Here is a 57266-nt window from a genome sequence, read left to right on the forward strand (position 1 = left end):
ATCGCCCATCCGCCCTCGCGGTCGGCGTCGTCGTCCAGCTGGTCCACCCGGTCGCGATGCTCGAGCACCGCCGCGAGCAGGGCGGCCTTGGAGGGGAAGTGATGGGCCAGCCCGGAGGGGGAGATGCCGGCGGCGGAAGCGACCTGGGCCATCGACGTCGCGACGTACCCCTGCTTGCCGATGAGGTCGACAGCCGCCAGCAGGGCGGCCTCGCGGACGACGGCCGAGTCCTGGCCGCGCGGGCGGCCGGGGCGGCGGCGAGGACGGAGGGGTCCGGAGCTGCCGGTGGCGGCTGCGGTCACGGATCCCCCTCCGTCGATGCCTCGGTGCGGTCGGTCCGACGACGTCGGCGGACTGCCGACGAGCTCGGCCCTCTAGCGTACTCCGCGGATGAACATGGTGATCACGGCGCCGAGCACCGCGGAGATCGCCGCGGCCACGAGCAGCGCGGTGAAGTCGGTGCCGCCGCCAAGGTTCGCCAGCAGGAAGCCGCCGAGACCCGGAGCGAGGGACTGGGGCAGCGCATTGGCCATGTTGAACACACCCAGGTCCTTGCCGGCGTTATCGCGGTCCGGCAGCACATCGAGCACGAGCGCGAGGTCGACCGCCACGTACATCCCGTAGGCCAGGCCCATGATCGCCTCGCACACGTAGAAGGCGGTCACCGTGTCGGCGTGCAGCAGGGCGTAGGTGCCGATGCCGAACAGGAGGATGGACACCGCCACGAGGACCTTGCGCCGACCCAGCAGGTCGGAGAGCCAGCCGGCGACCACGCTCGCGACCATCGAGGTCACGGTGTAGATCGTCACGCCGATCGCCACGGCCCCCGCGGCGGCGTCGGAGCTCAGACCCAGATGGTTGGTCATGTAGAGCAGGCGGAAGGTGATGAACAGGTACGAGGCCAGGATGATCAGGAAGCGGCCCCACCAGGCGAGGCCGAAGTCCGGGTGCTTGATCGGATTGGTCCAGAAGGTGGAGACCAGCTCGCGGAGGTTGAAGGCGTAGCGGTTCTCCCGCAGCACGGGCTCGGGGATCATCAGCGCGTAGGCCACCATGAGCACCACGCCGACCAGCGCCGGGATCATGAACAGCAGCACCATCTCGTCGACGAAGAAGGCGGCCAGCCAGGTCGCGACCATGACGCCGGCGTTCTGGGCGATGCCGATGAGGCCCGAGGTCTTCCCGTACTGGGTGCTGGGGAGCTGATCCGCCACCGAGGCGAGGAACGCGGCGAAGGCGATGTTCGCGAACGCCTGTGCGATGAACCAGCCGATCGCCATCTGCAGCGGGCCGCCCGCCACGGAGATCAGCAGCAGCGACAGGGCCAGCCCCACGATGCCCACCACGATCCAGGGGCGCCGTCGGCCCAGGCGCGAGGTGGTCCGATCGGAGAGCCGTCCGCCGATCGCGTTGAAGAGGACGGCGGCCAGGGCACCGGGCGTGATCACCATGGCCGTCATCGAGGCCTGCTCGGCGGGCACCGAGGTGAGGGTCTGGACCTTGAGCTGGATGGACACCGTGGCCGGGGCGAGGAGCGCAACGAACAGGCCGAACTGGGCGAGCACGATGCCGGCGATGAACCAGATCGGGCGCTCGCGATCGGGCTTGATCCCCATGTGGGGGATGAGGAGCTTCGGGCCCACCAGGTTGGGGCTGCCCTGGAGATCGATCGTCGGATCCGGTGGGAACCCCGTCTCGGGCGTCTGTGAGGTCACGGTGACTCCTTCGTCGCTGTCCGCCCTGCGTCGTCGCAGGCCGCAGGTCGCTGGGACCCGCCGACGATTATTAGTGGCATGCCACTAATTTGTCGAGGTGCTCCTGACCTACGGAAGGGAGGCGGGAGGATGTCCACCCATGACCAGGGAGGACGGCGTCAGCATGTGATGCTCGTCACCTTGAAAGTGGTGGGTCGTGCGGTGCCGGGCCATGCCGGGTCGGGCTGCGGTGCGGCGCGCGCCGTCACATGCCGTCGTGCCCGCGACCGGCGTCGTGCCCGCGACGGTAGGTGAGGATGCGGAAGCGCAGGCCGGAGGCCGATGTCCGCCACGTGGAGTCCGCCTCGTCGGCGAGGGGGTCGTCGGACGGATCGACGACCAGGGAGAAGTCCGCAGGGATCCGCGGGGCGTGCGTGTCGCCGTCGACCTCGAGGTCGATCTCGGTGACGACCAGCAGGTCCGCACGGTCCATCGCCTCGGCGTAGACGGAGCCTCCGCCGATCACCCAGAGCGTCGGTGCCGGGGGAGCCGGGGATGCCGAGAGGCTGTCGGCCGGGGCGGCATCGGTGGCGCTGCCGGCGGCGATGCTGTCGGCGGCGAGGCGGAGCGCCTCCCCGAGATCCCGCGCCCGCAGGGCGCCCTCGAGCGGATAGCCGTCGTCGCGCGTGATCACGATGTTGGTCCGGCCGGGCAGCGGACGGAAGCGCGCCGGGAACGACTCCCAGGTGCGCCGCCCCATCACCACGGGATGGCCGAGGGTCGTGCGCTGGAAGTGGCGGAGGTCCTCCGGCAGATGCCACGGCATGCTGCCGTCGGCGCCGATGATCCCGTCGCGCGCCTGAGCCCAGATCATGCCGATCTGCGGCGGAGCCCCTGCCATCAGACGGCCACCGGTGCCTTGATGCCCGGATGGTGCTGGTAGTCGAGGATCTCGAAGTCCTCGAACTCGTAGTCGAGGATCGACTCCGGACGTCGGGCGATGCGCAGGGCGGGGTACGGGAACGGCTCGCGGGACAGCTGCCGGGTCACCTGCTCGACATGGTTGTCGTAGATGTGGCAGTCGCCGCCGGTCCACACGAAGTCGCCGACCTCGAGGTCGACCTGCTGCGCGATCATGTGGGTGAGCAGGGCGTACGAGGCGATGTTGAAGGGGACGCCGAGGAACATGTCCGCGCTGCGCTGATAGAGCTGGCAGGAGAGCCGCCCGTCGTGCACCTCGAACTGGAACAGCGCATGGCACGGCGCCAGGGCCATGTCGGGGATCGCTGCGGGATTCCAGGCGGAGACGATCAGACGGCGGGAGTCGGGGTCGGTGCGGATCTGCTCGACGACGTCGGTGATCTGGTCGATGATGCCGCCGTCGGGCGTCGGCCAGGAGCGCCACTGCGCCCCGTAGACCGGGCCGAGCTCGCCGTCCTCGTCGGCCCATTCGTCCCAGATCGTGACGCCGCGCTCCTGCAGCCAGCGCACGTTCGTGTCCCCGCGCAGGAACCACAGCAGCTCGATCGCGAGCGAGCGGAAGTGGACCCGCTTGGTGGTGATCAGCGGGAAGCCCTCGGAGAGGTCGAAGCGCATCTGGCGGCCGAACACGCTGCGGGTCCCGGTCCCGGTGCGGTCCGACTTCGCGGCACCGTTCTCCAGCACATCGCGCAGCAGGTCCTCGTACGGGGTGGGGATGCTCATCGGTCCTGTGCTTCCTGGGCTTTCTGCTCTGTCTCTGCTGTCTGCGCCGGCCGGTCGGCGGCCGTGCTCTCGCGCACCACCAGATCGTACGGAGTCACGATGGTGCGCGGAGGACCGTCATAGCCGGAGATCCTCTCCGCCAGCAGATCGAGGACCGCGCTCGCCAGGGCGTGCTTGTCGGGCGAGATCGAGGACAGAGGCGGCATCGTGTACTCCGTCTCGGGCGTGTCGTCGTAGCCCATCACGGCCACGTCCTCGGGGACCCGTCGACCATGCCGGCGCAGCGCGGACAGCACGCCGATGGCGACCTCGTCGTTCGCGCAGACGATGCCGTCGACCTCGGGGAAGCGCTCGACGAGCGCATCCAGACCGGCGACGCCGTCGTGGCGATGCCAGTCGGCGACCTCCTGGACGGCATGCGGATGGGCCTCGAGACCGTGCTGGGCGAGCGCCCGCAGGAAGCCGTCGCGTCGCATCATGCCCGAGCTGTGCGGCTGGACGCCCTGCGGAGTGAGGATCGCTCCGATGAAGGCGAGCCGGTGCCTGCCCTGCGCGATCAGGTGCGCGGTGGCGTCGAAGGCGGCCGCCTCGTTGTCGACCTTCACGTAGTCGCAGCCCGCGGGCAGGGTGTCGGGGAGATGCTCTCCGATGAACACCGTCGGCTGGCTGGTGCGCTCCATCCGCGCGAACTCGGCCTCCTCGAGCCGCAGCGGATTGAAGATCACGCCGTCGCCCAGCACCCGCTTGAAGCCGCTGAGGACGTTGAGCTCCTCGTCGCGGCCGGCCGACGTCGAGTGCAGGACGATGGTCTGCCCGCGGCGCTGAGCCTCCTCGATGAACGCCTGCGCGATGTTCGAGAAGTAGGTGAAGTCGAGCGACGGCACGGCCAGGGTGATCAGTCCGCTGTTGCCGGTGCGCAGCTGCTGGGCCGCAGCCTGAGGGCGGTAGCCGATCTGCAGGATCGCCTCCCGCACCCGCTCCCGTGTGGAGTCCTTGACATGGGGGAAGTCGTTGACGACGTTCGAGACCGTCTTGATCGATACGCCCGCCAGCTCGGCGACATCGCGGAGCGTCGGCGGGCGGGGAGGACCCGGGGTGGACACGGAAGGCATGGGGACGATTCTCCCATCCTGCCGACGGGCCCTGCTGCGGGCCGGTCGGACCGCGGACGACGGGCAGGTCAGGCGGCTGTCGGCCGGGTCAGACGGCCGACGGGTCAGGCGGTCGACGGGTCAGACGGCCGACGGGTCAGGCGGCGGCGAGGCGGTCGGCGAGGAGCCGACGACGGGCGGAGACCAGCAGCTCGGTCACCAGCATCGTCGCCGACCCGCCCCACAGCACCGCGGCCGGCGGCACCGTCGCGCACACCAGGCCGACGGCCGCGAGGGTCACCAGCAGCGACAGCGCCGTGCCGGGGAAGGCGAGCGGGAACAGCACCGAGGCTCGCAGCGCCTCCCCGGCGGAGAGGTCGGGATCGGCCAGCAGCGTCGTGGCGATCAGCCAGGCCAGCAGTGCGAGGACCAGCACCACCACGGCGGCCGCACCCACGAGGCCCAGCCTCGTCGAGAGGCCGCCGCCCGCCGGGAGCATCGCGAGCAGCAGCAGGTTCGTGCCTGCGGCGAGGGCGAGCGCGCCGGAGGGCGCCGCCGCGAGGTTCGACCTCAGCAGCGACGCCCTCCAGGTGACCCACATGGTGCGCACGATCGGCAGGGACTCGTCGCGCCGGACCGGCCTGACCACCCGAGCGGTCGCGGTCGCCGCAGGAGCGGCGCCGAGCAGCACCAGCCCCAGCAGCGTCAGCGCGATCGCCATCAGCTGCACCAGCACCAGTCGGGTGGCGATGCGCAGCCACACCATGAGGGTCTCGGACATGGTCGGACCTCTCAGCCCTTCGAGCCGGTCAGGGCGATCGACTCGATGATCTGGCGCTGGAAGACCAGGAACACGACCAGCACCGGCAGCAGGGCGACCAGCGAGGCGGCCATGATCAGCGGATAGTCCGTCTGGATCGCGTAGGTCGCGTTGAAGTTGGCGATGACCAGCTGCAGGGTCTGCACGTTCTCCGAGTTCAGGTAGATGATCGGACCCAGATAGTCGTTCCACACCGCCATGAACCACAGGATGAACTGCGCGGCGATCGCGGGACGGATCAGCGGGAAGATGATCCTCGCGAAGATCTTCGGGTGGCCGGCACCGTCCAGCAGGGCCGCCTCGATCAGCGAGTCCGGCACGTTCTGCAGGTACTGGCGCAGGAAGAACACCATCATGATGTTCCCGAGCAGGCCCGGCACGATCAGCGGCAGCAGGGTGTCGACCCAGCCGATCTGCGCGAAGATGATGAAGGTGGGGATCATCAGCGCGGGGAACGGGATCATCAACCCGCCGAGGATCGCCAGGAAGATGCCGTTCTTCCCCGGGAGACGCAGCTTCGAGAACGCGAAGGCCGCGGCCGACGAGGTGAGGGTTCCGATGATCGTCACGGTCAGGGAGACGATCACGCTGTTGCGGATGCCCGACAGGAGCGGGCCCGCCTCCCAGATGCGTGCATAGTTCGACCAGACGAACGGATCCGGGATCCACTGCGGCGGGAGCTCGAAGACTCCCTCCATCGTCTTGAGCGACGTGGAGACCATCCAGATGAGGGGCGCGAGCATGAGCACCGAGCCCAGGGCGAGCAGGATGACGACCACCGTGTTGGTGATGCGGGCTGTGCGGCGACGGGACATGGCTTCACTCCACCGAGAAGGAGTTCCGGGCGTTGAGCCGGAACTGGATGAGCGTGATGACGAAGATGACGAGCCCGAGCACGAGGCTCATCGCGGTCGCATACCCCAGCTGGAGGTTCTGGAAGCCCTTCTGCCAGATGTACCAGACGATGGTCGCGGTCGAGAACTCCGGGCCGCCGGTCGGGGTCATGATGTTGACCTCGGTGAACACCTGCGAGCCGCCGATGATGTTGGTGACCACGAGGAAGAAGGTGACCGGACGCAGCATCGGGAAGGTGATGCGGCGGAAGATCGTCCACGAGCCGGCGCCGTCGAGCTCGGCCGCCTCGTACAGGGAGCGCGGGACCGACTGCAGCGCTGCGAGGTACAGCAGCATCGAGAAGCCGATGCCCTTCCACACCATCATCAGCACCAGGGCGGGCTTCGAGGTCGACGCCTCGTTCAGCCAGTTCGGTCCGTCGATGCCGATCAGGGCGAGGCCCTGGTTGATGAGGCCGAAGTCGCCGTTCAGGGCCCACTGCCACAGGATCGAGATTGCCGCGAGCGAGGTGACCACGGGGAGGTAGTAGATGACCCGGAACACGGACTGCCCGGGGATCTTCCGATTCAGGGCGATCGCCAGCAGCAGCGAGATGGTCAGGCCGATCGGGATGCCGATCATGAGGAACAGGGTGTTCCACATGGCCTTCCAGAAGTAGTCGTCCGCCATCATCTTGCGGAAGTTGTCCAGGCCCGTGAAGGTCGGGGAGCTCAGGCCGTTCCAGTTGGTGAACGCCGTGTACAGCGAGTAGCAGAACGGCAGCAGCGCGAACAGCACGAAGCCGATCACCAGCGGGGCGATGAAGGCCGCCGCCCAGCGGTTCTCGGAGCGGTGCAGGGCGCTGGTGGTCCCGCCGCGGCGGGCGGACGAGGTCTCGACGGTGCTCATCGGTACTCTCCTCGGTCGAAGCGCTCCTGCTCGTTGGCCGCATCCAGCAGCTTCTGCATGCGCGGCTGCACCCAGGCGCAGTACTCGGCGGCGGTCTGATCGCCGTCGAGGACCGGCTGGATGTTGGTGAAGAACTCCGTGTACCACTCGGCGTTGTAGGTGTTGTAGCCGGGCAGCGGACGGCCGTAGTCCTCGACGATGCGGATCATCTCGGACTTGTTGACCGGCATGAAGGAGTCGTCCTCCGCCCATTCGAGGGCGGTGGAGCGGACGTTGGGGATCTGGACCCCCGCGTCCACGAGGAGCTTCTGCGTGTCCGGATCCGCGGAGAGGAAGGCCACCAGGCGGGCGGCCATCTCCGGGTTCGTCGACGTCGAGGAGACCCCGATGCCGAGCGAGCCGATCCAGGTCGAGGGGCTGCCGGTGCTGCCCGCGGGGTAGGGGATGAGGTCCCAGTCGAAGTCGAGATCGCGGTAGGTGGACAGGTCCCACGGAGCGACCGGGAAGAAGCCGATCTGGCCCCGCATCCAGCGCTGGTAGGTGTCCAGGGTCTGCGACTCGGCGATCGAGGGCGTCACCTCGTAGACGTTCTGGAGGTCCGCGAAGAACTGCAGGGCCTCGGCGAACTCCGGGGTGTCCACGGTGACCGTGGTGGCGGCCTCGTCGGACCAGTCCGCGCCGTTGGACCACACCAGGGCCTGCAGGTTCCAGGTGACGTTGAGGCCGGTGCCCCACTGGTCGAGCTGGCCGTCGTCGTCGGTGTCCCGCGTCAGCTCCTGGCAGACCTCGGCGAACCTCTCCCAGGTGTAGGGCACCTCGGGATCGGGCAGCTCGATGCCCGCCTCCTCGAACATGGTGCGGTTGTAGCCGAAGGAGAACGGCCCGATGTCCTTGGGGAGGCCGTAGAGGCTGTCCCCCTCGCCCTGGGTCTCGCCGTCGTAGCGGTAGAGGTCCACGGCGAGCGGCCAGAGCTCGTCGACCGCGGCGCCGGTGCCCTCGAGGTACGGCGTGAGGTCCTGGAGGACGTCGTTGATCGCATACGCCTTGACCTTGCCGGAGTCGAAGTAGAAGACGTCGGGCGTCTTCCGTCCCAGGATGGCCGCCTGGAGCTTCGTGTCGTACTGGTCGGCGTTGGTGACGATGACGTTGACCGTCACGTCGTTCTGGCGCTCGAACTCGGCGATGGCCTCGTTGTACGCGGCACGCTCGTCGATGCTTCCGCGAAACATGAACGTGATGGTGTTCGGGTCAGAGGTGGCGAGGTTGCCGCATCCTGTGGTGGCCAGGCCTGCGGCGGCAGCAGTTCCCGCGAGGAAACTTCGTCGTTTCATGGTGTTCCGTCCTGCGAGCAGCGAATCTGCACGTGATCGCGATGACAAGGGTCCAGCGGAGCGATCGGGTGAGACATTACAGCGTTGTAAAAGATGTTGGCAAGACGGGAGGTCGTCACGGCGGTCCGCGGAGTCCCCTGGGAGGACTGAAAATGGTGTGTGACCTGCGGGGGCACTGGTCGATCACAGATCCGGAACAACGTTGCACAGACGTGCCGGGATCGACGGTCGGGGCCGACGGAGCCGTCGGCCGGCCGGTCCGGCGGTCAGTCCGCTGCGTCGGCCGCGGGGTCCGCACCCCGGTTCGTGCCCAGGTCGGTGCGGGAGCTGGCGCGGACGGCGAGCTGATGCGGCGCGGTGACCGTGCGGGGCGGCCCGTCGTAGCCCTCGATCCGCTCGATCAGCATGTCCAGAGCGATCCGGGCGAGGAACGCCTTGTCGGGGCTGATGGAGCTCAGGGCCGGAAAGGCGAAGGGGGCGTCGGGGGAGTCGTCGTAGCCGACCACGGCGACGTCCGCCGGAACGCGGCGTCCGCTCTCCCGCAGGCCGGCCAGGACGCCGAGCGCGAGCTCGTCGTTGCCGCAGATGATCCCGTCGATCTCGGGATGCTCGGACATGAGCCGACGGGCGGCGTCGCGCCCGTCGGTGCGATGCCAGTTCTCGACCTCGGGGGCGGGTGCCGCCTCGGGATCCAGGCCGTGCCGCGAGAGCGCCTGCCGGAATCCCTCGAAGCGCAGCGCCGCCGAGCTGTGAGGGTGCAGGATCGGCCCGATGGGGAGCGCGCCGACGAACGCCAGGTGCCGTCGCCCTCCCTCGAGCAGGTGCGCGGTCGCGTCGGACGTCGCGCGGACGTTGTCGATCCGCGCGTAGTCCGAGCCCGCCGGCAGCGCCGAGTCGGGGACGTGCTCGCCGATCAGCACCGTGGGCTGGGGGAACTCCGCGGTCCGTGCGAACAGCTCCTCCTCGACGAGCAGGGGCGAGTAGATGACGCCGTCGCCCAGGCGCCGCTTGAAGCCCTCGAAGACCTCGAGCTCCTGCTCGCGTCCGTCGGACGTGGTGTGCAGGACGACGGTGCGGGACCGCAGCCGGGCCTGGTCGATGAAGTGCTGCGCGATGTCGGAGAAGTAGCCGAAGGTCAGCGAGGGCACGGCGAGCGTGACGATGTCGCTGGATCCCTTGCGCAGCTGCTGGGCCGCCAGCTGCGGCCGATAGCCGGTGCGGTCGATCGCCGCCTGCACCTTCCTGCGCGTCTCCGGGCGCACGTGCGCGTAGCCGTGGACGACGTTGGAGACGGTCTTCATGCTCACGCCCGCGAGCTCGGCGACGTCGGCGAGGCGAGGGGGACGTCGGCGGCGGGACGGCTCGGCTGTCATGCCGGGGATTGTCTCATCGCGCCGGGGCGGCGGCCGCCGCCGGGTGCGGCGCGACGATGCGCGCCCGCCGGGGCGCGCCCGACGGCGAACGCCCGTCGGCGCGCGCTTGACGTCGGCAGGGGCGCATGGTTGGGTTGGTTCAACGTTGCACCTGTGGTCCGTCGGGCCATGGGCCCTCGCCACGCGCCCTCCACCGATGCTGCTGAAAGGCCTCTTCGATGCCTCGCTCCGACGTCCGATCCGTCACCCTCGCCCTGAACCCGGCCTTCCGCGTCGCGCCCGTGCGCCGCCGCACCTTCGGCGCCTTCGTCGAGCACCTGGGCCGCTGCGTCTACACCGGCATCTTCGAGCCGGACCATCCGTCGGCCGACGAGGACGGCTTCCGCACCGACGTCCTCGCCCTGACCCGCGAGCTCGGCGTGAGCTCCGTGCGCTACCCGGGCGGCAACTTCGTCTCCGGCTACCGCTGGGAGGACGGCGTCGGCCCGGTCGAGCAGCGGCCCGCCCGCCATGACCTCGCCTGGCACTCCACCGAGCCGAACACCGTCGGCCTCGACGAGTTCATGCGCTGGGTCGATAAGGCCGAGGTCGAGCCGATGTACGCCGTGAACCTCGGCACCCGCGGGATCGAGGAGGCCCTCGACGTGCTCCAGTACGCGAACGCCCCGCAGGGCATCGCCTACTCCGACCAGCGCGCCGCCAACGGTCACGCCGACCCCTACGGCATCCGCATGTGGTGCCTGGGCAACGAGATGGACGGCCCCTGGCAGGCCGGTCACAAGACCGCCGAGGAGTACGCCCGCACCGCCGCCGAGGCCGCCCGCCTCATGCGCCAGGAGGATCCCGAGCTCGAGCTCATCGCCTGCGGCTCCTCGAGCTCCTCCATGGACACCTTCGCGGCCTGGGAGAACACGGTCCTCACCGAGGCCTACGACCTCGTGGACATGATCTCCGCCCACGCCTACTACGCGGAGAAGGACGACGACCAGGCTTCCTTCCTCGCCTCCGCCGACGACATGGACCACTTCATCGAGTCCGTCGTCGCGACCGCCGATCACGTGCGCGCCAAGCTCAAGAGGGACAAGCGCATCATGATCAGCTTCGACGAGTGGAACGTCTGGTACCAGCATCGCGCCGAGTCCCGTCCGCCCCAGGGCGACGACTGGCCCGTCGCTCCCGTGCTGCTCGAGGACATCTACAGCGCCCAGGACGCCGTCGTGTTCGGCAACCTGCTGATCTCCCTCCTGCGCCACAGCGACCGCGTCGCCTCGGCCTCCCTCGCCCAGCTCGTCAACGTCATCGCGCCGATCATGACCGAGCCCGGCGGCCGCGCCTGGAAGCAGACCACCTTCCACCCCTTCGCCCTCACCTCCCGCTTCGCGAAGGGCGAGGTGCTGCAGGTGGGCGTCGACGCCCCGCGCTTCTCCAACCAGCGCTTCGGCGACTCCTCCTCGGCCGACGCCGTCGCCACCTGGGACGCCGACTCCGGCGATCTGACGCTGTTCGTCGTCGACCGCGACCCCGCCCAGGAGCTCGACCTGGATGTCGACCTCTCCGCCTTCGGCGACCTCGAGCTCGTCGAGGCCGTCACCCTGCACCACGAGGACGTCTACGCCTCGAACTCCGCCGACGCCCCTGACACCGTCGCGCCCCAGGTCAACGGCAGCATCGCCCTGGCCGATGGCCGGCTCACCGGCACCCTGCCCGCCATCTCGTGGAGCATGGTCCGCCTCGCACGCCGCACCGCCTGATCCATCACACACCCTCTGGAGCTCTCATGACCTCATCGTCCGCCCTCACCGGAAACCTGGTCTCCGCACTGGGGACCCCGGCCACCGGATCCACGACCCGCACCGCCACCGGCCCCGCGACCGTCGTCGTCGACCTCGACCTGCCGGGCCCCGTCATCTCCCGCCACCTGTACGGCCACTTCGCCGAGCACCTCGGCCGCTGCATCTACGGCGGCTTCTTCGTCGGCGAGGACTCCGAGATCCCCAACACCCGCGGGATCCGCGACGACGTCGTGGCCGCGCTGCGCGCTCTGAACATCCCGAACCTGCGCTGGCCGGGCGGCTGCTTCGCCGACGAGTACCACTGGAAGGACGGCATCGGGCCCCGCGACCAGCGCCCCCGCGTGGTCAACTCCCACTGGGGCGACGTCGTCGAGGACAACTCCTTCGGCACCCACGAGTTCATGGACCTCGTCGAGCTGCTCGGCGCCGAGGCCTACGTCAACGGCAACGTCGGCTCCGGCACCGTCCAGGAGATGTCCGAGTGGATCGAGTACCTCACGCGCGCCGACGACTCCCCGATGGCCGCGCTGCGCCGCGCCAACGGCCGTGACGAGCCGTGGAAGGTCCCCTACTTCGGCATCGGCAACGAGTCCTGGGGCTGCGGCGGCAACATGCGCGCCGACGACTACACCGCCCTCGCCCGCCAGTACTCCACGTTCGTGCGCGAGCACGCCGGGAACAAGGTCACCCGCATCGCCGGCGGCGCCAACGTCGACGACTACGGCTGGACCGAGGCCCTCATGAAGGACGCCGGCCCGCACCTGCCCTACCAGGCCATCTCCCTGCACAACTACACCTTCGCCCACAACTGGGACAAGAAGGGATCGGCCCGCGACTTCACGACCGAGGAGTGGTACACCACGCTCGCCAACGCGGCCCGCACCGAGGAGCTCGTCGCACGCCACTCCACGATCATGGATCGCTACGACCCCGAGAAGAAGGTCGGCCTGGTCCTCGACGAGTGGGGCACCTGGTGGGACGTCGAGCCCGGCACCAACCCCGGGTTCCTCTACCAGCAGAACACGGTCCGCGACGCGCTCGTCGCCTCGATCCACTTCGACGGCTTCCACCGCCACTCCGACCGTCTGATCATGGCGAACATCGCCCAGACGGTGAACGTCCTGCAGGCCATGATCCTGACCGACGAGGAGACCGGGGCGCTCGTGCTCACCCCGACCTACCACGTGTTCGCCATGAACGCCGCCCACCAGGACGCCCGCTCCCTGGCCACCCACGTCTCCCTCCCGGAGGCGCCCAAGGACGTCGAGGGCCGTGCGCTGCCCCTGGTCTCCGCCTCCGCGTCCGTGCGCGAGGAGGAGGGCACGGCGCTCATCTCCCTGTCGAACCTCGACGCCTCCGAGGCCCGCACCCTCGTGCTGGACCTGCGCGGCCGCGAGATCGCCGGCGTCGCCGCCACCCTCCTGACCGGTGAGGGCACCGCGACCTTCAACGATCCCGAGCACCCCGACGCCGTCGCCCCGGTCGCGCTGACCGACATCCGCGAGCACCCCAAGGGCCTCGAGGTCACCCTGCCCGCGCACTCCTTCGCGACGGTGCAGCTGACGCTGGGCTGACGCGCGACGGCGGGGCTGGTCGGCCGGCGGCCCGTCGGCAGGGTCGGTCGGCCGACGGGGCCCGCGGGCGTCGGTTGGCGTCAGACGACCCTCTCGAGCTCGCCCGTCCCCGTCACCTGGGTGGTGGTGCCGTCGGGCAGGACGATGTCGGCCTCGACGCCGACGGGGATGCGAGCCGAGAGGCGGAAGCCGCCCGCCGCGCCCCCGTCGGCCGACCAGGAGACCTCGATGCACCCCTGCGGGGACTCGTGCGCGCCCCGGGCCCAACTGATCCCGGGGCCGGGCACGGGCTGGATCCGGACCCGGCGGTAGCCCGGCTCGGCCGCGCGGATGCCGAGGACGACCTGGTAGATCCAGTCCGCGACCGCGCCCAGGGCGTAGTGGTTGAAGCTGGTCATCTCACCGGGGTTGATCGAGCCGTCGGGGAGCATCGAGTCCCAGCGCTCCCAGATCGTCGTCGCGCCCATCGTGATCGGGTACAGCCAGGACGGGCACTCGCGCTCGAGCAGCAGCCGATAGGCGTCCTCGATGTGGCCGGTCTCCGACAGCGCCCAGGTGATGAACGGGGTGCCGGCGAAGCCCGTGGTCACGACATACCCGCGCTCGCGCACGAGCTCGGCCAGACGGTCCCCGGCCCATGCCCGACGAGCGGGATCCAGGAAGTCGAAGGCGATCGCGAGCGCATAGACGGTCGTGCAGTCCGAGAGGATCCGGCCCTCCTCGTCGACATAGTGCGCGAGGAACGCCTCGTGCATGCGCCGCGCGAGCGCGTCCCATCGGGCGGCGTCGTCCGCATATCGGGCGTCGTCGGCTGGGCAGTCGGCTGCGCTGTCGGCTGTACGGCCGAGCTCGCGGGCTGCCCTGGCGGCGAAGCGTGCGGAGCGGATCGCCGACGCGGTCGCGACGACGCCCGTGTCGGCCTTGGCACGGGCGGCGTCCTCCGGCGGTGCATCGGGGTCCAGCCAGTCGCCGAACTGGAAGCCCGTGTCCCACAGGCCCGTCGGCGAGAGGACCCGCTCGACGGACTCCAGGTGCATGACCATCCCCGGATAATGCTCGGCCAGGCGGCCCCGATCGCCGTACGCGTTCCACAGCGCCTCGGGCACCCAGCAGGCGGCGTCGCCCCACACGCAGGTCGGCCCGGCCCTCTTCCCCTGAAGACGCAGCAGATCGGGGACGACGAAGGGGACCGCCCCGTTGGTCTCCGTCTCCGCCCGCAGATCCAGCAGCCACGAATGCAGGAAGTCGGAGACGTCGAACTGGAAGGCGGCCGACGACGCATACGCCGCGATGTCGCCCGTCCAGCCGAGGCGCTCGTCGCGCTGCGGACAGTCGGTCGGCACATCCAGGAAGTTGCCCCTCTGGCCCCAGATCGAGTTGCGGATCAGCTGGTTCACCAACGGCTCGGAGCACTCGAACTCGCTGGTCGGAGCCATGTCGCTATGGACGACGACCGCCTCCAGATCCTCCGCGCGCAGCTCGCCCGGCCACCCCGTGACCTCCGCATAGCGGAAGCCGTGGAACGTGAAGATCGGTTCGAACCGCTCGCCCCCGGGATCGCCCGCGAGCACGAGCCGATCGGTGGCACGGGCCCGACGCAGCGGCCGCGTCCCGAGCTCCCCGTCCTCGAGGACCTCGGCATGGCGGATAGTGATCTCCGTGCCCTCCGGTCCGACGACGGTGAAGCGCAGCCAGCCCACGAGGTTCTGTCCCAGATCGATCAGCGTCCGGCCCGACGGCGAGGACCACACCCTCCGCACCGGGACCGCCTCGTGCCGCACCACCGCCGGACCGACCCGTTCGACCAGCGTCGTGCGATCGACGTCGACCTCGCGCACCGGCTGCGGCTCCCCGGGCTGCAGCCGACGGTCCTCGCTCTGACCGTGGTAGATCAGCGCCGACCCGATCGGCGAGAAGGTCGAGGTCCAGTCGCTGCCGGTGCGCACGCGCTGTCGGTGACCGTCGGCGTACTCGATCACGAGGACGGCGAGCAGACCCAGGTCCTCGCCGTAGTCCGCGCCCTCCTCGGTGAATCCCAGCTTCCCGCGCCACCATCCGGGAGCCAGGATCGCCGACAGCTCATGCAGCCCGCGCCGCCCTGCATCGGCGTCGGTTCCTGCTTCCGCCTCCGCTCCGGTTCCGGTTCCGGTCCTTGCCCCGGCCGCGGGCTGCGAATCGTCGGCCCCTGCTCCTGCCCCGGTCGTGGGCTCGAGCCCCACGAGCGCGTCGACGCGATGGTGCTGCACCTGCAGGCGCTGCTCATAGGCGGACCAGCCCGGATCGAAGAGGCTCTCGTGCACGGGGTCGCCATCCAGGCGTGCCTGGTAGACGCCGTGTGCGGTCGCGATCAGCTCGGCGGCGACGACCGGCCCGTGGCCCTCCTCGAGGGAGAAGGTCGTCGCGAGGATCGGCAGCCGGCCGGTGTCGTCCGCCGCGGAGATCATCACAGCGTCTGCGAGGGCGTCGGCGGGGGAGACGGCCGGGGAGCCGACCGGGGAGGGGGAGCCGGCGGCAGGGGCATCTGCCATGGTCGGGGTCGGGGTCGGGGTCGTGGTCGTGGTCGTGGTCGTGGTCGTGGTGGTTACTGAGGGTGCGGTGTCGGTCTCGGAGGGAGACATGGGATGCGGATCCGTTCGCTGAGAGGGATGCGGTCTGGCTGCTGGGCTGACGACGAAGCAGCCTCTGCGTGTCCTCGTGCTTCGCCACGGAGGCCAGCCTTCGTGACAGAGGCCAGCTTGTCGTCATGGATGCCCGCCTTCGTGACGGAGGCAGGTCCTCATGACTGGGCCGGTCCTCATGACGGGGGCCGGTCTTCGCGCCGCGTCGTCGTGATGGACATCAGCCTGCCAGGCCGGTTGAAACGAATCAATACGGCATTCGGAGTATTCCTGCCCCGCGATCAGGATCCCCGGAGGAGCAGTGTCCGTCTACCACCGCTTGAACGGCTCTGAAACGGTGGTAGACGGACACTGCTCCCGAGAAGAGCCTCCGATCGTGAGGATCTGGGGTTCGATGACCCTCCCCGCCCCTCGTTGCCGTTTGTTTCCCGCCCCTCGTTGCCGTTTGTTTCCCGCCCCTCGTTGCCGCTTCCCGACCCTTCTTGCCGTTTCCCGCCCCAATCGTCCTGAGAGTTCTGCGTCCTAGGGGGTTGGGACCCCAGAAGACGGGTCTCGGGAGGAGCAGTGTCCGTCTACCACCGCTTGAACGGCTCTGAAACGGTGGTAGACGGACACTGCTCGAGGCGAGGTGAGGCAAGGCGAGCTCGGAAGCGGAGTGAGGAGTGAAGAGGAGCTTGGAGGCGGAGGTGTTCGGGGATGGGGCGAGGCAAGAGTGGTGGCGGGACGGGGCAAGCGGAGTTCGTCGGAGTCCTTCCGCGCCCGGCGGCGAGTCCGTAGGGTCGTGAGCATGTTCTCGAACCTCTCCGTGGGTGCGCTCGGACTCGACATCGACTTTCCATCAGCGATCGAGCTCGCGCAGGAGCATGGGTTCGGCGGCATCGACCCCGACGCCAGGCATCTCGCGGCCCTGCACGCGGCGGGAGGGGCGAGAGCTGTCGCCGACCTCGCGGATGAGGTGCACGGAAGGGGCCTGAGCTGGGGGATCGCCGGGCTTCCGCTGGCACTGGATGCGTCGGCGGAGGAGTTCCGGACTGACCTCGCCGCTCTCCCGTCGGCCCTCGAGCCGCTGGTCGCGGCGGGCGTGACCCGAGTGGGCACCTGGGTGCGGCCGATGCATGACGAGCTCGATCATCGGCAGAACTGGCGCCTCCACCTGGGGCGCGTCGCGCTCGTCGGTCAGCTGCTCGCCGACGCCGGGATGCGGCTGGGGCTCGAGTACATCGGACCCAAGACCTTCTGGTCGACCGAGAGGTTCCCCTTCATCCACTCGCTGCGGGAGATGCGCGAGCTGATCGCGGAGAGCGGCTGCGGGAACGTCGGGCTCATCCTCGACAGCTTCCACTGGTACACCGCGGGAGAGAGCGCTGACGATCTCGAGGGCCTCACCGACGCCGACATCGTCTCCGTCGACGTCAACGATGCGCCTCAGGGGCTGGAGCGCGATGAGCAGAAGGATCTCGAGCGGCGTCTGCCGTGGGACACCGGCGTCATCGACCTCGAAGGATTCACGTCGGCGCTGCACGCTGCGGGCTGCTCGGGCCCGGTGAAGGCGGAGCCGTTCCTCTCGGATCACGGAGGCGCGAGCACCGCGGAGGTCCTCGCCGACGTCTCCGACCGGCTCGAGCAAGTCATCGCCCCGCGCTGAGGCTGGCCCCGGGCACGGCTCGTCCAGGAGAACGTCGCCGAAGCCCGAAGCCCGAAGCCCGAAGCCCGAAGCCCGAAGCCCGGAGCCCGGCGCGGCCCGGTCCGGGTCAGTCGGTGCTGAGGGATGAGGTGCCGGGCAGGCCGGGGAGGAGCGCCTGGACCTCGTCGGCCTCGATGGCGCGGTCGAGGACGAGCGCAGTGACGGCGACGTCGATCCAGGTGCCGCGGGGGATGTCCAGCGGCTGCTGCCAGGCCAGGGAGGTCGCCACGCCCACGTAGTCCGTCGAGCGCACGAACCAGGGGTCGATGCGACCCTGTGCGGCGGCGTCCTGGATCATCACGAGGCTCGACCAGGCGTCGCCGTGGCGGCGCTGGATGATGACGAAGGGGTGCTCCGAGCCATGGGCGGCGGCCTCGCCGGTGCCGCCGGGGACGACGATGCGGGCCTCGTCGGTCGAGGGCAGGCGCCAGAACAGTCCGCCGTAGCCGGCGCCCATGCGTCCGCGGACGGCGGGGCTGGTGATGCGGACGTCCTCGTCGTCGGCCTGGAGGCGGGAGGACCAGACGAGACCCCAGCCCTCCGGTGCGGTCGAGCTCCCCGATCCGGTCGGGCCTCCCGGGACGGGGAGGATGAAGGCGCTCTGGCGGCGGCGCTCGCGCAGCAGGTCGATGCCGTCGTGGGAGATCCAGCGGATGCTCGAGCGCAGCTCATGACCGTCCCCGACGGCGTCGATCGCCTGCACCTCCTGTCGGCCATGGTTGTTCAGGAGGGTGGAGCCGCGGCCCTCGAGGTAGGTGCGTCCGCCCCAGTAGGTGGTGCCGTTGGCGTCGGAGACGGTCAGGGAGACCCCGAAGTGGTGACGGTGGTCGAACGGATTGGTGACCGTCATGGCCCGGCCCTGCAGGGTGCGCACCGGGTGCAGGTGCGGACGCGGGCTGTGCAGCGGCGCCATGGTCGCGCCGGTGACGGCGGCCGCGAGCATGTCGCCACCGTGCAGGAGCGTCCAGTCGGCGCCCTCCTTCACCCAGCCCAGGGGCCTGTGGGAAGGGCTGGCGGGGGCGGAGGCGGCGCTGGAGGGCGAGGCGGGCTGCGGGATCGGGATCCGCGAGGGCGGCACCCGCCCGGTGCTGTCCCCGATCACGAGAGTGGGGGCGACGAGCACGCTGTCCTGGGGCCCCTGCAGGCTCTGCGGACCCTGGCCGCGCGCGATCCGCTGATGGAGGAGCGACCAGGCGACCGCGCCGATGTCCGTGCCGCCCTGGCCGACGGTGGTCAGCGAGGGCACGGCGAAGCGGGCCAGCTCGATGTCGTCGACGCCGGTGACGGACAGGTCCCGCGGGACGCTCACGCCGAACTCGTTCAGCCGGGCGAGGATCCCGAAGGCGAGGAGGTCGTTGAAGGCGAGGACGGCGGTCGCCCCCGAGTCGAGGACCGCCTCGGCGGCGTTGTAGCCGGCGCGCATGGTCGATCCGGCAGGGAGGGTGCGCACCTGCATCTCGGGGTTCGCCTCGCGCATCGCCCCGAGCGCCGCGACGCGCGCATGGTTGGCGACGCTCCCCGGAGGACCCGCGACGTACAGGAAGTCGCGGTGGCCGTAGGAGAGCAGGTGCTCGGCGAGCTCCTGGATGCCTCGCGCATAGTCCACGCCGACGGTGGCGACTCCCGGGACCGAGCAGGGGCGGTTCACCACGATCACGGGCGCGACCTGTGTGACCAGGGAGTTCAGGTCCTCCTCGCTCATGCGCGGGGACACCAGCACCACGGCGTCGCAGCGCTGACGGGCGTCGCGCGCGATCCGCGCCTCGTGCTCGGGCTCGCCCGCCTCGGCGACGAGCACGCTGTAGCCGTCGGCCTCGGCGGCCTTCGCCACGCCTCGCAGGATCGTCTGGAACAGCGGGTTGCCGAGGTCGGGGACGACGAGGGCGACGGTGAGGGTGCGTCCGATGGAGAGGTTCCGGGCGGTCACGTTGGGCCGGTAGTCGAGGCGCTGGGCGGCCTCGCGGACGCGCTCGCCGATCGTCGGATCGACGCTCGTGCGGCCGTTGAGCACGCGCGAGACGGTCGCCCGCGACACCCCGGCCGCCTCCGCGACCTGGGTGATGGTGGGCCCTCCGCTGCCTCGGGGCATCACACCTCAGCTCCTTCCCGAACTCCTGCTCGGCGGACCTCGACCGGTCCGAAGGTCGCCCGCCGCCGTCCGACGGGCGCTCCGAGCTGGCCGTCCGCCGCGGCGAACAGGCCGATCTCGGCTCCGATCCAGTGTCCCTCCGTGGCCTGCCAGCCTGCCAGCAGCGTCTGCCCGTCGGCGATGAGGGTCACCCGGCCGGTCGCGTCGATCTCCGCAGTGAGCTCCACCCGCACAGGTCCGTCGGCCGCGAGCGGACGGTGCACGGCCAGCTCCTCGTCGGCATCGTCGGTGCCCATGGTGCCGCTGACCAGGGCGATGCCCTCGGGGGTGCGGCGCAGTCCTGCCCAGGCGTAGGAGTGTCCGAGCACGACGATCCCGGCGCGCTCGGCGGCCGACGGAAGCTCCGAGGAGCCCAGTCTCAGCGTCGTCGTCCAGCGGCTGGGCGTGCCGGGGACCTGCTGGCCGAGGACCGCACCGAGATCGCGCAGGTCGCCGCGCGTGCATGCGGCGAAGCCGAGGTGCAGGGATCCGTCCCCGGGCAGGTCGATCCAGTCGGGGCGAGGGTTCGCCTGCCAGTGCCATCGCGGATGCAGGACGGGGGAGGAGAAGGCGTCGGAGCGCTGCGGCTCGCGGCAGTCGTCCGTCGGCGCAGCCCCGGCCCCTGCTCCGAGCTCGGGGACGACGGCGACGGGCTGACCCCGCAGGTCGTCGATCGCCTCGCCGACGCGCGGCCAGCCGTCCTCGCCGAAGCGGACGGGCTGGACATGGGTGACGCGGCCGAAGACCCCGCGGTCCTGGAAGTGCAGGAACCACCAGGCGCCGTGCTCGTCGTCGACGAGCGCACCCTGATGGGGTCCGTTGACGGCGGTCGACCCCCGCTCGAGGACGATCCGGTGCTCCCAGGGGCCGCGGAGGTCGTCGGCCCGGAAGACGACCTGGTAGCCGTCGGTGACGCCGCCGGCGGGCGCCCAGATCCAGTAGCTGCCGTGCATCCGGTAGATCTTCGGGCCCTCGAGGGTGAGCATGCCCTCGAGATCGGCGCCGTCGATGATGATCTCGCCGGGCCCGAGCGGCTCCCGCAGGTCGGGAGTGACCTCGATGAGCGTCAGACGGTTCTTCACCCGGGCGCGTGAGCGGGCCCAGCCATGGACGAGATAGGTGCGTCCGTCGTCGTCCCACAGCGGACAGGGGTCGATGAGGCCTCGGCCGGGCAGCAGCAGGTGCGGCTCCTCCCAGGGGCCGGCGGGGTCGTCGGCGCTGACGACGAAGATGCCGTGGTCGGGATCGGGATAGACGATGTGGAACCGGCCGTCGTGCTCGCGGATGCTCGGAGCCCACACTCCGGAGCCGCGGCGGGGGAGCGCATAGTGATCGGTCGGCGGCAGTGCGGGCAGCGCGTTGGTGACGTGCTCCCAGTCCACGAGATCGCGGGAGCGCAGCATCGGCAGGCCCGGGGCGCGGTTGAAGCTCGAGGCGGCCATCCAGAACTCCGAGCCGACGCGGATCGCGTCGGGATCCGGCCAGTCGGCGTCGAGGACGGGGTTCGAGCGGCGGTGCATGCGGACTCCTGGGATGCGTGCGGATGCGTGCGATGTGCGTGCGCGGATATGTGCGCGGGGCGGGCGACGATGCCGTGGAACCGGGCGGAGATCGGTTTCTCGCGCCGTGTGGCGGCCCACAGTATCAGGCGATGGGAGCGGCCCTGCAGAGACCTCATCGGAGCGGTCGAGAAGCAGCTCGAGCACGCCTCGAGACCCTGCGTCACGGGACGAGACCATTCTGTGATCACGCTATGACCAGGGAATTCAGAGTGCATCTCGTGGAGGTCAGCACGTCGGGAGGAAAGTGCTCGCTCGATCCTGTTGACAGCCCGCAGGGCGGGCCGCACACTGGTCGGCACGCGGTGAGACCGGTTTCTGATCGGTTTCCCACGGAGCGAGCGGGACCCCGATGGAGGGGCTTCCCGGAAGCGGTCCGATCTGATCAGGTCTGGTCCGCCCCGCCCGTCGGAGCCGCGATCCGACACTCGACGAGGAGCGTGGAACGCCGATGGTGGCAGATCCTTCGACCGTCCCTGCGACGGGGCCCGCGATGCCAGCGGGTGCCGGCTCGGGCACGACCATCACCCCGCGCAAGCGGTCCACCTGGTCCCAGGTCTGGCGCCTGCGAGCCCTCTATCTCATGGTGCTGCCGGGCGTGGTCTACTTCCTCGTCTTCAAGTACGTGCCCATGGGCGGCCTCATCATCGCCTTCCAGGACTACAAGCCGTTCCTCGGGATCCTGGGCAGCCCATGGGTGGGCTTCGAGCACTTCGTGCGCCTGTTCACCGAGGACACGTTCTTCATGCTGCTGCGCAACACCCTGGTGCTGTCGCTGCTGCTGATGGTGATCTCGTTCCCGGTGCCGATCGTGCTCGCGCTGCTGCTGAACGAGCTGCGCAGCCGCATCTTCCAGCGCAGCATCCAGACGATCATCTACATCCCGCACTTCATGTCGTGGGTCATCGTCGTCTCGATCTTCTACGTCATGCTCACCACCGACGGCGGTGCGATCAACAACCTCATCGTCGCTGCGGGAGGGCAGCCCATCGGGTTCCTCACCGATCCCGACTGGCTGCGACCGATGTACGTCTTCCAGCACATCTGGCGCACCGCCGGCTGGGGCACGATCGTCTACCTCGCGGCGCTCACCGCCGTGGACATGAACCTCTACGAGGCGGCCGAGATCGACGGCGCGAACCGCTGGCGCCAGACCTGGCACATCACCCTGCCGGCGATCCGCCCCACCATCATCGTGCTGTTCATCCTCTCGATCGGCGACTTCCTGGAGCTGGGCTTCGAGCACATGTTCCTGCTGCTGAACTCGATGAACCGCGAGGTCGGCGAGATCTTCGACACCTACGTGTACACGGCCGGCATCCAGAACGGGCAGCTGAGCTACTCGACCGCCGTGGGCCTGTTCAAGGGCCTCGTCGGACTGATCCTCGTCATCGGCGCCAACTCCGTCGCCAAGAAGCTCGGCGAAGAGGGCGTGTACTGACCGGCCCCCGCTGCTGACCGACCCGGCACTGCGCCGGACCCCCCACGGCCACGAGGAGGTGACCGATGTTCTCCTACGACCAGTTCTCGCAGCTGAACCGCTGGCTCGGCGGCTTCTGGCGGCTCATCATGCTGAACCTGCTGTGGATCGGCGTGACCCTCGGCGGGCTCGTCCTGGTGGGGATCGGCCCCGCCAGCTATGCACTCGCCAAGTACCTCGACCGCTGGTTCCGCCACGGCGAGACCCCGGCCATGACCAGGACCTTCTGGGCCTATGCGCGCGAGCAGGCCGGGCGGTCGATCCTCATGGGCGTGATCCTGCAGGCCGCCGCCGTCGTCATCGCCGTGAACCTCATGAGCCTGACCGACTGGTACCTGCGGGCCGCGAACCTGGGGGCGCTCGTGCTCCTCGCGGTCGTCGGCTCCTACGTCTTCTTCGTGATGGCTGCGACTGATGTCCGCGGCATCCGCCGTCAGCTCTCGGGCGCCCTGCTCCTCGGCGTCGGCTCCCTGCACTGGACGATCCTCGGGGCGACCGGGGTGGCCGTCGCCTGCTGGCTGATGACCCGGTTCGCCGTCCCCCTGCTCGTGCTGCTCGTCCCGGCGCTGCCCTTCGCCGTCGTCGCGGCGATCCTTCGCGGTGTGCTGCGCGACCTCGACGGCGCCGTGGCCGATGCGAGGGCCGGAGCGGGCCACGACCCCGAGTCCGTCCCCGGCCGCGAGTCCGTCCTCGGCCGCGAGTCCGTCCTCGACCGCGAGTCCGTCGTCGGCCGCGAGCCGGCGGACGGCTCCGAAGCCCCCTCCGGCTCCGCAGGAGCCGCCCTCCCACCGGCCGACGGCGCAGCGGCGCCGCCGTCCTTCGTCCCCGTCCCCGTCCGACGACCCGTCAGCTGACCGGGCGGCGGGGTCGCCAGCGTCGGCGCCCCCGCAGAGTCGCCCACCACCTCAGGACATCCGTCCTCCTCACCGAAAGGTCCCCGGCATGATCCAGCGCAGAACCCTCCTGAAGTCCCTTCCGCTCGCAGCGGTCGGCGCGGCCGCGCTGTCCGCGTGCGGCTCCGACTCCGACTCCGGCTCCGGCAGCTCCGGCGGTGCCCTGAGCTGGATGACCATGCTCCACACGCCCACCACCCCCGACGCCTCGGGGCCCATCGCCACAGCGCTCGCCGAGCACACCGGCCAGGAGTTCGACATCACCTGGGTCCCGGACGCCTCGAAGGAGGAGAAGATCACCGCGGCGCTGGCGTCCAACAACCTCTCCGACATCAACGTGCTGAACCAGAGCATGGCGGCGGTGCGCCAGCCGCTGCAGTCGGGCCTGTTCTGGGATGTCGAGCAGTACCTGTCGGACTTCACGAACCTCGCGGCGATCAACCCCAAGACCGTCGACGCCGCCCGCCTGGACGGCGTCCTGTACGGGGTGCCGTTCCAGAAGCCGCTGGCCCGCTACGGCGTGCTCGTGCGCCAGGACTGGCTGGACAACCTGGGCCTGGACGTCCCCCACACCGTCGAGGAGCTCGGCGAGGTCGCCCGGGCCTTCACCGAGGGCGATCCGACGGGCACCGGCGCGAGCGTCACCGGGTTCATCGACCGCCAGGAGTCCTTCGCGGTGGGCTTCCGCTCCCTCGCCGGCTACTTCGGCGCCCCGGACAAGTTCGAGCTGAGCTCCGAGGGGAAGATCGTCCCCGCCTTCACCACCGATGCGTGGAAGGAGGCGATGGAGTGGTACCGCGGGGTCTTCGAGTTCGGCGGAGTGAACCAGGAGTTCGTCACCGTCCAGAAGCAGAACCAGCAGCAGGCGATCGCGCAGGACAAGGGCGGCATCGTCGTCACCGGCCTGTTCGAGGCGAAGAACTACATGGCACTCGCCGACGAGATCAACCCCGACTCCGGTGTCGAATGGGCGCTGATCAACGACATCACCTGGGGCGATGTGCCGCGTCGCATCATCTCGGACACCAACGGCGGCATGGGCGGGCTGCTGGCGTTCAACACGCAGACCCTGAAGGAGGAGGAGGACGTCCTGCGGGGCCTGACGTTCATCGACAAGCTCCTGGACGAGGAGGCCTTCAACCTCATGACCAACGGCATCGAGGGCACCCATTACGAGGTCGACGACGACGGGGTCGTCAACATCATCGACCAGACCCTGTGGGAGCAGGAGGTGCAGCCCTACTCGAGCTCGCGGCCGTCCGACAACGTCGTGATCTACAAGTCGACCAACGAGTACACCAACCTCGCCAACGAGCTGATGGCCGAGAACGACGAGTACGCGGTCGTCAACCCCGCCCAGTCGCTGACCTCCGCGACCTATGACAGCCAGTGGGCGTCACTCGAGCAGATCGTCAACGACGCCTACAACACGTACATGGTCGGGCAGACCTCGATGAGCGACTTCGAGGCGACCATCGAGTCGATCCGCGGTCAGGGCCTGGACGACATCATCGCCGAGTACACCGAGGCGTACGAGGCCGCGAACTGACGGCCCGGGCGGGGCCCTCCTCCGGGCCCCGCCCGCACCCTCCCGTTCCTCAGCACGCACCCTCACGCGTCGCCCCGTCCACGGCGCTCCCCTCGCCCGGGCACCAGCAGCATCTCGTGAAAGGCTCCCCGTGACCCTCACCGACCAGCAGAGCACCGGCACCCCCGGAGCCGTCGACCCCGTCGCCCCTGTCGACCCCGCGGTTCCCGCGGACCCGGCGGATCTCGCCGCACCCGGCGGGGAGCTCGCCACCGCACGCCTCCAGCGGGCGATCGACGAGGCCGCCGCCCGGGGCGGCGGACGGGTGAGCGTGCCCGCGGGAGTGCATCGCACCGGGGCGCTGCGCCTGCGCTCGCACATCGAGCTGCACCTCGAGCCCGGCGCCCTCCTCCAGTTCGTCGCCGACCCCGCGCTGTACCCGATCGTCGAGGCCCGCTGGGAGGGCGTGCTCGAGCCCGTCCACTCGCCGTGCCTGTACGCCGCGGGCGAGACCGACGTCGCGATCACGGGCCTGGGCACGATCGACGGCGGCGGCGCCCGATGGTGGGAGACCTTCCGCGAGCGCCGCGAGGAGCTCGCCGCACCTCGCCCGACCCTGATCGGCCTGCACGGCTGCGAGCGCGTCACCCTCCGCGACGTGCACCTGCGCAACTCCCCGGCCTGGACCGTCCACCCGGCGCTGTGCGACACGGTCACCGTCTCCAACCTGCGGATCCTGAACCCCGCGGACTCCCCGAACACCGACGGCATCGACCCCGAGTCCTGCCGCAACGTGCACATCTCCGACTGCCACATCGACGTCGGCGACGACTGCATCGCCATCAAGGCCGGCACGGAGGGCACCGCCGAGCGCGTGCCCTGCGAGAACATCGTCATCACCAACTGCACGATGGTCCACGGCCACGGCGGGGTCGTGATCGGCTCCGAGATGGCCGGCGGCGTGCGCAACGTCGCGATCTCCACCTGCGTCTTCCAGGGCACCGATCGCGGCATCCGCATGAAGACCCGTCGCGGCCGCGGCGGCCTCGTCGAGCATGTGCGCGTGTCCACCGTGGTGATGGAGGACGTGCTGTGCCCCATCACCCTGAACTCGTTCTACTTCTGCGGGCTCGACGGGAAGCTGCCCCGCGTCGGCGACCGCAGCGCGCTCCCCGTCGACGAGGGCACGCCCCGCTTCCGCGGCCTGCGCATCTCCCAGGTCACCGCCACCGGGGTGCGCGCGAGCGCCGGCCACCTCTTCGGACTGCCCGAGGCGCCCGTCGAGGACCTCTCGATCGACGACCTCGACATCGTCTTCGCCGAGGACCCCGAGCCCGGGACGCCCGAGATGGCCGCGGGCATCGAGCCCGTCGCCCGCGAGGGCCTGCGGATCGGCTACGCCCGCGGCGCCGAGCTGCGCCGGGTGCGGATCCGCGGAGCCGACGGCGAGGTCCTCACCGCGATCGGCTGCGAGGACCTCGAGGCCGACGTCCGGGCCGTCGGCGCCCGCACGACGGGCGGGACGAGCGCGACGGGCGGGACGAGCGCGACGGCCGGGACCGGCGCGACGGACGCTGAGGCGAGGAGGGGTCATGGCGATGCTCGCTGACCGCCGCGCCGTCGGCAGGCGCTCCGGGGCCGCGGGACGGCCCGACCCTGCGGCCGGCGCTGGGCGCGCCCCGAGGATCCGCCGCACCGCTGAGCAGATCGTGGTCGTCGTCGGCCTCGTGATCGCGCTCATCGTCATGGGCGGCTTCGCGCTCGTGATCAACCAGCTCGACGAGGCGACCTTCGTCGACGTCGTCATGCCCTCCCTGTTCGCCGAGGGATCCGGGGCCGACGTCGCCGCCGCCCACGAGGCCGCGCGCACCCTCGGAGCCTGGTTCGGGGTCTCCTTCGTGGTGATGCTCGCGCTGTGCGCCGCAGGCATCGCCCAGACCCGGCTGCGGCCCGAGCGCCGCAGCCCCGGCTGGTGGTTCCTCGCCGCCGGGCTCGTCTGCCTGGTCGGGAGCCAGCTGGTGCTGTACCCGATCGCGTTCCTGTTCTTCGTCGCCGCCGGCCTGTACGCCGTGCGACGTCCCGCCTCCGAGGGGAGCACCCGATGACCACCACCCCCGTCCCCGCGGGCGGCGCCGCGAGCGCCGTCCCGAGCGCCGTCCCGAGCGCTGTGCGGAGCACCGCCCCGGTCGCCGACCTCAGCGACGTCGTCGCCGCCGAGCCGTCGGCCCCCGGCGGCGAGCCCGACGGGCGCCCGAGCCGCCTCGTCGGCGCCCCGAAGCCCAAGGGCCGTCCCCGCAGCACCGGGGAGAAGATCTTCGCGCTGGTCAACGGGATCATCCTGACCGGGTTCGCGCTGATCTGCCTGGTGCCGTTCATCCACGTGATCGGCAGCTCGTTCGCGACCCCCGGCGAGCTGGCCACGCGGAACTTCCTGCTGATCCCGCGGGAGTTCACGCTCGCCGCCTACCGCTACATCCTCTCCACGCCCACGATCTTCCGCGCCCTCGGGGTGTCGGTCTTCGTGACCGTGATCGGCACGCTGCTGAGCCTCGTGGTGACCGCGCTGATGGCCTACGCCCTCGCCAAGCCGTACCTGCTGGGCCGACGGATCATGAACTTCCTGGTCGTGTTCACGATGCTGTTCTCCGGCGGCATGATCCCCACCTTCATCGTGGTCTCGAAGCTGGGCCTGCTGGACTCCCTGTGGTCGCTGATCCTCCCGGTCACGGTGAACGCGTTCAACTTCGTGATCATGCGGAACTTCTTCGCCGGGATCCCCGACAGCCTCGAGGAGGCCGCCCGCATCGACGGCTGCTCCGAGCTGGGCGTGTTCCTGCGGATCGTGCTGCCGCTGTCGATGGCCTCCATCGCGACCATCGGCCTGTTCTATGCGGTGACCTACTGGAACACCTACATGGGTGCCGTGCTCTACATCAACGACTCGGAGAAGTGGCCCATCCAGGTGCTCCTGCGCCAGGTCGTCGTCGTCTCCTCCGGCATGAACGCCGACGCCACCGCGGTGGACGTGGTCCCGCCGGCGCAGTCGGTGAAGATGGCCGTGATCGCCGTGGCGACCCTCCCCATGCTCGCCGTCTACCCCTTCGTCCAGCGCTACTTCGTCAAGGGCGCCATGATCGGCTCGGTGAAGGGATGATCCCGGGAGACCGGGCGCAGCGACGACACGTCCAGCACTGCACGGGCTGAGCTGCCTGGAGCCTCCTGCACATGCCTACAGATGGGGCCAAGTGCAGGGAAGCGCAGGTTCCGGGTTCCCTCACTGCGGACACAGCATGACCGAGAGCCGCCCCCGACCATCCCAGCTACGACATCTGCGACATCTCCCCCGACGGAAGCAGAGGACGACGATGACCTCCCATCCCCGCACCGCATCCACCCGCACCGACTCATCCCCCACCACCTCCCTCCGATCCACCGCATTCCGCTCCACGGCATCCGGCAGCCCCGTCCGACGGCGGCGCGTCGCCCGCTCCCTCGCCGCGGCGGCCGCCGCGCTCCTGCTCGCCGTGCCGACCATGGCGACCGCAGCACCCGGCCACGGGAACGGTCAGGCGGGCGGCCACGGCTCCGGACAGAGCCAGGGGCACGGCCACGGGAACGGACATGGCCACGGGAACGGCCACGGCCACGGCCAGGGGCATGGGCATGGTCCTGGCCAGGGCGACCAGGGCCGGGCTGCGATCAGCGACCGTCAGGTGCTCGGCGAGGACGACGGCTGGGCCAGCGCGGGCGACGGCACCACCGGCGGCGCGGCGGCGACCGAGGAGCACGTCTACGACGTCTCGACCCGCTCCGAGCTGGTCGACGCGCTCGCCGACGCCGGAGACGCGCCCTCGATCATCCGCGTCCACGGCACCATCCCCGTCAACGCCGACGATGAGGGCCAGGAGATCTCCTGCGAGGAGATCGCCGAGGGCACCGGGTACGACCTCGAGGAGTACCTCGCCGCCTACGACCCCGAGGTGTGGGGCTGGGACGAGGAGCCGTCGGGCGAGCAGGAGGAGGCCCGTGCCGCGGCGGCCGCGAAGCAGGCCGCGCTGGTGAAGATCGTCGTCCCCTCGAACACCACCCTGATCGGTGCCGAGGAGGGAGCCGGGCTGACCGGGGCGAGCCTGTCCGTCAGCGGCGTCGAGAACGTGATCGTCCGCAACCTGACGCTCGCCGACACCTATGACTGCTTCCCGGCCTGGGACCCGACCGACGGCGACCTGGGCAACTGGAACAGCGAGTACGACAGCGTGCGCATCGTCGACGGCTCGACGAACGTCTGGATCGACCACAACGCCTTCACCGACCAGCCCATGACCGACGACCAGCTGCCCGAGCACTTCGGTCGCACCTATCAGCGCCATGACGGCGCCCTGGACGTCACCAACGCCTCCGATCTCGTCACGGTCAGCTGGAACAGCTTCAGCGACCACGACAAGCTCACCCTCGTCGGCTCCACCGACGATCCGGAGCGGGGCGATCCCGGGACGCTGCGCGTGACCTTCCATCACAACCTCTACGAGGGCGTCGGGCAGCGGGCCCCGCGCGTGCGCTTCGGACAGGTCGACGTCTACAACAACCACTACGTGATCAGCGAGGACCAGACGGTCGCCTACGGGTACTCCCTCGGCATCGGCTACGACTCGCACGTCTGGGCCGAGGCCAACGCCTTCGACACCGGCGGTGCCGTCGGCGCCGGACAGATCCTCTCCGTCCTGAAGGGCACGACGGTGCGCACCGAGGGCAATCTGGTCGACGGCGAGGAGGTCGACCTGCGCGAGGCCTACAACGCCCTCGCTCCGGAGGACGCCCAGCTCACCGAGGACGACAGCTGGCAGCCGACCCTGCGCGCCCGCGTCGACGATGCGGAGGACGTCGCCGAGACCGTCGGCTCCTGGGCGGGACCCCAGTACGGTGAAGCTCCTGAGCAGATCGAGGAGGACTGCTGATGAGCACCCACCGGAACCCCCGACCCGATGCCCCACGATCAGGCGCCCGGCGATCAGGCGCTCCACGACCCCAGATCGCACAGCCGGAGGCTCCGCACTCCGGACGTCCACAGCCGGATGCCCCCGAGTCCGACGCCCGGGCGCCCGGAGCCCGACAGTCCGGCGTGACCCGTCGCGGTCTCGCCCTCGCCTTCGGGTTCTTCGCCGGCACCGCAGTCCTCGCCGCCGGGATCGGCAGCGGCAGCGGGCCTGCTGTCTCGACTCGGAGCATCGGCAGCGGGAGTGGTCCCGCCTCCGCCCTCGACGCGGGATCTCTCCGCGGCGACGATGTCGTCGAGGACAGCGGTCTGTGACGACGAGGACGGCCGACGACGGGCGGGCGCGGACACCGGAGACGGACCGCGCCCGCCTGCGTGAGCTCCTGGCTCTCGGGCCCGGCCATTCAGGACGCGCCGAGGCGATCGTCGTCGGACCTGACGGAGCACCCGTCGGCTCTGGCATGTCCGTCGGCCGCCGGACCGGCGCCGGAGCGCCCGCCCTCGTCGGCGTCCGGCCCGCCGGCGCGGCCGACGATCCGGCGCAGGACATCCCGGCGCTCCTGCTGCGCCCCGCGCCCCAGGACGACATCGGTGCCGGGGTCGTGCTGATCGCCGGTCACGGTCGCGGCATCGACGACCTCGTGCGCACCGACCCGGCCGACGACTACCACGGCGGCCTCGCGCACTCGCTCGCTGCCGCCGGGTTCACGGTGCTGTGCCCGGAGATGATCTCCTTCGGCCGACGCCGCGTCCCCCGCCCCGAGGGCGCCGCCCCCTATGAGGACGGCGAGAACTCCTGCGGCATCGACGCCGCCCGCCATCTGCTGCACGGCCGACCCGTGATGGGTGCGCGTGTCGCCGACGCCCGCCTCGCGGCCTCGGCCCTGCGGGCCCTCGACGGCATCGATCCCTCGCGGATCGCCGTCGCCGGCGGCTCCGGCGGCGGCGCCGTCTCCCTTCTCCTCGCAGCGACCGACGAGTCGATCGCAGGAGCCCTGGTCGCGACCTACTTCTCGTCGTTCGCGGCGAGCATCTGCTCCATCCGGCACTGCCCCTGCAACATCATCCCCGGGCTCCTCGACGCGCAGGGCGCCGACGGTGCCGGCGCGGCCGCCGGTGCTGGAGCCCTCGAGATGGCGGACATCGCTGCGCTCGTCGCTCCGCGGGCGCTCGTGCTCGAAGCGGGGGAGAGGGACCCGATCTTCCCCATCGCCGCAACCCGCGAGTCGTTCGCGCAGATCGACCCGCTCGGCCACGCCCAGCTCGTGGTGACCGGCGAGGGGCACCGGTTCGTCGGCGACGAGTCCGTGCGCCTGCTCGCCGACGCGATGGCCTGAGACGCGATGGCCTGAACGGCCCATCGTCGGGCCCGGGGGCGTCGAGCCCGGGAACGTCGGGCCTGGGGACGTCGGGCCTGGGGATGTCGGGCCTGCCGGAGGGTGGCCGTCGCCACACCGTTCCGAATTATGAACTGGGCGCCTTGCCAAAATGCCGGTCTCTGGCACATGCTCCTTGTCCTGAGGCCCTCGGCGCGGCCGGTCCTGGGATCGGTGCCGCCTCGAGGGAGACGGCGGACGACGGGACCGGAGGCGCACGATGACGGACGAGCGGACGGCTGCACGAGCCGCCGAGCTGGTTGCTGGGCCGGGTGCTGGACCGAGCTCCGGATGGGGGAGCGGACGGCCCGTCGGGAGCGCGGTGGTGCTGGGAGGGAGCATCGCGGGACTGCTCGCCGCATCGGTGCTGGCAGAGCGCTCGATCGAGGTCACGATCATCGACCGGGACGAGCTCGCTGTCGACGCGCCCCGAGTGTTCGAGGCGCGGCGCGGCGTGCCCCAGGGCGAGCAGACCCACCACCTGCTCGCACTCGGAGCCGCGCGGCTCGAGGAGCTGCTGCCCGGGCTCGAGTCCGAGCTGATCGCCGAAGGCTGCACGAAGCGCGACGACCTGGCCGACGCGATCCGCTGGCAGGGGGAGTCCTGGCGCGCCCGCGTCACCAGCGAACTGCGGCCCGTGTGCTTCACCCGCCCCGTGCTCGAGGGCGTGATCCGACGGCGCGTGCTCGCGCTGCCCGGTGTTCGGGCGGTCCAGGGTGCGGCCTCCGGCCTGATCCTGTCCGACGACGGCTCTACCGTGATCGGCGCCGAGGTGAAGGGCTGTCGAGTGGCCGACGAGCTCCCCGACGGCCGAGCACTCGGCGACATCGTCATCGACGCCTCCGGCCGCAGCACCCGCACCCCGCAGTGGCTCGAGGCCCTCGGCTTCGACCGTCCGACGACCTCCACCGCCTGGGTCCACATGGGCTACACCTGCTATCGCGTGCGGCTCGCCGAAGGAGCCCTCCCCGAGGGTGTCTCCACCATCCTCAGCCCGCCGGCGTCCGTCACCGCGTCGTCGGATGGCAGCGCGTCACCCGATGGCAGCGCGTCACCCGATGGCAGCGCGTCGTCGGATGGCACAGCGTCGTCGGATGGCAGCCCGATCGCCGTGCACCTGCGCGACGTCGGACGCGGCGAGCACATGGTCATCGCCTACGGCGTCGGACGGAACTATCCGCCGACCGACGTCGAGGCCATCCTCGAGATCGCCGAGCAGCTGCCGACGCCGCTCATCGCACGCGCCCTCCGCGGTGCCGAGCAGCTCAGCGAACCCGCCTCCTCCCGTGCCGCGAGCGACCACCGCCTGCTCTGGGAGCAGTCGCTGAATCAGCCCGAGGGCCTCATCCACATCGGTGACGCGGCCGCCGCCTACAACCCCTCTTCCGGGCAGGGCATGACCATGACCGCTGTCGCCGCGACCGTCCTGCGCGATCTGCTGGCCACGGAGGCGCTCGAGGCTGCCGCCCCGATGCCCGACGTCCTGCGGTCGACCGGCTTCGCCCGCCGCTTCCAGTCCGCCCTCTCGCCGCACCTCGACGACGCCTGGCAGGCCGTCGTCCGCGCCGACGCCCGCATTCCCGGCGCGAAGCTCGAGAACGTCGAGCTCCCCGAGCCCCTGACCCCCGAGCTGCTCGCCGCCGCGGCCTCTCTGCAGGCCGCCGATCCTGCCTTCGCCCTCGAGGCCGCCCGCGCGACCCACTGGATCCGTCCCGACTGGATCTACGAGAAGCCCGTCCGCGACCGCCTCGAGGCCTGGATCGCCGCAGGTCGCGAGGTTCCCGGGCATCGGACCGATCCGCGGCACGTGCCGGAGGCCATCGAGGCCGCTGACGCCGCCACCGTCGGCCGCTGACCGGTCGCTGAGCTGCTGCTTGGTCTGCTGTTGCCTGCTGTTGGGCTTGCTGATCTGCTGTTGGGCTTGCTGATCTGCTGCTTCGGGCCTGCTGGTTGCTGCTGAGCTGGTGCCGGGCGGGTGCTGGGTGGGGTCTTGTCCATGATCGGAAGGTCAGCGGCACCTGCCTCGCCCTGGGGGAGGCAGGTGCCGCTCATCTACCAATCCTGGACAGTGGCGCCGCTCATCTACCGATTCTGGACAGCGGAGTCGGGGAGACGGGATGGCCGGGCCGGGGAGACGGGGCGGCCGGTCCGGGGAGACGTGGGACAGCAGGGCCGGGGAGACGTGGGACAGCAGGGCCGGGGAGACGTGGGACAGCAGGGCCGGGGCAGCAGGGGCACCACGGTCGGGCAGGGAGGCCTGGGTCGGGCAGGGGAACTGGCCGCCGGGGCGGGGTCGATCGAGGTCACCGGAGCCGGGCTCCTGACGGGGTTGAGCCCGTGAGATCCGGCCGACAATCATGGTCCTCACCTCATGGGTGAGGCTCTTGACGCCTTTCTGCCGTACGTTGAAGGGTGTGGATGCTGCTGCGTCCGCGGCGACGACCGCTGCGACGCGCGCTCCTCCTAGACCTGAGTCCCTGTCCCTTCGACGATTGCGAATCCTTCATGACCTCTGACTCACGTACGTCCTCACGCCCTGATACCCGAGGAGAAGCACGCGGCGACAACCGCAGCGAGACCCGCGGCGACAACCGCAACGACGGTCGCGGCGAGCAGCGCGGGGAGAAGGGCTCCGATGCCCGCTCCTCGCGCGGCTCCCGCAAGGGCTCCCGCGGATCGCGGTCCGCCTCCCGTCGCGCCCAGAACCAGGGCGGTCTGCCGCGCCTGCCCAAGAAGGGCCTGCGTATCACGCCCCTCGGCGGCCTCGGCGAGGTGGGCCGGAACATGACGGTGTTCGAGCACGCCGGCAAGCTCATGATCGTCGACTGCGGCGTGCTCTTCCCGGAGGAGCATCAGCCCGGCATCGACGTGATCCTCCCGGACTTCACCTCGATCCGCGACCGTCTCGACGACATCGAGTGCATCGTCCTCACGCATGGCCACGAGGACCATATCGGCGGTGTCCCGTACCTCCTCAAGGAGCGCGAGGACATTCCGGTGATCGGCTCGCAGCTGACGCTGGCGTTCGTCACGGCGAAGCTCAAGGAGCATCGCATCACCCCGGTGACCATCGAGGTTGAGGCCGGAGACCGCCGCAAGCAGGGCGTGTTCGACCTTGAGTTCGTGGCCGTGAACCACTCGATCCCCGATGCGCTCGCCGTCGCGATCCGCACCTCGGCGGGCATGGTGCTGTGCACCGGCGACTTCAAGATGGACCAGTTCCCGCTGGATGATCGCATCACGGACCTGCGCGCCTTCGCCCGCCTCGGCGAGGAGGGCGTGGACCTGTTCATGACGGACTCGACGAACGCCGAGGTCCCCGGCTTCACGATGTCGGAGCGGGACCTCACCCCGGCGATCGACCGCGTGTTCGCGACGTCGCCGCGCCGGATCATCGTCTCGAGCTTCGCCAGCCACGTCCACCGCATCCAGCAGGTGCTCGACGCCGCCCATGCGGCGGGCCGCAAGGTGGCCTTCGTGGGCCGGTCGATGGTGCGCAACATGGCGATCGCCCGCGACCTCGGCTACCTCGACATCCCCAAGGGGCTGGTGGTCGACTTCCGCAAGATCCAGAACATGGCCGACGACCGGATCACCCTGATCTGCACCGGTTCCCAGGGCGAGCCCATGGCTGCGCTCGCGCGCATGGCCAACGGCGACCACCAGATCCAGGTGGGCGAGGGCGACACCGTCCTCATGGCCTCCTCGCTGATCCCCGGCAACGAGAGCGCCATCTACGGGATCATCAACAAGCTCACGGACCTCGGCGCGAACATCGTCCACAAGGGCAACGCGAAGGTGCACGTCTCCGGGCATGCGAGCGCCGGCGAGCTCGTGTACTGCTACAACATCGTGCGGCCCCGGAACGTGATGCCGGTGCACGGTGAGTCCAAGCATCTGCATGCCAACGCGGAGCTCGCCCGACGCACCGGTGTGGCCGACGAGAACGTCGTCATCGCGAAGGACGGCAGCGTCGTCGACCTGGTCGACGGTCGCGCGAAGATCGTCGGCGAGGTGACCGCCGGGCTGGTGTACGTCGACGGGCAGACCATCGGCGCCGCCACCGAGGACACCCTCGCCGAGCGGCGCCTGCTCTCCGGCGGCGGCGTCGTCACCGTGGTCGCCCTCATCGACCCCGACACCTACGAGCCGGTCGAGCCGGTCGAGTTCCTCACGAAGGGCTTCGTGCACGACAAGCGCACCTTCGAGGGCGTCAACGCTCAGGTCGCGAAGGCGCTCGCCCGCGCCAAGTCGGAGAACGTCGAGGAGATCGCCGACATCGAGGAGATCGTCGTCGACACCGTCTCGAGCTACCTGCGCCGCAACACGCGCCGCGAGCCGGCCGTGATGGCCGTCGTCGTCGACGCCTGACCCACCCGGCCCGGCCGGTGTGCCGGACCGTGCTGCTGCCGCGGGCGGCGCTCCCTCACGGGGCGCCGCCCGCGGCGCGTTCCGGGGTGGGCGCGGGTCCTGTTCGGGGCCGATGGGGCACCCGAGAGGGGGCGCGCGGCCGACGGGGCGCCCGAGACAGAGCGCAGGGCCGACGGGGCACCTGCGATGAGGGCTCAGGTGCGGTGCTCGGCGCGATGGGCCGACGGGCTCCTCCCGCGCAGCGCCCGGAACCGGCGCGAGAAGTACAGCGGATCGGCGAACCCCACCCGGTGCGCGATCTCGGCGACGGGATCCGGGGTCAGCTCGAGCAGGCGCGCGGCGAGCTCCATCCGCTGCGCCTCGACGAAGCGGGCGGGGGAGGTGCCCACCTGCGCGGTGAACAGGTGGGTGAGCCGTGAGGGGGACAGGTGCGCGACGCGGGCGAGCGCGGCGGCATCGAGGGACTCGGCGAGATGGGCGTCGATGTGCTCGAGCACGGCGAGGACGCGCTCGTCCAGGCGGTGGCGGAGCGGGTTCTGCGTGTCGTACCAGAGCAGCGCCTCCTCGAGCCCGTTCAGCGCGAACAGCTCCGCGCTGCCCATCCCCACGCGCACGGCACGGGCCGCGGAGCGCAGGGCCCGCCGCACCCGGGCCTCGACCTCGGCGCCGAGGTGGATCCGGCCGAGGCCCGGCGCGGCCTCCGGCCAGTCCAGCAGGGCGAGCCAGGGCGCGGGCGGGTGCACGTGCGCGAACAGCAGCTGCCACCGCCCGACGGCAGGGTCGGTGCCGTAGTCCTGCAGGGTGCCCGGCCGCAGTAGCACCGCCTCGCCGGGACCGATCCGGTGCACGGATCCGTCCTCCCCATGGACGAGCCCGGCGCCCGCGACGGTGTGCAGCAGCAGGTGGTCGGTGGTGCCACGGGAGCGGAGGATGCGGTAGTCGGCGGACTGGTCGAGCTCGCCGAGCAGCACCCGGTCCGTCGCCGGCGGCGGCATCTCCACCGCCCGCACCTGCGCATGCCGGGCGGGCAACGTCGCTGGCGCAGCAGCAGGATCGTCCATGTCCTCGCCCCTTCCTCGCCTGGTCCGCACCGGTGACCGTCACCACAATGACAGCATGATGACTCTCGACACCACCCCCGACACGTCCACTGACACCCCGGCCGACGCCGCGAGCGAGCTTGCGATCCTCGACGCCTCCGCGGACCCGGCCCGCATCGCCGCCGCCTATGAGGCCGCCGGCGCGGTGCACCTGCGTGGCGTGCTCACCGCGGAGGAGATCGCCGAGATCCGCGAGACCTTCACCTCCCACATCGAGACCGACGGCACCGGCGGCGCCTTCCACGAGACCCCGGAGGGCGACCCGCTGCACGCCTACCCGCGCATGATCCAGCCGCACCGCGACGGCCACGAGCCCGGCCGCCTCGCCCGGCGCTGGCTGCTCGAGCGGCGCATCATGGGCCGCGTCGAGCAGGCCGTGGGGCAGGTCTGGGCCGTGCAGTCGATGTTCTACTTCAAGCCCGCGGGCGCCCGCGGCCAGGCGATGCACCAGGACAACTACTTCCTGCAGACCCACCCCGAGACCTGCATCGCCGCCTGGATCGCCGTGGACCCCTGCGACGCGGAGAACGGCGCGCTCGGCGTGGTGCCCGGGACCCACCGCTACGAGATCGAATGCCCCGAGGATGCGGATGCGACCGAGTCGTTCACCTCGATCACGGTCTCGATCCCGGAGCACCTCCACGTGGTCCAGACCGACATGCGCGCCGGCGACATGCTCATCTTCCACGGCAGCCTCGTGCACGGCTCCCGCCCGAACACGAGCCGCGACCGCTTCCGCCGCTCGCTGATCTTCCACTGCATCCCCGAGGGCAGCCGCGAGGTCGCCGGGAGCTACCAGCCGCTGCTGGACGCGCGCGGCGAGGAAGTGCGCATCGAGGAGTCCGAGATGGGTGGCACCTGCGGCGAGGGCTGGGCGGTCACGAACCACTGAGGGGTGCGGGGGCGACGTGGTGGGCGCGGAGCGCGCCGTCAGCCCTGCGCTCAGCCGTCAGCCCTGCGCTCAGCCGCCAGCCCTGCGCTCAGCCCCGCTGGTCGGCCAGCAGGCGGCTGTTCTCCGCGCCGCGCCTCTTCGAGAGCGGGAACCACAGCGCGAGCACGAGCGCGGCCGTGCCCAGCAGGAGCGCGGGCGCGAGAGTGGTGAGCGAGTAGAGCGAGTCGAGCACGCCCGGTGCCTGGACGGACGCGTCGCCGCCCGCGGTGGAGCGGTAGCCGATCCAGCCCAGCGCCCAGCCGGAGACGCCGCCGGCGAGGGCCTGTCCGATCTTCCGCGCCCAGGAGCGGACCGCGTACACGGTCGCGTCGGACCGTTCGCCGGTGCGCAGCTCCTGCAGGTCGATGACGTCGGAGATCACCGCCCACACCAGGGCGTCCAGCCCCGCGCAGCCCAGCATGATCAGGCCGTACCCGGCGGTGAACACGAGCGGGGAGTCGGTGCGGAGGACGAAGAGGGCGAGCGCGGAGGCGGTGGCGAGGGCGAGCCCGATCAGGCCCAGCTCCTTCTTGCCGAGCCTCGCGGCGAGCCGTGCGGCGACGGGCAGGAAGGCGAGCACGGGCAGCAGCCCCACCACATTGCCCATCGACAGCAGGCGACCGTCCCCGAAGTAGCCGGCGTAGATGTAGGGGAGCATGCTCGCGAGCATCGTGGTGGAGACCAGCATGCACAGCGTCACCACGACGATCCCGGTCAGCGCCCGGTTCATCACGAGCGCGGCGAGCAGGGCGCCGGGGCCCATCTGCTCCTCGCGGGGCCGCGGCACGGTCCGCACCCGCTCCTCGACGTCGTGGACGCACAGCAGGTAGCAGCAGATCGCGAGCAGCCCGCAGGTCGCCGCGGCGATCATCATCCGCGTGCCGGAGAGCTCCGAGCGCCCGTCGACCTGCACGTACACGAGCAGCGGCAGCAGCCCGGCGAGCGTCAGCAGGCCCACATAGCCGCCCAGCGCCCGCGCCACGGACAGCGCCGCCCGCTCCTCGGGCCGCGAGGAGATCACCGAGACCATCGAGCCGTAGGGGATGTTCACCAGCGTGTAGCAGACCGCGCCCCACAGCAGGTAGGTGATGACCATCCAGGTCACGCGCGCGGTGTAGTCGGCGCCCTGCAGGAACGGGCTGAACAGCAGCGTAGTCGCGATCGCGAGCGGCACCATCCCGCGCAGGATCCAGGGCTTGAAACGGCCATTCTCCCCGGCGACGCCGCGGTCCGCGAGGCGGCCCACGAGGATGTCCGTGAAGGCGTCGATGATCCGCGCGACCAGCAGCAGGGTGCCCACATGGCCCGCCTTGATGCCCATGACGTCGGTGCAGAAGACGAGGAAGAACGAGGCCTGCAGGTAGAACTGCAGGTTGTTCCCGATGTCGCCGAACATGTAGCCGGCCTTGTCGCGCAGCCCGAAAGGACGCGTGGCGCGGGCAGGAGTGCTTGGGAGATCGGTGGTGGGGGCCGCGTTCATGCGGGGGCGGGTCCTCTCGGGACTGGGTGGGGAGCGGGACCGGACGCTGTCCGGAATCGATACCGGTAACGTTTCCGGTCCGGCGTGGCTTAGCTATCCCCAGCCCGCGGGGAGCGTCAAGGACGGACCGCTCGGGTGCAGGCCCAGCAGTCCGGACGGCGAGGGGAGCGCGATGGCACGGGTGACGCTCGCGGACGTCGCGAAGGCGGCCGGCGTCGGCGTCGCGACCGCCTCCCGCGCCCTGTCCGCGAAGGAGAACCCGGACGTCAGCCCCGCGACCCGCGCCCGCGTGCGCGAGGTCGCCGACCAGCTCGGCTACCGTCCCTCCGTCGCCGCCCGCGCCTTCCGCAACCGCGCCTTCCGGGCTGTGACGATCATCGTCCCCGACGGGCAGTGGGGCTGGTGGGAGCCCGCCGTCCGCGCCGCGCACGCCGCCGCCCGCGCCCAGGGCGTGACCGCCTTCGTCCAGCCCACCACCGCCGCACGCCACGACAGCGGTGACGTGGTCGACGTCATCGCAGGCCTCGCCGAGGTGCCCACCGAGGGCGTGCTCATCCTCGGCTCCGCCGGGGACGCGCGCATGCTCGAGACCGCGCAGTCGCTGCGCCTGCCCGTGGTCGCGATCGACAACGCGGCCGACGACGTGCTCGTCCCGACCGTCGGCGTCGACAACCGCTTCGGCGTGCTGCTCGGGGTGCGGCACCTGATCGCGCGGGGCCGCCGGCGCATCGCCTACGTCGGCACCGGCGGCGACCTGCCCTTCCACCACGCCCGGCGCGAGGGATTCCGCGAGGCGCTCGCCGAGGCGGGGATCTCCCCGGACCCCGCCCTGATGCTCGAGGACCCCGCCGCCGACGACCTCGCCACGGTGCTGCTCCCGGCCGTCGAGGCGCTGCTCGGGGCCGGGACCGAGATCGACGCGATCCTCTGCGAATCCGACGGCGGCGCCGCGCCCGTGCTGCGCTCCCTGCACCGGGCGGGCCTGACCGTCCCGGCGGACGTCGGCGTGATCGGCTTCGACGACTCCGCGGTCGCCGTCGCGCTCGACCCGCCGCTGACCACCGTCCGCCAGCCCTTCGAGCAGCTCGGCGAGAGCGCGATCGAGATGCTGCTCGGCCTCATCGGCGGCGCCGCCCCCGCGCCGGGACGCACCCTGCTCCCGCCGAGCCTCGTCGTCCGCGCCTCCACCGGGGAGCCCGGGGAGGAACGGGCGTCTGAGGCGGGCACGGCAGCGCGGTGAACGACGGCGCGAGCATGACCGTCGTCGTCGGCGGAGCGAGCCGCGAGGAGCTGCTTGCCCTTCTCGGCGGGTGCGGAATCCAGCTGAACGAGAGCGCGCGGACGCTGCTGGCGCACCGATGCTTCGAGGCGCGTGAGCCGGAGCGTCTGGACGTCGTGCGGCGCAGCCTCGCGCAGCTCGGTCTGGCCGGGGGAGGGACGCTCCCCGAGATCTTCGCCGCGGTGCGGGCACGGGGCTTCGCCCCGCTGCCGGCCGACGCCGGTCCCTACCTGCGAATCGCGTACCGGGACCAGGAGCAGGCTCCGGACTCGGTGCTGTCCGTCGGACGTGCGCCGACGGGGGCCGTGCACGTGCTCAGCCTGCCTCTCAGCGCGGAGGACGAGTACCCCAAGGGGCTCTACCTGCGGGTCGTCGACGGCGTCACCTGGCTGCGCGGCTTCCGCTGCGATGACGAGTACGTGTGGCCGGCGGACAACGTCTTCGCCTTGCACGCCGTCGCCGAGCAGGCGACCGAGCGCTGACCCAGCGCCTCGAGCGCTGCCCCGTCCTGCCGACGTGGCGGAGCGTCCGGGGCGCGGGTCGAGTCCTGTCGCTCACACCGGCGCCGCCAGGGCAGAGTTCCGCGGCTGACAGGGGCGCAGGATGGGAGGCATGACCGAGCCGTCCGCCGCCGCGACCGCGCACCCCGTCCATCCCGATCTGCCGTTCCGCCTGCTCGCCCTCGCCTGGGTGATCGCGGGCGGGCTCACCGCGGCGGTCACCGGCCCGCTCGGGCTCGAGCACGGCTCCTGGTCCGCGGCGTTCCAGGTCCTCGTGGGCGGCGTGATGCAGGGCGTGCTCGGCGCCGCCCAGCACCGTCTCGCCCCGCGCCCGCCCGGCCGCGGCGTGCTGCTCGCGGAGCTGCTGACCTGGAACGCCGGCGCCCTCGCCGTGATCGGCGGGACCGTGGCCGCGGCGCCGCTGCTCGTCGATGCGGGCGGCGTGCTGCTCGTGGTGACGATGGTGCTCATGATCCGCGCCGTGGGGCGCGGCGCGCAGGGCCCGCGCTGGCTGCTGTGGCTGTTCCGGGCCGGGCTCGTCCTCACCGCGGTGAGCATCCCCGTGGGCCTGGTCCTCTCCCACCTCCGCGCCGGCTGATCCCCTGGCCGCTACTGGTACGAGATGAACCAGGGCGGCGGCTCGACGGCGAGGGTCTCCTCCGGCGTGAACATCGGGGTGTCCTCGTCGTAGAAGTTCTTCCACGCCATGTGGATCCCCGCGGGCAGGTCCTTCTGCAGTGCCTTGTAGGTGCCGAGCTTGTCGCCGGGCACGCCGTGTCCGTCCGCGTGCAGGATGATCGCGAGCTCGGGCCGGGAGGTGTCCAGGTCCTGGCGGTCCTTGATCATCGAGCGCGTGAACTGGTGCAGGATCAGCAGCTTCTGCGGCAGGGAGTGTTCGGCGGTGAGGTCCGCGAGCCAGGTCGAGACCTCGTTGATCTCCGCGGCGGTCACCGAGCCGATCTGCTCGAGGTGCTTCTGACTCGGCTCGAGGCGCCATTCCGCGTCCAGGGCGAGGCCCACGTGCGGCGCGGTGAGCAGCTCCTCGTAGCGCCGGGCCTGGGTGAGGAAGTCGGTGGTGCCGGGCTGGAGGTCCAGCACCACGTACACCCCTGCCTCCCCGGCGGCGTCCACCCATTCGCGCAGCCCCTCCGCGCCGAGCTCGCTGGAATAGTCGCCGTCCCCACCGGCCTGCGAGGACGCGATCGTCGCGATGATCTCGAGCGCCGGCACCACGGGCTCCTCCGCGAGGCCCTCGTACTCACCCGCCAGCGCGTTCACGCGCTCGAGCGTCGCGGGGAGGTCCTGCTCGCCGAGCACACCGAGGGAGGGCACGTTCGGGGAGCCGTAGGCGGCGACGAAACGTCGGCCCGGGAAGAGGGTGGTGCCGCCGCCGGGCAGCTCGGGCGCGCCGAGCGTGCGCTGGAGCGTCGCGGGGAAGTCCTCGGTGGAGCCGAAGCTCTTCCCGAGCGCGAGCACGCCGCGGGCGGGGTCCTCGCCCGCCGCCTCCCGCAGTGCCGCGACCGAGGCGCTGCTGCGGCCCACGTCCCCGCGCGGGATCTCGGCGACCGTGCCGCCGGCCGCGCCGAGGAGCGCGTCGGCGAGCGCCCGGGCCGGGGAGTCGGCGGCGGGGTCCACGAGCAGCGTCACCGGGGCGCCGTCCCCGACCCGCTGCACCTCCGGCAGCTCCGGAGTGCCCGCAGAGAGGTCGAGCTCGACGATCTCCGCGTCCGTGTCGGTCTCCTCGAGGCCGTGACCGGAGACAGCCACGACGGTGAGGGCGCCGAGCCTCTCGAGCTCCGCGGCGAGCCCGTCCGCGGGGCCGAGCAGGAGCGGCACCCCGGCGTCCGCGGCGAGGCCGGTGAGCTGGTCGAGGGCGTCCGCGGGGGCGACGATGACGAGCTCCGCAGCAGTGAACAGAGCGCTGCTGAGGGCGAGCGCGGTCACGGCCGGGTCCTCGTCCGGGAGCACGGCGGAGCTCGGGGGCTCCGTGACCGGCTCGATCCGGGCGGCCTCGTCCGTGCACGCCGCGAGCGGGGCGAGCAGCGCGAGCGCCGCCGCGCCCGTGAAGCCCCGGCGGGTCAGCGTGATGCGCCGTCGTCCTCGTGCCTGCACTGCGGGATGCACCTCCTTGTCACTGCACGGCGGGACGGTGTCCCTCCTCTGTCCTATCGTTCCATCCCCCGGGGATCGCGGACTGACCCGCAGGCGAACGGCGTGTGCAGATCCGGGACAGCCCGCGCCGCCATCGGCCCGCCTCACCGCAGCCGCGCGACGTCCACCTCGACCCGCTCGCCCTCGGGGAGCGTGACCTCGAGGGTGCGGCGCCCGCAGCGGATCCGGTGCTCGCCGACTGCGCCCGGGCCGAGCGCGCGCAGCGCGAGCGCCGTCGGCCGCCCTCCCTCCCAGTCCATGTCCACCGCGATCCCGGGCCGGGCACGCAGGCCGTGCATGGAGCCGTCGGCCAGCAGGTCCGGCACGGTCGGCAGCAGCTCGATCTCGCCGCGATGGGACTGCACGAGGCACTCCGCGATCGCGGCGAGAATGCCCAGGTTCCCGTCGATCTGGAACGGGGGATGGGCGGAGAACAGGTTCGGGTACAGCCCGCTGCGCTCGCCGCTCAGCGTCTCGGCGGGCCGCAGGAACAGCTCCAGCAGCGCCTGCACCCGATCGGCGCGGCGCAGACGCGCCCACAGGCACGCCTTCCACACGAGCGACCAGCCCGTCGCCTCGTCCCCGCGCGCCTCGAGGGAGCGCGCCGCGGCCGCCTCGAGCCGCGCCGAGGGCACCTCCGCGCCGGGGTAGAGGAACCCGAGGTGGGAGACGTGCCGGTGGTGCGGCTCCCGCTCCGTCATCCCGTCGCGGTGCCATTCGAGGATGCGGCCGTCGGCCCCGATGCGCGGCCCCGGCACGAGGTCGAGCACGGCCTCGGCCCGCTGCACCACGGGGTCGCCGTGCCGGTCCAGCAGTGCGGCGGTCTCGACGAGGCGCTCGGCAGTCTCGCGCAGCAGCCAGCGGTCCATCCCCACGCCCTCGCTGAGGCACACGGCCTCGCCCGACTCCGTCACCCAGAGGTTCTCCGGGGAGGTGGAGGGGAAGGTGACCAGGTGCCCGTCGGCGCTCTCGTGCAGCAGGCACAGCGCGAAGGCGACCGCCTCGCGCAGCGCGGGGAAGCGCTCGGCGGCGATATCCTCCTCGGTGCGGCCGCTGAAGGAGGCCAGCGAGTCCAGCTCCCGCTCGAGCCACAGCCCGCCCATCGGCCAGGTCGACCAGGACGGCTCCCCGCGCACCGGGTCGGTGTACCCCCACGGGTCGGAGTTGTGGTGGACGGTCCAGCCGTCGGCCCCGTAGACGCGCCGGGCCGTCTCCCGCCCGGCCTCGCGCAGCATCGCCACGTACGCTCCGAGCGCCTCCGCGGCGTCCGGGACGTGCACGGTCGCGGCCGCCCAGTGGTTCATCTCGACGTTGATGTTCACGGTGTAGTTCGAGGACCAGGGCGCCTCGAGGCGCGCGTTCCAGATCCCCTGGAGATTCGCGGGCGGCAGGCCGGGCCGGGAGGCGGAGGCCAGCAGGTGGCGGCCGAAGGCGAACGAGGTCGCCAGCAGCTCGGCCTCCTCGGAGCCGCGCAGCGTGAGGCCCATCGCCCCGGCCCCGGGCAGGGGCGCGGCCAGGTGCCGGCGGCGCAGCTCCTCCTCCCCGCGCGCGAGGGCCGTCTCCGCGTGGGCGGTCGCCTCGGCGAGGACCTCGTCGACGGGCCGGTCGGGGGCACGGCCGAGCCCCTGCCAGGTGGTGACGATCGCGCACACCACGAGCAGCCGCCCGCCCTCGACACGGCTGCGGACCGCGACCACAGCGCGACTCGCGCCGGCCTCCTCCCAGGCGATCTCCTCGGTGGCGCGGAACTGCCCGGCGGGCACGTCGGACGGGGCGCGCAGCACCACGGTCAGCGCGCCGCCGGCCTCCTCCCGCCGCTCCTCGACGAGCGGGGACTCGAACCCGAGCACGGGCCGGGCGCCGTCCGGGCAGGGCAGGGAGTGCACGAGCACCTCGTCGGCGAGGCTCACGAAGCTCAGGTGCTCCCCGCCGGCCGCATGGACCGTGTGCTCGGCGGCGGCGAGGTCGAGGACCCGTTCGGCGTCCGGGTCCGGGGCGGCCGCGTCGCCGAGGTCGATGCTCAGCTCCCCGACCGGCAGATAGGCCTGCGACCACGAGGTGCCGAGCTCCTCGATCGCGGCCTGCGCGCCGCGCACGTCACCGCTCGTGAACAGGGAGCGCGAGCGGGCGAGCGCCGCCTCCGCGTCCCGGTGGCCGGTGCGGTGCGGGGCGTCGACATCGGGCGCGCCGGACCACAGCGTGGTCTCGTTGAGGGAGAAGCGGGCCCGGCCGGGGTCGCCCCAGACCATCGCGCCGAGGCGGCCGTTGCCCAACGGCAGCGCCTCGAGCCAGCGCTCGGCGGGTCCGCGACGGCGGAGGACGGTGGGGGAGGAGGTCACAGGTGCGGCCTTTCACGGGAAGAGCAGGAGCGCGGCGAGCTCGCAGAGGGTGCGGCGAGGAGGCCGGTGGCGTCCTCGCCTGCCGTGGTCGCCCTGCCCTGCGAGGGAAGGGGTCACATCGGAGTGTCTACGCGAGCGCTGTGAGACTGACCACCCCTTGCCCGCCGTTGCCGGGAATCGTCCCACCTTCCCTCGGCATGCGCTTGCCCGGACGCGCGGGGCATGGTTCACTCTGAGGGATGGAAAGCGGTTGCCACTCGCAGGGTCGCGAGATCGGTGGCCACCACGCACAAGGAGAGCAGCCTCATGGCAGAACGCAGGATCGGCATCATCGTCAACGGCGCGACCGGCCGCATGGGCTACCGCCAGCATCTGGTGCGCTCGCTGCTCGCGATCCGCGAGCAGGGCGGTGTGGAGCTGTCCGACGGGGACCGCCTCGTCCCCGACCTGCTGCTCGTCGGCCGCAACGAGGAGAAGCTGCGCACGGTCGCCGAGCGCCACGGCCTCGAGAACTGGACGACCGACGTCGACGAGGCCCTCGCGACCCCCGACTACGAGGTCTACTTCGACGCCCTGGTGACGAACCTCCGCGTCGCGAACCTCAAGAAGGCCATCGCCGCCGGCAAGGCCATCTACACCGAGAAGCCCACCGCCGAGTCCTTCGAGGACGCTCTGGAGCTGGCGAGGCTGGCGAAGGAGGCGGGCATCGTCAACGGCGTCGTCCACGACAAGCTGTACCTGCCGGGCCTGCTCAAGCTGCGTCGTCTGATCGACTCCGGGTTCTTCGGCGAGATCCTCTCCGTGCGCGGCGAATTCGGCTACTGGGTCTACGAGGGGGACTGGCAGACCGCCCAGCGTCCCTCGTGGAACTACCGCTCCGAGGACGGCGGCGGCATCGTCGCCGACATGTTCCCGCACTGGAACTACGTGATCGAGGAGCTCTTCGGCCGCATCGAGGACGTCTACGCGCAGACCGCCACCCACATCGGCGAGCGCTGGGACGAGAGGGGCCAGAACTACACGGCCACCGCCGACGATGCCGCCTACGGCGTGTTCCGCCTCGAGAACGGCGTAGTCGTGCAGATGAACTCCAGCTGGGATGTGCGCGTGCATCGCGACGAGCTGGTCGAGTTCCAGGTGGACGGGACGAAGGGGTCGGCCGTCGTCGGCCTCCACGGGGCCCGGATCCAGCCGCGGGAGGCGACCCCGAAGCCGGTGTGGAACCCCGATGTGAAGGACGAGCACGACTATCGCGGAGACTGGATCGAGGTGCCCGAGAACGCCGGACCGGACGGGTTCGACAACGGCTTCAAGGTCCAGTGGGAGGACTTCCTGCGCTCCTATGTCGAGGGGCGCGCGTACCCGTACGACTTCCTGTCCGGTGCCCGTGGCGTGCGTCTGGCGGAGACCGGCCTGGCCAGCTCCGCCGAGGGCCGCCGCATCGCCCTCGAGCCCCTCACGGAGATCTGATCATGAGCGCGACCACCTCCGGCGGCGATCTCCGGCTGACCCTGCTGGACGACGACGGCTCGCTGCGCACGATCACCGTGGGGCAGGCCGCCGCCTTCCCGCGGCCGACCTCGCCGCTGCGCTCGCGCACCGTCTACGCCGCGGTGCACGTCATCCCCGAGGTGCACGGGGACAACAGCCCCGGCGCGCCCGCCGACATCGACTGGGAGGCGACGCTCGCGTTCCGCCGGACCATGTGGTCGCGCGGTCTCGGCGTCGCCGACGCCATGGACACGGCCCAGCGGAACATGGGCCTGGACGCCGCCGCGACCCGCGAGCTGATCGCCAACAGCGCCGACGCCGCCCGTGCCGCGCTCGCCGATCCGGAGATCGCGGCCGTCTTCCCGGAGGGGGCGCAGGTGCGCGACCTCGTCGTCGCGGGCGTCTCCACCGATCAGCGCGACGAGCAGGAGCTGACCCTCGACGAGATCGTCGACGCCTACACCGAGCAGCTGGTCGCGACCGAGGCCACCGGTGCGGGGGCGGTGCTCATGGCCAGCCGACACCTCGCCCGTGCCGCCTCGTCGGCGAAGGACTACGAGGACGTCTACCGGCGCGTCCTGGCGAGCGCGATGGAGCCCGTGGTCCTGCACTGGCTGGGCACCGCCTTCGACCCGCAGCTCGAGGGCTACTTCGGCTCGACGGACACCGCGGTCGCCGCCGAGACCCTGCTGCGGATCATCGAGGAGGACCCGGCGAGGATCCGCGGCGTCAAGATGAGCCTGCTCGACGACGCGGCCGAGGTCGCCGTGCGCGAGCGCCTTCCCGAGGGCGTCATCATGCTCACCGGCGACGACTTCCACTTCTCCCACCTGATCGTCGGCGACGGCACCGGCGCTCCGGCGGCCGGGGGGACCGGCGCCGATGGTGCGGCCGACGGCGGGGCGCCGCACGTCGGGGAGTTCTCCCATGCGCTGCTCGGCGCCTTCGCGGTCACCGCCCCAGCGGCGTCGGCGGCGGTGCAGGCCCTGGACGCTGGAGATCCCGAGGAGGCCCGACGCATCCTCGACGCCTCCGAGGAGCTCGCCCGGCACGTGTTCTCCGCACCGACCTACCACTACAAGACCGGGGTGGCGTTCATGTCCTGGCTCAACGGTCACCAGCGCGCCTTCACCATGGTCGGCGGCATGCACAGCGCCCGCAGCCTCCCGCATCTCTCGCGGACCCTCGAGCTCGCCGCCACGACGGGTAACCTCGAGGAGCCGGCCCTGGCGGCCGAGCGCTGGCACGCGATGCTGCGTCTGGCCGGTTATGCCGTCGGGCAGGGTGAGGACGCCTCGGCAGGAGGCGTCCGATGACCGCTCCTGAAGGAGGCACCGCGATGACCGCCCACGGTTCGACCCCGCGCCTGTCCATCAACCGCTGGACCTGCCGGACCACCCCCATCCAGGACTTCCTCGAGGCCTGCACCGCCCAGGGGCTCGGATCGGTCGGCCTGTGGCGGCAGGACGTCGAGGAGGTGGGGCTGGAGGCCCTGCGCCGACGGGTCGACGACGCCGGGCTGAAGGTCTCCACGCTCTGCCGCGGCGGCTTCCTCACCGCGTCGGCCGCCTCTGAGCGTGCGGCCGCCCTCGAGGACAACCATCGGGCGATCGACGAGGCGGCGGCTCTCGGGGCGCCGACGCTCGTGCTCGTCGTCGGAGGCATCAGCCGGGAGGACAAGGACATCGTCGGTGCCCGCGCCCGGGTTGCCGAGTCGATCGCGCATCTCGCCCCCTACGCCGAGGACGCCGGCGTGACCCTCTCCATCGAGCCCCTGCACCCGATGTTCGCGGCCGACCGCGCGGTCGTCTCGACCATCGACCAGGCCCTCGACATCGCCGAGGCCTCCGGGAGCCCCGCCGCGGGCGTCGTCGTGGACACCTATCACGTGTGGTGGGATCCGAACCTGTCCTCGGCCATCCGTCGCGCCGCCGACACGGGCCGTCTGTTCAGCTACCAGGTGTGCGACTGGAACCTGCCGCTCGCGGCCGAGCCCCTGCACTCCCGCGGCTACATGGGCGACGGGTTCATCGACTTTCCCGCCATCACGCGCGAGATCGCGGCGGTCGGCTACACCGGTGACATCGAGGTCGAGATCTTCAACGAGGACGTCTGGGCGACGCCCGCTCCCGAGGCCATCGGCATCATCGCCGACCGCTACTCGCAGCTCGTCCAGCCCTACGCCTGATCCGGGGTCCGGGTGGTGCTGGGGCTGGGGCTGGGGCTGGGGCTGGGGCCCGGGTCGCGGGTGGTGCTGCTGAGAATGGGACCTGTGCGTGACCTCAGCGTCTCTCAGGCGTTGAGGTCACGCTGGAGTCCCAAAGTTTGCAGCTCCCCTTCGGCAGCGCTGGGTCCGGGCGCGGGAGCGGCGGCCTCAGGTGCGCTTCCAGTAGGCGAGCGCGTGGATCCTCTCCTTGGGCACGTCGAGCTGTCGGCGCAGCATGCCGCTGATCCGTCGTGTGGTCGCAGACTCGAGAGAGACGAAGAACGTCGTTCCGGCGGGAGCTTCGACGGCGGCGGTCCAGGCGGCGGTCTCGATGGAGCCGTCGCGGTCGAACCAGCGCACGTCGGCCCCTTCCCTCGCCGGGGAGGGGAGCTTCTCGGGGTCGTCCGGGGCGCCGCGCTCGAGCAGCACCGTCGCCGTGATCCCGGGCTCGCGACGCAGCAGGTCACCGATCGCGGGCAGCGATGCTCCGTCGCCGACCAGCACCATGGTCTCGGGGCGCTCGGCGATGGGGCTGCGCCCGTTCAGGACGGTCGCGTCGATCGTGTCGCCGGGCCGTGCCGTGCGGGCCCAGTCCGAGGCGATGCCGGGGTGGAGGTAGAACTCGATCCAGGCGGTGCCGTGCGCGGGATCGGGATCCACGAGGGTGTAGCCGCGCTGGTGCCCGCGGCCCGACGGCGCTGTGAACCACAGCCGCAGCCAGTAGGTGGGGTAGATGTCGTCCCTCGTCAGCAGGTCGCCGACGTCGACCTTCAGGCGGAGGAAGCGCTCGGAGGCCTGGTCCCGCTCGAGCACGCGCAGCCGCAGGTCCTGGGCGCGGTACGCCTTGAGGATGACGCCGTTCAGGCCGCGCCGCGGGGAGCTGGTGCGGGGCGCGTCGGACGAGCGCTGGGAGCTCTGCTCGGTGGACATGGGCCGCCTTCCGTTTTCTGCAAGGTCAGCCTTACCATATTCGAGTGACGATGCGGAGGCGAGCGGTGTCCGCGCTTGCTGTGTCGACGGGGCGGAGCTCGGGTGCTCAGCGGTAGTCGTCCCAGACGGGGGAGGGGAACAGCACCTGCTCGAAGCGGGCCCACTCGGTCTCGAGGTCGATCGGAGGGTCGCGGAACATCCGGAGCTGGAGGCCGTCCATGGCCGCGAGGGACATCTCGACCAGGTCGCGCGCGTCCTCGAAGGTGCCGATCTGCGGAGGCAGACGCCAGCGGGTGGCGCTGTACAGAGCCCAGACCTCGGTGGGGCGGGTGGCGTAGTGCTCGTGCGCCGGGTGCTCGGGGAAGGTGGACTCGGCGCTCAGGACCATGTGCAGTCGGATCAGCTGCGGGTCCTGCGCGTTGTGGTGGACGAGGTAGCGGAAGTACGCCGGCAGCGAGACGCCGTCGGGGTGGACGGCGGCGGGATCACCGGTCGCGATGAAGTCGTCGGGGTCGAACCGACGGTCGTAGCGCTGGTCGACGAGGAGCTGCAGCAGGCCGTCCTTGTTCTTCACGTAGTGGAGCAGACCGGGCTGGGTGAGGCCGACGGCGTCGGCGACGTCCTGCAGCGAGAGGCCGTAGAAGCCGTGGCGGGCGACGAGATCCGTGGCCGCCTCGAGGATCTGCGCGATGCGCTCCTCGGGGGTCCGACGGACGCGCGGCCTGGGGGTCTTCGACGGGGTGGGCATGAGGTCACGGTATCCCGAGCCGTCCGACCCCGCGGCCGAGCCGTCCGACCCCGCGGCTGAGCCATCCGGTCTTCGGCCTCCGGGCCCCGGGCGTCGGAGCGGTGGCGGCCCGGCTCCTGGGCGCCGGAGCGATGGTGCCCGCGGGGCCAGTGGTGCGCGGCACAGTCGTCCCGATTGCCATCGGACCGCTCGAGGACTTAGTTTCAGAGCGTTACCTAGTAGGCACTCGATAATGGGGCGGGGTCGTCGTCGGACGACCACTGCTGGGCGGATGCGACGGGGCACATGGCCCCGCGGAACGACTGGCCGCCGCGGAACGACAGGCCCCCGCGCGGCGGCCGGCCTCCGCAGACCCGCTCGCCGCCACCGGCCCGCTCGCCTCCGCAGAACCGCTCGGCCTCGCGGAGGCCTCGGTCCTGGAGGCGGCTCCGGCCGAGCTCCCCCCCCCGGACATCGCCCCGGACACCGGTGCGCCGCTGGCCAAGGGGCAGGTGGTCCGCTTCGCGGCCGGATTCCTGCTGTTCGGAGCGGTCTGGATGGTCGGGCTGCAGATGATCGCCCAGGTGCTGCTGCCGCAGCGCCTGCAGGACATCGGCGTCGCATCGCCCGAGGCGATGCTGGGCACCGCGAACGCCGCGACCGCGATCGTCTCGCTCGTGTCGAACCTGGTGTTCGGCAAGCTCTCGGACCGCACGCGCAGCCGGTTCGGCCGACGGATGCCCTGGATCCTGGGCGGTGCTGTCGTCGGCGGCGTCTCGCTCGGCGCGATCGGGCTGGTGGGCAGTCCGGCGCCGATGATCCTGCTGTACTGCCTGAGCATGGTCGGACTGAACATGATGCTGGCACCGGCGATCGCGGTCCTCGCCGACCGCGTGCCGATGGCCGTGCGCGGGACCATGAGCGCCTTCTACGGTGCGGGCCTCGCGATCGGGAGCCCTCTGGGCGCCCTCGTCGGCGCCGCCTTCATCACCACGACGGTCCCCGGCTTCCTGCTCGGCGGCGGCCTGATGCTGCTCGGCGGCATCGTCGCGGTGATCGTCTGGCCCCGCGAGCGCTCCGCCGTCGACCTGCCGGCAGCGTCCACGAGCCTCAGGGACGTGCTGCTGTCCTTCCGTCCGCCGCGCCATGCGCCCGACTTCTACAAGGCGTTCGTCGGCCGCTTCTTCATGCTCGTGAGCATCCAGATGGTGCTCGCCTACCAGCTGTACATCGTCCAGGGGCATCTGGGGCAGTCGGTGGCGGAGTCGGCACGCACGATCGCCACGATGTCGGTGATCCTGCTGGTCGCCGGTCTGCTGGGCTCGCCCATCTCGGGTCCGTTCTCCGATCGTCTGGGGCGGCGCAAGCTGCCGGTCGTCGTGGCCAGCGTCCTGTTCGGCGTCGGCGTCGCCATGCCGTGGATCCTCCCGACGGCCACGGGCATCCTGCTGTTCGCCGCGATCGCCGGCTTCGGTCAGGGCGTCTACAACTCGGTGGACCAGGCCCTGAACGTGGACGTCCTCCCGAGCGAGAAGGAGGCCGGCAAGGATCTGGGCATCTTCAACCTCTCGACCACGGCCGGCCAGACCGTCGGCCCGCTCATCACCTCGGCCATCGTGGTCGCGACCGGCGGCTACTCCGCCGTGTTCGCGGTGTCGATCCTCGCGGCCGTGCTCGGCGCGTTCACGATCACGCGCATCAAGGGTGTGGACTGAGCGGGCGCGGACTGAGGCGCGACGGAGGCCCTGGTCCTGATCGTCCCGGGATCGGAGGTCAGTCGGAGGGTCGGCCGCTCGGGGCACCGTCGACGGCCTCGGCGTCCGGGAGGATCTCAGCGATCAGGGCCTCGGTCCGGCGGCGGATCTCGTCCCGGATCGGGCGGACGGCGTCGATGTCCTGCCCGGCGGGGTCCTCGAGGGTCCAGTCGAGATAGCGGGTGCCGGGGAAGAGGGGGCAGGCATCCCCGCAGCCCATCGTGATGACGACGTCGGAGGAGCGGACGTCCTCGGGCGAGAGGATCCTGGGCCGCGCGCTGCGGATGTCGATGCCCGTCTCGAGCATCGCCTCGACGGCGACGGGGTTGATCCGGTCGGCGGGCATCGAGCCGGCGGAGCGGACCTCGATGCGGTCGCCCGCGAGGTCGCGGAGGAAGCCGGCGGCCATCTGCGATCGGCCCGCGTTGTGGACGCAGACGAAGAGGACGGACGGCCGAGGTGCGGGGGCGGCGGTGCTCATGGAGACTCCTCAGGGGATGGGCCGGCGGGGGCTGCGGGGGCGGCGGGGATGAGGCCGGCGAGCAGAGTGCGGACGCGGGTGGTGATGTCGTCGCGGATGGCGCGAGCCTCCTCGGGAGAGGCGAGGGCGGGGTCGCCGATCGCCCAGTCCTCATGGCGGACGCCGGGGATCCGAGGGCAGACGTCGCCGCAGCCCATGGTCACGACGACGTCGGCCGCCCGGACCGCGTCGTCGGTGATCGGCTTCGGGAAGCGCCTCGAAGCGGCGTCGGCCGCTGCGTCTGGGCCCGCCCCGGCTCCTGTCCCTGCTTCCGAGGCGCCGGCGTCGAGCTCGACGAGCATCGGGCGGACCGCCGGATGGATGTCAGCCGCGGGAGAGGATCCTGCCGAGCGGGCGACGACCCGGCCCGCCCCCAGCTGCTCCGCGAGGGCCGCGGCGAGCTGGGACCGACCGGCATTGGCCACGCACACGAACAGGACCTGCGGCGGGCCGCTGCCTTGCTCGCGACCGATGTCGGCGAGGCGCTGCCGGGCGAAGCTCTCGGTGCGCGCGAGGAGCTCCTCGGTGGTGACTGATGACCTGGTGAGCGCCGCAGCGGACTCCCGGACGATCCCGAGGACGAATGCGGGGTTGAGGGCTGGATGCTCCGGCCCGAGCTCCTCTGCGAGGGCGGCGATCCGGTGGTCCAGATCGTCCGACGCCGACGCCGACGCCGACGCCGACGCCGAGGCGCGCGCGCCATCGACCTCCACGGCGGCACCGAGAGGAGCGGCGGAGGACATGGCGGTGGCAGGGGCGAAGGCCTCCAGCAGAGCGGTCACGGCGGCACGACGGCCGTCCGGGATGGAGCACCAGACCCAGGTGCCGCGCCGTTCCGAGCGCACGAGACCGGCTCTTCGGAGCGTCTGCAGGTGGTGGGAGACGGTCGGCTGGGTGACCGCGGCGAGCTCCGCGAGATCGCACACGCAGCACTCGCCGCGAGGATCCGTCGCGATCGCCGAGAGCATTCGCAGGCGCAGCGGATCGGCCAGGGCCTTGAGCGCGGCGGCGACGTCGTCGGCCGCGGCCGCTCCGATGGCGCGGGTGCTGACCGGCGAGCATGCGGTCTCGCGGAGGGGGTGGGGATCGCCGACGGTCATGCGCGCTCCGCCGGAGCAGGTGCCGGAGCAGACGCAGAAGCGGCGGTCGAGCTCGAGGAGAGGTCGGCTCCGGACGGGGGGTCGGTGCGGAACCACGTCCTCGCCAGCCGCAGCGAGACGTGCACCAGGCCGACCAGCACCGGGACCTCGATGAGCGGTCCGACGACGCCGGCCAGGGCCTGGCCGGAGGCCGCGCCGAAGGTGCCGATGGCCACCGCGATCGCGAGCTCGAAGTTGTTGCCCGCTGCGGTGAGGGCGAGGGTCGTCGAGCGTGCGTACCCCAGACCCAGTGCACGTCCCAGGGTCATCCCCGCGAGCCACATGAGTGCGAAGTAGGCCAGCAGCGGCAGAGCGATCCGGGCGACGTCGGCAGGACGGGAGAGGATCGCATCGCCCTGCAGGGCGAACAGCAGCACGATCGTGAACAGCAGTCCGTACAGCGCCCAGGGGCTGACGCGCGGAAGGAAACGCTCCTCGTACCATGCCCGGCCGCGGCGCCGCTCCCCGATCCACCGGGAGGCGAAGCCCGCGGCGAGGGGGATGCCGAGGAAGACGAGCACGTTCAGGGCGATCTGCCCCATGGAGACCTCGAGGCCCTGGGAGTCCAGGCCCAGCCATGAGGGAAGGGCCGTGAGATAGAGCCACCCGAGCAGGGCGAAGGCGAGGACCTGGAACACCGAGTTCACCGCCACGAGCACTGCGGTCGCCTCGCGGTCGCCGCAGGCCAGGTCGTTCCAGATGACGACCATCGCGATGCAGCGGGCCAGGCCGACGATGATCAGCCCCGTGCGGTACTCCGGGAGATCCGCGAGGAGGAGCCAGGCCAGCGCGAACATGAGCGCGGGGCCGACGACCCAGTTCAGCAGCAGCGAGGAGATCAGCAGGCGCCGATCCCTGGTCACTCCTGCGATCTTGTCGTAGCGCACCTTGGCCAGCACGGGGTACATCATCACGAGCAGCCCCAGCCCGATGGGCAGAGAGATCCCGCCGACCTCCAGCTGCGAGAGGATCTCGGACAGTCCCGGGACGAAGCGTCCGAGAGCGATGCCGCCGGCCATGGCCAGCCCGATCCACAGCGGGAGCCAGCGGTCCAGGGCCGAGAGGCGGGCGGGTGCCGTTGCCGTGCGCGGCAGCGTCCCGCCGGAAGACGATGGAATCGACATGCGTCTATATTGACGGTCATCGATTCAAGGCGCAACGCCCTGCGGCTGCTCAGCTCTCGAGGATCACGAGATCCCAGGCGCCGATCTCGAGGGGCTGGCCGACGGCGAGGCGACCCCGGGCGTCGAGCACCGAGTCGCCCGCGACGGGGCTGGGCATCGTCACCGTGTCGCCCGAGTAGTTCAGCAGGAAGGTCAGCTCGCGGCCGCGGCCGTTGACTCCGCGGCGCACGGCGACCTGATCGATCTCCTGCGGCCAGTCCCACAGGCCGGCCTCGCGGAGGGTGTGGGCGAGGATCGTCCGCAGGGTCTCCGGCGAGGTCATCGCCCCGATGTAGGTCGCCGAGCCCGCTGTGTCAGCACCCGCAGCGCCCTCAGCGCCCGAGCGGTCCGTGCGATCGGCGCGCCGCGTGACCGCGGCGGTTCCGCCCCAGGCGGGATGGTCGTAGCGGGCGAGCACCTCGGCGTCCTCGACCTGCAGCAGCTCGAGGAAGTGCTCGACGGCCGGCGGCTCCGCCCCGTCGGCCGACGTCGATGCGGGGGAGCCCATGAGCGCGCTGCCGAGCGCCAGGCGGGCGCCGTCGGGGCGGGAGAACTGGTTGTAGGTGATCCCGAAGGTGCTGGTGAGCGCGTGGGGTGCGCGGTCGTGCCAGACGGTCACGTCCTCGTCGGCGACGGCGGTGCGGAAGGTCGACACGAGGTGACCGCCATCGGCGACGAAGCGCGCGAGACGGTCGAGGGTCTCCTGGCTCGCGGTGTAGAGCGCCGGGGTGAGGATCATCATGTAGCGGCCGAGGTCCTCGTCGTCGGGAGCGATGAGGTCCACCTCGACGTTGAGGTCGAACAGGGCGTCGTAGACCCAGCGCAGCACGTCGTTGTAGGTGATCGACGATCCGAAGGCGCCGTCGATGAAGCCGGTCTCGAGGGTGAACCACTGCAGCGCGGTCAGGGCCCGGTTGCTGACCATGATCGCCACCCGGTTGCGCTTGCTCAGCCCGGTGAGGGCGTCCGCGTGCTCGGCCCATTCGCGGCCGACGACGCCGGATTCGAGATAGGTCGGGTTGGGGGCGAAGTCGTGGCTGAGCAGCCCCTTCCAGTAGGTCTCGAAGGAGTTGTGGATCGAGTGCCAGTGCCAGTACATGACGCCCAGGGCGCCGCTGGCGACATGGCTGTACGCCTGCAGTCGCAGCTGCCCGGGGTAGGGGAGCCAGCCCATCTGGCCCTGCGCCTGGGTCTCGAGCACGAGGTAGTTCGCGCCGCCCTTGATCGACCGGGTCATGTCGCCGCCGAAGGCGATCTCCTTGCCGGTCAGGCGGGACTGGGTGGGGTGGTAGATGTCCGTGCCGGCGAGGTCGACGGTGCGGGCGGCGGAGAAGTGGTCGACCGCAGGCTGCATGCCGTAGGACCAGCCGGGGGTCCAGTCGAAGTCGAAGTTCTGGGTGATGAACTGGTCCTCGCGGGCGTACTCGCGGACGATCCCCGCCTGCCATCCCAGGAAGTCGTCCACGAGGGTGCGGCGGAACGCCTCCCAGGCGGAGCCGAGGGAGCCGTTGATGGTGCCGCGCACGTCGGGGAAGTCCTCCCAGGCGTCGATCCGGTTGGACCAGTAGTCCAGGCCGAAGGCGGCGTTGAGCCGGTCCAGATCGTCGTCGAAGCGCTCCCGCAGATGCTTGACGAAGGCGCGCTGCGCCCCGCGGGAGGCCGTGTCGTGGTGCTTGGTCTCGTTGTCGATCTGGAAGCCGATCACGTGCTCGTGATGGGCGGTGCGCTCCAGGAGGGCTCGGATGGCGCGCTCGGCGTGGAAGAGGTATGTCGGATGGGTGATGTCCATGATCTGCCGCGCGC

General features: G+C 71.2%; 45 protein-coding genes (2 of these 45 only partly in view). 22 read left to right on the forward strand and 23 right to left on the reverse strand.

Going from position 1 to position 57266, the window contains the following annotated elements; all coding sequences use genetic code 11:
- The 10 genes from ACZ5AJ_RS15545 to ACZ5AJ_RS15590 form a co-directional block, all read right to left on the reverse strand.
- On the reverse strand, positions 1–302 hold the 5' end (the start) of the coding sequence (locus ACZ5AJ_RS15545; protein ID WP_464135946.1) for a TetR/AcrR family transcriptional regulator. 346 nt of this gene lie to the left of the window's left edge; the window shows 302 of its 648 coding nt (coding positions 1–302); its start codon is at positions 300–302; its stop codon lies beyond the left edge, outside the window.
- A 72-nt stretch (positions 303–374) separates the two neighbouring features.
- Positions 375–1715 (reverse strand): MFS transporter, encoded by a 1341-nt coding sequence (locus tag ACZ5AJ_RS15550; RefSeq protein WP_464135947.1) that lies wholly within the window; start codon positions 1713–1715, stop codon positions 375–377.
- 244 nt (positions 1716–1959) lie between these two features.
- A complete protein-coding gene (locus ACZ5AJ_RS15555; RefSeq protein ID WP_464135948.1) occupies positions 1960–2595 on the reverse strand; it encodes a dihydrofolate reductase in 636 nt (211 codons plus the stop codon).
- The gene (locus tag ACZ5AJ_RS15560) at positions 2595–3398 is read right to left on the reverse strand and encodes a thymidylate synthase (RefSeq protein ID WP_464135949.1); all 804 of its coding nucleotides are present in this window, start codon (positions 3396–3398) and stop codon (positions 2595–2597) included. The genes ACZ5AJ_RS15555 and ACZ5AJ_RS15560 overlap by 1 nt, the downstream gene beginning before the upstream one ends.
- Positions 3395–4510, reverse strand: a complete 1116-nt coding sequence (locus tag ACZ5AJ_RS15565) for a LacI family DNA-binding transcriptional regulator (RefSeq protein ID WP_464135950.1) — start codon at positions 4508–4510, stop codon at positions 3395–3397. The genes ACZ5AJ_RS15560 and ACZ5AJ_RS15565 overlap by 4 nt, the downstream gene beginning before the upstream one ends.
- Positions 4511–4646: 136 nt before the next feature.
- A complete protein-coding gene (locus tag ACZ5AJ_RS15570; RefSeq protein ID WP_464135951.1) occupies positions 4647–5270 on the reverse strand; it encodes a DUF624 domain-containing protein in 624 nt (207 codons plus the stop codon).
- Between the two features lie 11 nt (positions 5271–5281).
- Positions 5282–6124 carry a carbohydrate ABC transporter permease gene (locus ACZ5AJ_RS15575; protein WP_464135952.1) on the reverse strand — a complete coding sequence of 281 codons (843 nt, stop codon included), beginning with the start codon at positions 6122–6124 and terminating at the stop codon, positions 5282–5284.
- 4 nt (positions 6125–6128) lie between these two features.
- Positions 6129–7052 carry a carbohydrate ABC transporter permease gene (locus tag ACZ5AJ_RS15580; RefSeq protein WP_464135953.1) on the reverse strand — a complete coding sequence of 308 codons (924 nt, stop codon included), beginning with the start codon at positions 7050–7052 and terminating at the stop codon, positions 6129–6131.
- The gene (locus ACZ5AJ_RS15585; protein WP_464135954.1) at positions 7049–8383 is read right to left on the reverse strand and encodes an ABC transporter substrate-binding protein; all 1335 of its coding nucleotides are present in this window, start codon (positions 8381–8383) and stop codon (positions 7049–7051) included. The genes ACZ5AJ_RS15580 and ACZ5AJ_RS15585 overlap by 4 nt, the downstream gene beginning before the upstream one ends.
- A 266-nt stretch (positions 8384–8649) precedes the next feature.
- A complete protein-coding gene (locus ACZ5AJ_RS15590) occupies positions 8650–9756 on the reverse strand; it encodes a LacI family DNA-binding transcriptional regulator (protein WP_464135955.1) in 1107 nt (368 codons plus the stop codon).
- A gap of 218 nt (positions 9757–9974) precedes the next feature.
- Between ACZ5AJ_RS15590 and arfA the strand changes: the two genes are divergently transcribed.
- Positions 9975–11507, forward strand: a complete 1533-nt coding sequence (arfA, locus tag ACZ5AJ_RS15595; protein ID WP_464135956.1) for an arabinosylfuranosidase ArfA — start codon at positions 9975–9977, stop codon at positions 11505–11507.
- A 26-nt stretch (positions 11508–11533) separates the two neighbouring features.
- Complete coding sequence (locus tag ACZ5AJ_RS15600) at positions 11534–13123, forward strand: alpha-N-arabinofuranosidase (RefSeq protein ID WP_464135957.1); 1590 nt, start codon at positions 11534–11536, stop codon at positions 13121–13123.
- An 80-nt stretch (positions 13124–13203) separates the two neighbouring features.
- Here ACZ5AJ_RS15600 and ACZ5AJ_RS15605 read toward each other — a convergent pair whose 3' ends face one another.
- Positions 13204–15651: an alpha-L-rhamnosidase gene (locus ACZ5AJ_RS15605; RefSeq protein ID WP_464135958.1), complete on the reverse strand. Its 2448-nt coding sequence runs from the start codon at positions 15649–15651 to the stop codon at positions 13204–13206.
- 877 nt (positions 15652–16528) lie between these two features.
- Between ACZ5AJ_RS15605 and ACZ5AJ_RS15610 the strand changes: the two genes are divergently transcribed.
- Positions 16529–17386, forward strand: coding sequence for a sugar phosphate isomerase/epimerase family protein (locus ACZ5AJ_RS15610; protein WP_464135959.1), 858 nt, complete (start codon positions 16529–16531; stop codon positions 17384–17386).
- A 106-nt stretch (positions 17387–17492) separates the two neighbouring features.
- On the opposite strand, the gene ACZ5AJ_RS15615 is transcribed toward ACZ5AJ_RS15610, so the two are convergent.
- Both ACZ5AJ_RS15615 and ACZ5AJ_RS15620 read right to left on the reverse strand, forming a co-directional pair.
- Positions 17493–19514, reverse strand: coding sequence for a DUF6807 family protein (locus ACZ5AJ_RS15615; protein ID WP_464135960.1), 2022 nt, complete (start codon positions 19512–19514; stop codon positions 17493–17495).
- Positions 19514–21073, reverse strand: coding sequence for a glycoside hydrolase family 43 protein (locus tag ACZ5AJ_RS15620; RefSeq protein WP_464135961.1), 1560 nt, complete (start codon positions 21071–21073; stop codon positions 19514–19516). The genes ACZ5AJ_RS15615 and ACZ5AJ_RS15620 overlap by 1 nt, the downstream gene beginning before the upstream one ends.
- Positions 21074–21563: 490 nt before the next feature.
- Here ACZ5AJ_RS15620 and ACZ5AJ_RS15625 point away from each other — a divergent pair, with 490 nt between their 5' ends.
- The 11 genes from ACZ5AJ_RS15625 to ACZ5AJ_RS15675 all read left to right on the forward strand — a co-directional run bounded on the left by ACZ5AJ_RS15625 (position 21564) and on the right by ACZ5AJ_RS15675 (position 35753).
- Positions 21564–22553, forward strand: coding sequence for an ABC transporter permease (locus ACZ5AJ_RS15625; protein ID WP_464135962.1), 990 nt, complete (start codon positions 21564–21566; stop codon positions 22551–22553).
- A gap of 65 nt (positions 22554–22618) precedes the next feature.
- Positions 22619–23446, forward strand: a complete 828-nt coding sequence (locus ACZ5AJ_RS15630) for a YesL family protein (RefSeq protein WP_464135963.1) — start codon at positions 22619–22621, stop codon at positions 23444–23446.
- An 88-nt stretch (positions 23447–23534) separates the two neighbouring features.
- On the forward strand, positions 23535–25034 hold the full coding sequence (locus ACZ5AJ_RS15635) for an extracellular solute-binding protein (protein ID WP_464135964.1): 1500 nt from the start codon (positions 23535–23537) through the stop codon (positions 25032–25034).
- Positions 25035–25164: 130 nt separating this feature from the next.
- Positions 25165–26622 (forward strand): glycoside hydrolase family 28 protein, encoded by a 1458-nt coding sequence (locus tag ACZ5AJ_RS15640; protein ID WP_464135965.1) that lies wholly within the window; start codon positions 25165–25167, stop codon positions 26620–26622.
- Positions 26606–27118: a hypothetical protein gene (locus ACZ5AJ_RS15645; protein ID WP_464135967.1), complete on the forward strand. Its 513-nt coding sequence runs from the start codon at positions 26606–26608 to the stop codon at positions 27116–27118. The genes ACZ5AJ_RS15640 and ACZ5AJ_RS15645 overlap by 17 nt, the downstream gene beginning before the upstream one ends.
- Positions 27115–28167, forward strand: coding sequence for a carbohydrate ABC transporter permease (locus tag ACZ5AJ_RS15650; protein WP_464135968.1), 1053 nt, complete (start codon positions 27115–27117; stop codon positions 28165–28167). The genes ACZ5AJ_RS15645 and ACZ5AJ_RS15650 overlap by 4 nt, the downstream gene beginning before the upstream one ends.
- 211 nt (positions 28168–28378) lie before the next feature.
- Entirely contained in the window at positions 28379–29968 is a 1590-nt protein-coding gene (locus tag ACZ5AJ_RS15655) for a pectate lyase family protein (protein WP_464135969.1), read from the forward strand.
- A 164-nt stretch (positions 29969–30132) separates the two neighbouring features.
- Complete coding sequence (locus tag ACZ5AJ_RS15660; protein WP_464135970.1) at positions 30133–30321, forward strand: hypothetical protein; 189 nt, start codon at positions 30133–30135, stop codon at positions 30319–30321.
- Positions 30318–31343, forward strand: coding sequence for an acetylxylan esterase (locus ACZ5AJ_RS15665; RefSeq protein ID WP_464135971.1), 1026 nt, complete (start codon positions 30318–30320; stop codon positions 31341–31343). Before ACZ5AJ_RS15660 ends, ACZ5AJ_RS15665 begins: the two co-directional genes overlap by 4 nt.
- Before the next feature lie 364 nt (positions 31344–31707).
- Positions 31708–33237 (forward strand): FAD-dependent monooxygenase family protein, encoded by a 1530-nt coding sequence (locus ACZ5AJ_RS15670; protein WP_464135972.1) that lies wholly within the window; start codon positions 31708–31710, stop codon positions 33235–33237.
- A 650-nt stretch (positions 33238–33887) separates the two neighbouring features.
- Positions 33888–35753 carry a ribonuclease J gene (locus ACZ5AJ_RS15675; protein ID WP_464135973.1) on the forward strand — a complete coding sequence of 622 codons (1866 nt, stop codon included), beginning with the start codon at positions 33888–33890 and terminating at the stop codon, positions 35751–35753.
- Between the two features lie 194 nt (positions 35754–35947).
- On the opposite strand, the gene ACZ5AJ_RS15680 is transcribed toward ACZ5AJ_RS15675, so the two are convergent.
- Positions 35948–36814 carry a helix-turn-helix domain-containing protein gene (locus tag ACZ5AJ_RS15680; protein WP_464135974.1) on the reverse strand — a complete coding sequence of 289 codons (867 nt, stop codon included), beginning with the start codon at positions 36812–36814 and terminating at the stop codon, positions 35948–35950.
- A 55-nt stretch (positions 36815–36869) separates the two neighbouring features.
- On the opposite strand from ACZ5AJ_RS15680, the gene ACZ5AJ_RS15685 reads away from it, so the two are divergent.
- Positions 36870–37745, forward strand: coding sequence for a phytanoyl-CoA dioxygenase family protein (locus tag ACZ5AJ_RS15685; RefSeq protein WP_464135975.1), 876 nt, complete (start codon positions 36870–36872; stop codon positions 37743–37745).
- A gap of 88 nt (positions 37746–37833) precedes the next feature.
- Here the strand turns inward: ACZ5AJ_RS15685 and ACZ5AJ_RS15690 are convergent, their stop codons facing one another.
- The gene (locus tag ACZ5AJ_RS15690) at positions 37834–39264 is read right to left on the reverse strand and encodes an MFS transporter (protein ID WP_464135976.1); all 1431 of its coding nucleotides are present in this window, start codon (positions 39262–39264) and stop codon (positions 37834–37836) included.
- Positions 39265–39436: 172 nt separating this feature from the next.
- On the opposite strand from ACZ5AJ_RS15690, the gene ACZ5AJ_RS15695 reads away from it, so the two are divergent.
- The 3 genes from ACZ5AJ_RS15695 to ACZ5AJ_RS15705 all read left to right on the forward strand — a co-directional run bounded on the left by ACZ5AJ_RS15695 (position 39437) and on the right by ACZ5AJ_RS15705 (position 41641).
- Positions 39437–40504: a LacI family DNA-binding transcriptional regulator gene (locus tag ACZ5AJ_RS15695; protein WP_464135977.1), complete on the forward strand. Its 1068-nt coding sequence runs from the start codon at positions 39437–39439 to the stop codon at positions 40502–40504.
- A 14-nt stretch (positions 40505–40518) separates the two neighbouring features.
- On the forward strand, positions 40519–41025 hold the full coding sequence (locus ACZ5AJ_RS15700) for a hypothetical protein (RefSeq protein ID WP_464135978.1): 507 nt from the start codon (positions 40519–40521) through the stop codon (positions 41023–41025).
- A 130-nt stretch (positions 41026–41155) separates the two neighbouring features.
- On the forward strand, positions 41156–41641 hold the full coding sequence (locus ACZ5AJ_RS15705) for a hypothetical protein (RefSeq protein WP_464135979.1): 486 nt from the start codon (positions 41156–41158) through the stop codon (positions 41639–41641).
- Positions 41642–41652: 11 nt separating this feature from the next.
- Here ACZ5AJ_RS15705 and ACZ5AJ_RS15710 read toward each other — a convergent pair whose 3' ends face one another.
- Together ACZ5AJ_RS15710 and ACZ5AJ_RS15715 are read right to left on the reverse strand one after the other, a co-directional pair.
- Entirely contained in the window at positions 41653–43167 is a 1515-nt protein-coding gene (locus tag ACZ5AJ_RS15710) for a hypothetical protein (protein WP_464135980.1), read from the reverse strand.
- A 131-nt stretch (positions 43168–43298) separates the two neighbouring features.
- Entirely contained in the window at positions 43299–45533 is a 2235-nt protein-coding gene (locus ACZ5AJ_RS15715) for a glycosyl hydrolase family 95 catalytic domain-containing protein (RefSeq protein WP_464135981.1), read from the reverse strand.
- 306 nt (positions 45534–45839) lie between these two features.
- Here ACZ5AJ_RS15715 and ACZ5AJ_RS15720 point away from each other — a divergent pair, with 306 nt between their 5' ends.
- The 3 genes from ACZ5AJ_RS15720 to ACZ5AJ_RS15730 are packed head-to-tail and all read left to right on the forward strand — an operon-like array spanning position 45840 to position 49212.
- Complete coding sequence (locus ACZ5AJ_RS15720; RefSeq protein WP_464135982.1) at positions 45840–47003, forward strand: Gfo/Idh/MocA family protein; 1164 nt, start codon at positions 45840–45842, stop codon at positions 47001–47003.
- A gap of 2 nt (positions 47004–47005) precedes the next feature.
- A complete protein-coding gene (locus tag ACZ5AJ_RS15725) occupies positions 47006–48340 on the forward strand; it encodes a DUF993 family protein (RefSeq protein ID WP_464135983.1) in 1335 nt (444 codons plus the stop codon).
- On the forward strand, positions 48337–49212 hold the full coding sequence (locus ACZ5AJ_RS15730) for a sugar phosphate isomerase/epimerase family protein (protein ID WP_464135984.1): 876 nt from the start codon (positions 48337–48339) through the stop codon (positions 49210–49212). The genes ACZ5AJ_RS15725 and ACZ5AJ_RS15730 overlap by 4 nt, the downstream gene beginning before the upstream one ends.
- 186 nt (positions 49213–49398) lie before the next feature.
- On the opposite strand, the gene ACZ5AJ_RS15735 is transcribed toward ACZ5AJ_RS15730, so the two are convergent.
- A complete protein-coding gene (locus ACZ5AJ_RS15735; protein WP_464135985.1) occupies positions 49399–50160 on the reverse strand; it encodes a siderophore-interacting protein in 762 nt (253 codons plus the stop codon).
- 106 nt (positions 50161–50266) lie between these two features.
- Complete coding sequence (locus ACZ5AJ_RS15740) at positions 50267–50908, reverse strand: TetR/AcrR family transcriptional regulator (RefSeq protein ID WP_464135986.1); 642 nt, start codon at positions 50906–50908, stop codon at positions 50267–50269.
- A 491-nt stretch (positions 50909–51399) separates the two neighbouring features.
- On the opposite strand from ACZ5AJ_RS15740, the gene ACZ5AJ_RS15745 reads away from it, so the two are divergent.
- Positions 51400–52602, forward strand: coding sequence for an MFS transporter (locus tag ACZ5AJ_RS15745; RefSeq protein WP_464135987.1), 1203 nt, complete (start codon positions 51400–51402; stop codon positions 52600–52602).
- A 58-nt stretch (positions 52603–52660) separates the two neighbouring features.
- Here ACZ5AJ_RS15745 and ACZ5AJ_RS15750 read toward each other — a convergent pair whose 3' ends face one another.
- The 4 genes in view from ACZ5AJ_RS15750 to ACZ5AJ_RS15765 are tightly spaced (at most 49 nt apart) and all read right to left on the reverse strand, a layout consistent with a single transcriptional unit that may run on beyond the window.
- Entirely contained in the window at positions 52661–53122 is a 462-nt protein-coding gene (locus tag ACZ5AJ_RS15750; protein WP_464135988.1) for an arsenate reductase ArsC, read from the reverse strand.
- The gene (locus ACZ5AJ_RS15755; RefSeq protein WP_464135989.1) at positions 53119–54261 is read right to left on the reverse strand and encodes a metalloregulator ArsR/SmtB family transcription factor; all 1143 of its coding nucleotides are present in this window, start codon (positions 54259–54261) and stop codon (positions 53119–53121) included. Before ACZ5AJ_RS15755 ends, ACZ5AJ_RS15750 begins: the two co-directional genes overlap by 4 nt.
- Positions 54258–55424, reverse strand: coding sequence for an ACR3 family arsenite efflux transporter (gene arsB, locus ACZ5AJ_RS15760; protein ID WP_464135990.1), 1167 nt, complete (start codon positions 55422–55424; stop codon positions 54258–54260). Before arsB ends, ACZ5AJ_RS15755 begins: the two co-directional genes overlap by 4 nt.
- 49 nt (positions 55425–55473) lie before the next feature.
- A protein-coding gene (locus ACZ5AJ_RS15765) for a beta-galactosidase (RefSeq protein ID WP_464135991.1) crosses the window boundary here: on the reverse strand, positions 55474–57266 show its 3' portion. The gene runs 307 nt beyond the window's last position; the window shows 1793 of its 2100 coding nt (coding positions 308–2100); its start codon lies off the right edge, out of view; it ends in the stop codon at positions 55474–55476.

It is taken from the genome of Brachybacterium zhongshanense, from assembly GCF_055385755.1.

What these genes read in the sequence shown, in the direction of transcription:
- ACZ5AJ_RS15695 (WP_464135977.1), top strand. Translation starts at nt 39,437, where the DNA reads ATGGCACGGGTGACGCTCGCGGACGTCGCGAAGGCGGCCGGCGTCGGC.
- ACZ5AJ_RS15555 (WP_464135948.1), bottom strand. Translation starts at nt 2,595, where the DNA reads ATGGCAGGGGCTCCGCCGCAGATCGGCATGATCTGGGCTCAGGCGCGC.
- ACZ5AJ_RS15610 (WP_464135959.1), top strand. Translation starts at nt 16,529, where the DNA reads ATGTTCTCGAACCTCTCCGTGGGTGCGCTCGGACTCGACATCGACTTT.
- ACZ5AJ_RS15735 (WP_464135985.1), bottom strand. Translation starts at nt 50,160, where the DNA reads ATGTCCACCGAGCAGAGCTCCCAGCGCTCGTCCGACGCGCCCCGCACC.
- ACZ5AJ_RS15685 (WP_464135975.1), top strand. Translation starts at nt 36,870, where the DNA reads ATGATGACTCTCGACACCACCCCCGACACGTCCACTGACACCCCGGCC.
- ACZ5AJ_RS15755 (WP_464135989.1), bottom strand. Translation starts at nt 54,261, where the DNA reads ATGACCGTCGGCGATCCCCACCCCCTCCGCGAGACCGCATGCTCGCCG.
- ACZ5AJ_RS15575 (WP_464135952.1), bottom strand. Translation starts at nt 6,124, where the DNA reads ATGTCCCGTCGCCGCACAGCCCGCATCACCAACACGGTGGTCGTCATC.
- ACZ5AJ_RS15740 (WP_464135986.1), bottom strand. Translation starts at nt 50,908, where the DNA reads ATGCCCACCCCGTCGAAGACCCCCAGGCCGCGCGTCCGTCGGACCCCC.
- ACZ5AJ_RS15680 (WP_464135974.1), bottom strand. Translation starts at nt 36,814, where the DNA reads ATGGACGATCCTGCTGCTGCGCCAGCGACGTTGCCCGCCCGGCATGCG.
- ACZ5AJ_RS15600 (WP_464135957.1), top strand. Translation starts at nt 11,534, where the DNA reads ATGACCTCATCGTCCGCCCTCACCGGAAACCTGGTCTCCGCACTGGGG.
- ACZ5AJ_RS15630 (WP_464135963.1), top strand. Translation starts at nt 22,619, where the DNA reads ATGTTCTCCTACGACCAGTTCTCGCAGCTGAACCGCTGGCTCGGCGGC.
- ACZ5AJ_RS15590 (WP_464135955.1), bottom strand. Translation starts at nt 9,756, where the DNA reads ATGACAGCCGAGCCGTCCCGCCGCCGACGTCCCCCTCGCCTCGCCGAC.
- ACZ5AJ_RS15750 (WP_464135988.1), bottom strand. Translation starts at nt 53,122, where the DNA reads ATGAGCACCGCCGCCCCCGCACCTCGGCCGTCCGTCCTCTTCGTCTGC.
- ACZ5AJ_RS15635 (WP_464135964.1), top strand. Translation starts at nt 23,535, where the DNA reads ATGATCCAGCGCAGAACCCTCCTGAAGTCCCTTCCGCTCGCAGCGGTC.
- ACZ5AJ_RS15720 (WP_464135982.1), top strand. Translation starts at nt 45,840, where the DNA reads ATGGCAGAACGCAGGATCGGCATCATCGTCAACGGCGCGACCGGCCGC.
- arsB (WP_464135990.1), bottom strand. Translation starts at nt 55,424, where the DNA reads ATGTCGATTCCATCGTCTTCCGGCGGGACGCTGCCGCGCACGGCAACG.
- ACZ5AJ_RS15565 (WP_464135950.1), bottom strand. Translation starts at nt 4,510, where the DNA reads ATGCCTTCCGTGTCCACCCCGGGTCCTCCCCGCCCGCCGACGCTCCGC.
- ACZ5AJ_RS15725 (WP_464135983.1), top strand. Translation starts at nt 47,006, where the DNA reads ATGAGCGCGACCACCTCCGGCGGCGATCTCCGGCTGACCCTGCTGGAC.
- ACZ5AJ_RS15645 (WP_464135967.1), top strand. Translation starts at nt 26,606, where the DNA reads ATGGCGATGCTCGCTGACCGCCGCGCCGTCGGCAGGCGCTCCGGGGCC.
- ACZ5AJ_RS15580 (WP_464135953.1), bottom strand. Translation starts at nt 7,052, where the DNA reads ATGAGCACCGTCGAGACCTCGTCCGCCCGCCGCGGCGGGACCACCAGC.
- ACZ5AJ_RS15675 (WP_464135973.1), top strand. Translation starts at nt 33,888, where the DNA reads ATGACCTCTGACTCACGTACGTCCTCACGCCCTGATACCCGAGGAGAA.
- ACZ5AJ_RS15700 (WP_464135978.1), top strand. Translation starts at nt 40,519, where the DNA reads ATGACCGTCGTCGTCGGCGGAGCGAGCCGCGAGGAGCTGCTTGCCCTT.
- ACZ5AJ_RS15655 (WP_464135969.1), top strand. Translation starts at nt 28,379, where the DNA reads ATGACCTCCCATCCCCGCACCGCATCCACCCGCACCGACTCATCCCCC.
- ACZ5AJ_RS15620 (WP_464135961.1), bottom strand. Translation starts at nt 21,073, where the DNA reads ATGCACCGCCGCTCGAACCCCGTCCTCGACGCCGACTGGCCGGATCCC.
- ACZ5AJ_RS15690 (WP_464135976.1), bottom strand. Translation starts at nt 39,264, where the DNA reads ATGAACGCGGCCCCCACCACCGATCTCCCAAGCACTCCTGCCCGCGCC.
- ACZ5AJ_RS15730 (WP_464135984.1), top strand. Translation starts at nt 48,337, where the DNA reads ATGACCGCTCCTGAAGGAGGCACCGCGATGACCGCCCACGGTTCGACC.
- ACZ5AJ_RS15615 (WP_464135960.1), bottom strand. Translation starts at nt 19,514, where the DNA reads ATGCCCCGAGGCAGCGGAGGGCCCACCATCACCCAGGTCGCGGAGGCG.
- ACZ5AJ_RS15605 (WP_464135958.1), bottom strand. Translation starts at nt 15,651, where the DNA reads ATGGCAGATGCCCCTGCCGCCGGCTCCCCCTCCCCGGTCGGCTCCCCG.
- ACZ5AJ_RS15560 (WP_464135949.1), bottom strand. Translation starts at nt 3,398, where the DNA reads ATGAGCATCCCCACCCCGTACGAGGACCTGCTGCGCGATGTGCTGGAG.
- ACZ5AJ_RS15585 (WP_464135954.1), bottom strand. Translation starts at nt 8,383, where the DNA reads ATGAAACGACGAAGTTTCCTCGCGGGAACTGCTGCCGCCGCAGGCCTG.
- ACZ5AJ_RS15705 (WP_464135979.1), top strand. Translation starts at nt 41,156, where the DNA reads ATGACCGAGCCGTCCGCCGCCGCGACCGCGCACCCCGTCCATCCCGAT.
- arfA (WP_464135956.1), top strand. Translation starts at nt 9,975, where the DNA reads ATGCCTCGCTCCGACGTCCGATCCGTCACCCTCGCCCTGAACCCGGCC.
- ACZ5AJ_RS15625 (WP_464135962.1), top strand. Translation starts at nt 21,564, where the DNA reads ATGGTGGCAGATCCTTCGACCGTCCCTGCGACGGGGCCCGCGATGCCA.
- ACZ5AJ_RS15650 (WP_464135968.1), top strand. Translation starts at nt 27,115, where the DNA reads ATGACCACCACCCCCGTCCCCGCGGGCGGCGCCGCGAGCGCCGTCCCG.
- ACZ5AJ_RS15570 (WP_464135951.1), bottom strand. Translation starts at nt 5,270, where the DNA reads ATGTCCGAGACCCTCATGGTGTGGCTGCGCATCGCCACCCGACTGGTG.